This is a genomic window from Brevibacillus sp. FSL K6-6036, from assembly GCF_037964015.1.
GTDB classification, from domain to species: domain Bacteria; phylum Bacillota; class Bacilli; order Brevibacillales; family Brevibacillaceae; genus Brevibacillus; species Brevibacillus borstelensis.
In genome coordinates this window covers 242,501-298,413 of the sequence record NZ_CP150173.1, presented here as the reverse complement: position 1 = coordinate 298,413, position 55,913 = coordinate 242,501, and the positions used below count along the sequence as shown (strand labels likewise).

Below are 55,913 nucleotides of genomic sequence, written 5' to 3'. Positions count from 1 at the left end.
TGATGGGCGTATAGATCGAATCAATCGGAATCACGCCAATCGGCAGATCCTCCGACTTGTTTCCATCTGCTTGTACGTATCCACGTCCACGTCCAGCTGTCATACGAATGTGCAGACGACCGCCGTTTGCCAACGTTGCAATATGAAGATCAGGGTTCAAGATCTCCACATCACTGTCTGCGCGGATATCTCCCGCCTTGACTACGCCTTCGCCCTCAGCGTCAATCTCGATGACTTTTTCTTCATCGGAATGGATCTTAAGTGCCAGGCCTTTGATGTTGAGAATAATCTCTGTTACATCTTCCACGACGCCTTCAATCGTAGAGAACTCGTGAAGGACCCCGTCAATCTGAACGGTGCGTACCGCCGCGCCTGGCAAGGACGAGAGGAGAATCCGTCTCAATGAGTTGCCAAGAGTGGTGCCGTATCCGCGCTCAAGAGGTTCTACAACGAACTTCCCGTACGAGTTGTCGTCGCTTACTTCCACAACCTCGATTTTCGGTTTTTCTATTTCTATCATTAAACAAACCCTCCTTCAAAACGTCGAAATTCTTGGGTGGGCAAGCGTTCCGCCCACTCATGAATTTCCCCGGCGGTTTACCGTTTGCGTGCATGACAAGCTAAAATCAGAATTTACCATTCTAGTATGGACATGTTCTGAACGTTATAAACCCGTTACACGCGGCGACGTTTTGGTGGACGGCAACCGTTGTGCGGAATCGGCGTCACGTCTTTAATCATGTTAACTTCCAGACCTGCTGCTTGCAGGGAACGGATCGCTGCTTCACGACCTGCACCCGGACCTTTTACCAGCACTTCCAGAGAGCGCATGCCGTGTTCCATTGCTACGCGGGCAGCAGATTCTGCAGCCATTTGCGCAGCAAACGGTGTGCTCTTGCGGGAGCCTCTGAAGCCGAGGGCACCGGCACTGGACCAAGAGATCGCGTTGCCGTGCGGATCAGTGATAGTCACGATCGTGTTGTTAAACGTAGAACGGATATGTGCTACGCCGACTTCAACGTTTTTACGGTCACGACGACGGGTACGAGTAGCCGTCGCTTGTTTTCTTTTCGCCATGTCCCATTACCCTCCTTTACTTCTTCTTGTTTGCTACAGTACGGCGAGGACCTTTGCGCGTACGTGCATTTGTTTTCGAACGTTGGCCGCGAACAGGCAGGCCACGACGATGACGGATTCCGCGGAAGCAACCGATTTCCATCAGGCGCTTGATGTTCAGGGAGATCTCACGACGAAGATCGCCTTCCACCTTGATGTTCTTATCGATGAACTCACGCAGTTTTGCCACTTCTTCTTCTGTCAGATCACGAACGCGAGTATCCGCGTTAACACCGGTAGCGGACAGGATTTTTTGGGACGTGGGACGGCCGATACCGAAAATGTAGGTAAGAGCGATTTCCACGCGTTTTTCGCGAGGCAAGTCAACGCCTGCAATACGTGCCATGTGTCAAAAGCACCTCCTTGTTTACTTATCCTTGTTTTTGCTTATGCTTTGGGTTTTCACAAATAACCATTACGTTACCTTTGCGACGGATAACCTTGCATTTTTCGCAAATCGGTTTAACCGACGGTCTCACTTTCATGGTTCTTGCCTCCCTCTTTAGGGTAGTGAAAAACGTCGAGACGTTTTTCATAAAACTATAATCAGACCGCGCTGCGGTTACAAAACGCTGGGAAGCATTTTGTTATTTATAGCGGTACGTAATGCGTCCGCGAGTCAAATCGTAAGGCGACAGTTCAACGGTTACCTTGTCCCCTGGCAGAATGCGGATAAAATGCATGCGGATTTTTCCCGAAACGTGAGCGAGCACTTTGTGCCCATTCTCTAATTCTACCCGAAACATCGCGTTGGGCAAAGGTTCGATTACCGTACCCTCCACTTCAATTACATCGTCTTTCGCCATCGTACACTCTCCTTTCTTCTGCAGCTTCAGTCAGACCATGAGTTTTTGGTATATGAAATACGGAACGAACTTATCGTCGACACGTTGGACGACAATCCTGAAGCGACCGTTGTGCCTCAGCTACGCTCTTGTAAAAATCTCATAGCCATCTTCCGTAATCGCGATGGTGTGTTCAAAGTGAGCACATCTTTTTCGATCCACTGTTACAACCGTCCAATTGTCCTCCAAAGTGCGGACATAACGTTCGCCGGCATTGACCATTGGTTCGATTGCCAACACCATTCCCGGTTTCAACCGAGGACCTCGATCAGGCGGCCCGTAGTTGGGAACCTGAGGATCTTCGTGCAGGTTTTGCCCGATCCCATGCCCCACATACTCGCGAACGAGAGTGAAGCCAGCAGCTTCTGCGTGGATCTGAATCGCGTGGGAAATATCGGACAGCCGCGCACCAGGTAGTGCCTTTTCCAGGCCCTTGTACAACGACTCTTCCGTCACTCGCAGCAAACGTTGATCTTCTTCTGCAATATTGCCGACCGGGTACGTCCAAGCAGAGTCACCATGAAAGCCCTGATACTGAGCTCCAATATCGATGCTGATGATGTCCCCTTCTTGCAGCACCCGTTTTCCTGGGATCCCGTGTACGAGTTCTTCATTGACTGAAGCACAGATACTTCCTGGAAAGCCTCCGTAGCCTTTAAACGATGGAATCGCTCCCTTGCTGCGGATAAAGGTTTCGGCGAGTTCGTCCAGTTGCTTTGTCGTTACGCCAGGCTTGATCGCCTTAGCCAGTTCTTGATGGGTGAGTGCGACGATCCGACCAGCTTCGCGCATAACCTCAAGTTCTGCTTTCGACTTTAGGATGATCATTCACTTACCCTCGCAACAAAGACTTAATCTCCTCAAACACAACCTGGATATCCTGCTCGCCGTCAATGCTACGCAGAAGGCCTTGCTCCGTGTAGTAATCGATCAGCAGCTGTGTTTGGGCAATATTGACATCGAGGCGTTGAGAAACAACTTCCAGCTTGTCGTCATCGCGTTGATAGAGCTTGCCGCCATCCTTGTCGCAAATTCCTGCCTCTTTCGGAGGATTGAACATGGTGTGGTAGCTCGCTCCGCACACTGGACAAATCCAGCGGCCGGTCAGACGATCAATCAGAAGCTCACGGCGAACATTGATGTTGATGACGTGATCAATCTCACGTCCCAGCTCCTTCACTGTCGCCGTCAATGCCTCAGCCTGAGGAACAGTACGCGGGAATCCATCGAGGAGGAAACCCTTCTCGCAATCTTCCATTGCCAGGCGTTCCCGCACAATTCCGATGACGACCTCATCAGGAACAAGCTGCCCCTGGTCCATATAGGACTTGGCTTTCAGTCCGAGCGGCGTTTCGTTTTTGACCGCTGCCCGGAACATGTCACCGGTTGAAATATGCGGGATGTCAAACTCTTTTACGATTCGTTCTGCCTGTGTGCCTTTACCGGCACCAGGCAGTCCCATCAAGATTATATTCACGTTCATTCCTCCGTCCCATCCGAAAAGCTTCTCACGCACCCTGAATCGGAGCCGTATCCCCGACCAGAAAGCTTTTCAACTACCTCGGTTACTTAATGAACCCTTGGTAATGGCGCTTGATCATCTGGCTTTCGATCTGCTTCATCGTGTCGAGAGCGACACCGATCACGATCAGCAGAGAAGTTCCGCCGATGTAGATCTGTTGAGGCAGGTTGGCCAGCTTACTGAAGAAGAATGGCAATATGGAAATTGTCATCAGGAACAAGGCGCCAGCCAATGTAAGACGGTTCAACGTACGGGTAATGTACACCTCGGTGTTTTTACCGGGTCGGATACCAGGAATGTAACCGCCATTTTTCCTCATATTCTCCGCCAGTTGTACAGGGTTGATCTGTACAAAAGTGTAGAAATACGTGAAACCGATAATCAAGATTGCGTATAGCGTCATCCCAAGCGCTGCGCTAGGTTGGAAATGTGTGTAGATCCAGTTGGCGATACCCGTTCCGGAACCATCTACCCAGAACTGCGCGATTGTTGAAGGGAAGATTACGAGCGAGATTGCAAAGATAACGGGAATTACACCAGCAGAGTTGATTTTGAGCGGAATGTGGGTGGATTGACCACCGTACATTTTGCGACCAACTACACGCTTTGCATATTGCACCGGAATCTTGCGCACACCTTGCTGCATAAAGATGACCCCAACAATAATAGCGATGATCACCAAAAGGACAATCAGCAATTTTACGATTGAAAAGAACAGATTCTGAGAAGCGTCGCCAAATTGCGTCGTGTAAATTGTCGTAATCCCACTAGGAATATTGGCAACGATACCAGCAACGATGATAATCGAAATCCCGTTTCCGATACCCTTCTCTGTAATTTGTTCACCCATCCACATCAGAAACGAGGTTCCTGCTGTCAGAGTGAGTGCGATCAATGCGTAACTGCCAATCGACGTATCGTTAAGCAGTCCTGGAGCCATGTTGTTAAACCCGATCGTCATCCCCACAGACTGGATCAAAGCAAGCACAATGGTGAAGTAGCGCGTGACGGTCGCGATTTTGCGGCGTCCCACTTCTCCTTCACGAGCCCATTGCGTAAACTTAGGCACAACATCCATGGACAGAAGCTGCATGATAATCGATGCCGTAATGTACGGCATGATTCCCATTGCAAAAATCGAGTAGTTTTGCAGTGCGCCACCGGAGAAGGTATTCAACAATCCCAGCAAGTGGTTCGTATTCTGCTGAAACAACTCGACATTCACGTTAGGGGCAGGGACGAAACTCCCGATTCGGAAGACGACCAGCATCATCAGCGTAAAGAATATCTTACGACGCAGGTCGCCTATCTTAAAAATGTTAGTTAATGAGCCTAACATTAGATCACCTCGGTTGTTCCACCGACTTGAGCGATCTTCTCAGCAGCTGCATTGGAGAACTTGTGAGCTTTCACAGTCAGCTTCACAGTCAGTTCACCGTTTGCAAGAACTTTTACACCGTCGCGCATAGCGCTGATTACACCAGTTTCTTTCAACAGTTCAGGTGTAACCACAGTGCCTTCTTCAAAACGATTCAGCGCATCCAAGCTAACAACCGCGTATTCCTTACGGTTAATGTTAGTGAAACCGCGCTTAGGCAGTCGACGGAACAGTGGGTTTTGACCACCCTCGAATCCAGGACGAACACCGCCGCCGGAACGAGCGTTTTGACCTTTATGACCTTTACCAGCTGTTTTACCAGTACCGCTACCGATACCGCGACCAAGGCGCTTGCGAGTATGGCGGGACCCTTCTGCAGGTTTCAGTTCATGCAATTTCATTCCTTGCACCTCCTAACCGTGTAAAATCAACGTTTACGCTTCTACTTCTTTCACTTCTACCAGATGCTTCACTTTGAAGATCATGCCGCGGATTGCAGCGTTATCTTCTTTCACCACAGTGTGGTTGATTTTGCGAAGACCCAGAGCTTTTACTGTATCTTTTTGATCGACTGTGCGGCCGATCACGCTGCGCTTGAGGGTAATTTGCAATTTTGCCATGTCCATTCCCTCCTTATTAACCCAACAACTCGTCAACAGTCTTACCGCGCAGTTTCGCGACGTCTTCCGCTGTTTTCAGACGGCCGAGGCCTTCCAGCGTAGCGTTGACCATGTTGATGGGGTTGTTGGAACCGAGAGACTTGCTCAAAACGTCACCTACACCAGCAAGCTCCAGAACCGCGCGGACAGGTCCGCCAGCAATAACACCGGTACCTTCGGAAGCAGGTTTAATCAGCACTTTACCGGAACCGAAGTGGCACAGTACTTCGTGCGGAATGGTCGTTCCTTTCATCGGTACACGGATCAATTTTTTCTTTGCATCGTCAATCGCTTTACGAATCGCGTCCGGCACTTCTTGGGCTTTACCCATACCAGCGCCTACGTGACCGTTGCGGTCGCCGACTACCACAAGAGCGCTGAAGCTCATGCGACGTCCACCTTTAACCGTTTTCGCAACACGGTTAACGGCGACTACTTTTTCTTCCAGCTCCAATTTGCTAGAGTCGATACGCATTCCTTTCCCTCCTTGTTGTTAGAATTGCAGGCCAGCTTCACGAGCTGCTTCTGCGAGTGCTTTAATGCGTCCATGATAAATATATCCACCACGGTCGAAAATTACGTCATTCAGACCTTTTTCTTGTGCACGCTTAGCAATCAGTGTACCCACAGCAGTCGCTGCTTCTACATTCGCACCGTTTTTCAGGCCAAGCTCTTTATCCAGAGAGGATGCTTGTGCCAAAGTAGTGCCTGTAGCATCATCGATCAGTTGAGCATAGATGTGCTTGGAAGAACGGAATACGTTCAGACGCGGACGTACAGCAGAGCCGACCAGACGCTTGCGAATGCGCAGATGGCGTTTTTTCCGAGCTTTGTTTTTATCAGCTTTCGTAAACATTACGCGGCCTCCCTTCTCATAAAACTACGAAGCTTATTTACCTTTTTTACCCTCTTTGCGGCGAACAACTTCGTCGCTGTACTTAATCCCTTTGCCTTTGTATGGCTCAGGCTTACGGAGGGAGCGAATTTCAGACGCGATTTGGCCTACGCGCTCTTTGTCGATACCTTTAACCACCAGAGTGGTTTGGTTTGGTACATCGATTTCAATACCCTCTTCAGGAGTTACCTCAACTGGGTGAGAGAAACCGAGAGAAAGAGTTACGCCTTTTCCTGCTTTCGCAGCGCGGTAACCTACACCTACAAGCTCCAGTGTACGAGTAAAGCCTTCGGATACGCCTTTTACCATGTTGGCAACCAGCGCACGAGTCGTACCATGGAGAGAGCGGTGAAGCTTGTTATCGCTAGGACGCTCAACGACTACTTCGTTATCGTTGATATTGATTTTGATATCCGGATGGAAGTTACGAACGAGTTGACCCTTAGGGCCCTTTACCGTCAGCTCAGTACCGTTCAGAGTGAGGGTAACGCCTGCAGGGACCACGATCGGTTTTCTACCGACACGAGACATGTGGTGCACCTCCTGTGCTTTTCAAATCTGTGATTACCAAACGTAAGCGAGAACTTCTCCACCTACATGAGCTTGGCGAGCTTGCTTGTCGGTCATTACGCCAGCAGACGTAGAGATCAGGGCTACACCCAGACCGCCAAGAACTTTAGGGATCTCTGTGTTTTTCGCATATACGCGCAGACCTGGCTTGGAGATACGCTTCAGTCCGGTGATTACGCGCTCGTTGTTCGCACCGTATTTCAGGAAAACACGGATGATCCCTTGCTTGTTATCTTCAACGAACTCAGCATCGCGAATGAAACCTTCTTCCTTCAGGATGCGAGCAATTTCTTTCTTGATAGTGGACGCCGGGATCTCCACTTTCTCGTGGCGAACCATGTTGGCGTTACGAATGCGCGTAAGCATGTCAGCGATTGGATCAGTCATAACCATGAGAGAGAACCTCCTTCCCGTTTCAAATTACCAGCTTGCTTTTTTCACGCCAGGGATTTGGCCTTTATAAGCAAGTTCACGGAAGCAAATACGGCAGAGTTTAAATTTGCGCAAAACGGAATGAGGACGTCCGCAGCGCTCACAACGGGTGTAAGCACGAACCGCAAACTTCGGTTTCCGTTGTTGCTTGATAACCATCGATTTCTTTGCCACATTCTTCCCTCCTTACTTTGTTTGTGGGGTTTATTTACGGAATGGCATACCCATTTGAGTCAGCAATTCACGAGCTTCTTCGTCTGTTTTCGCGGAAGTGACGATTACGATGTCCATACCGCGAACTTTGTCGATTTTATCGTACTCGATCTCAGGGAAGATCAGCTGTTCCTTCAGACCGAGCGTGTAGTTGCCGCGACCATCGAAAGCTTTCGAAGATACACCACGGAAGTCACGTACACGTGGGAGAGATACGTTCATCAGTTTGTCGAGGAAGTGGTACATACGCTCACCGCGCAGTGTCACTTTCGCACCGATTGCCATACCTTCACGCAGTTTGAAACCAGCGATGGAGTTCTTTGCACGAGTTACAACCGGCTTTTGACCAGCGATAATTTGCAAATCTTCAACCGCGGAATCCAGAGCCTTGGCGTTGCCTACCGCTTCACCAACACCCATGTTGATCACGATTTTTTCTACTTTCGGAACCTGCATGATGGAAGAGTAACCAAACTTGCTCATCAGGCTAGGCACGATTTCGCTAGTATATTTTTCTTTCAATCTTGCTGCCATCTAGGACATCCTCCTTTCCGATCTGACTACTTGTCGAGAACTTCGCCAGATTTTTTCGCGTACCGAACTTTTTTACCGTTATCCAGTACCTTGTAACCGATACGTGTTGCTTTGCCGGACTTCGGATCGATCAAAGATACGTTGGATACATGAATCGGTGCTTCTTGAGTTACAATGCCGCCTTGCGGATTGGATTGGGACGGACGAGAGTGTTTTTTCACCAGGTTGATTCCTTCAACCAGGACGCGATCTTTCTTCGGGTAAGCAGCGAGAACGCGACCTTTTTTACCCTTGTCTTTACCCGTTATTACGATAACAGTGTCGCCTTTCTTAACGTGCATCGCTTGGTGCACCTCCTATCGAGCAAACTACCAGAGTATTTCCGTTCAATTAGATTACCTCAGGAGCCAGGGAGATGATCTTCATGAAGTCTTTTTCACGAAGTTCACGTGCTACCGGTCCAAAAATACGGGTACCACGAGGTGATTTATCCTCTTTAATGATTACTGCTGCGTTTTCATCAAAACGGATGTAAGAACCATCCTGACGGCGAACGCCGCGCACGCTGCGTACTACAACCGCTTTAACTACTTGACCTTTCTTGACAACGCCGCCGGGTGTAGCGGATTTAACGGAGCACACGATAACATCACCGATGTTCGCCGTTTTGCGACCGGAACCGCCCAGAACCTTGATGCACATGAGTTCTTTTGCACCGGAGTTGTCAGCAACAGCCAATCTCGTCTGAGTTTGGATCATTTACTGTTCCTCCTTTCGGATGTAATTACCCGAAAATCTGAGTTATACGATTACTGCCTCTTCGACGATACGAACCAAGCGGAAGCACTTGTCTTTAGACAGCGGGCGAGTTTCCATGATTTCCACGATATCGCCTGTTTTCGCAGAGTTGTTTTCGTCGTGAGCCTTGAACTTCTTGGAATACTTCACACGTTTACCGTACAGCGGATGCTTTTTGTAGGTCTCTACCAGAACAACGATGGTTTTATCCATTTTGTCGGATACAACGCGACCTACCATGGTTCTACGCATTTTGCGTTCTGCGGTCATGTTCGAACCTCCTTCCTGTAATTAGCCGATCCCTAATTCTCTTTGGCGCAGGACGGTTTTCGCACGAGCAATATCCTTACGCACTTGTTTAATGCGAGATGTGATTTCGAGCTGACCGGTAGCCAACTGGAAGCGAAGGTTGAACAGCTCTTCTTTCAAGGAGTTAACGTTTTGTTCGATCTCGGCAGTGGTCAAATTGCGAAAATCATTAGCCTTCATGTGCGTCACCACCCACTTCTTCCCGCTTCACGAACTTGCACTTAATAGGCAGTTTGTGCATTGCCAGGCGCATAGCCTCGCGAGCGACTTCTTCGGATACGCCAGCAAGTTCAAACATGATCTTGCCAGGTTTCACTACAGCTACCCAGTACTCAGGAGAACCTTTACCGGAACCCATCCGTACTTCAAGCGGCTTTTGTGTAATTGGTTTGTCAGGGAAAATCTTGATCCATACTTTACCGCCACGGCGGATGTAACGAGTCATCGCAATACGGGCAGCCTCGATTTGACGGTTGGTAATCCAAGCCGGTTCGAGAGCTTGCAGACCGAATTCACCGAAAGCAACAGTAGTACCGCCTTTTGCGTTACCAGCCATTTTTCCGCGGTGCTGTTTGCGGTGTTTCACGCGTTTTGGCGTCAACATGTTTATTTGCCTCCTTCCTCAGTCGCTACGTTCTTCTTCGTAGGAAGGACTTCTCCACGGTAGATCCACACTTTTACGCCGATGCGGCCATAAGTGGTGTGTGCTTCGGCTGTACCATAGTCGATGTCAGCACGGAGCGTATGAAGCGGAACAGTACCTTCGCTGTAACCTTCGGAACGTGCAATGTCAGCTCCGCCAAGACGACCGCTGACCAGAGTTTTGATTCCTTTTGCACCTGCGCGCAGCGAACGAGTAATCGATTGCTTTTGAGCACGGCGGAAAGAAATACGGTTTTCCAGTTGACGAGCGATATTTTCAGCTACCAAAGTAGCATCCAAATCAGGCTTCTTCACTTCGTTGATGTTGATGTGTACGCGCTTGCCAGTCAGTTCGGTCAAGGATTTGCGCAGAACTTCTACTTCCGAGCCACCTTTACCAATTACCATACCAGGCTTAGCGGTGTGAATCGTAACGTTTACGCGGTTCGCTGCACGTTCGATTTCAATGGTAGAAACAGCAGCATCTTTCAGACGCCCTTTTACAAATTTGCGGATTCTCAGGTCTTCGTGCAACAGAGCTGCGAAGTCCTTGTCAGCGTACCATTTGGACTCCCAGTCGCGGATAATGCCGATACGAAGACCAACCGGGCTTACCTTTTGACCCACACGTAATCCCTCCTTATTTCTCGTTTAGTACCACTGTGATGTGGCTGGTGCGCTTATGGATGCGGCTTGCGCGACCCATAGCACGCGGGCGGAAACGCTTCAGTGTTGGACCTTGGTCCACGAAGATTTTTCCAACAACGAGTCCGTTCGGATCCATTTCATAGTTGTGTTCAGCGTTAGCGATCGCCGATTTCAGAAGTTTCTCCACTACCGGAGAAGCCGCTTTCGGCGTGTGTTTCAGGATCGCCAGCGCCTCACCCACTTGCTTGCCTCGAATCAAGTCAACCACCAGGCGAACTTTGCGAGGGGCAATGCGAATATAGCGAGCAACTGCTTTAGCTTCCATCTTTGTACCTCCTCTCTGTCAAGAGAAAATTAGCGCTTCTTGGATTTCTTGTCGTTATCGACGTGACCCTTGAAGGTACGAGTTGGTGCAAATTCACCCAGTTTGTGACCTACCATATCTTCTGTAACGTATACCGGTACATGTTTGCGGCCGTCATATACAGCAAACGTGTGTCCTACGAAATCAGGGAAGATTGTGGAGCGACGAGACCAGGTTTTCACCACGCGTTTTTCGTTCTTTTCGTTCAGTTCAACTACTTTTTTCATCAGGTGATCATCTACGAAAGGACCCTTTTTCAAACTGCGACCCATGTGTGAACCTCCCTTCGCCAAAGGCGTTCGGTTATTGTCTCACCCTGCCTTACTTCTTGCGACGGCGGATGATATATTGATCGGATTTGTTTTTCTTCTTGCGGGTTTTGAGACCGAGAGTCGGTTTACCCCAAGGAGTAACTGGTGCTTTACGTCCGATCGGAGCGCGACCTTCACCACCACCGTGTGGGTGATCGTTCGGGTTCATTACGCTACCACGTACAGTTGGACGAATACCCAACCAACGGGAACGACCAGCTTTACCAATGTTCAACAGCTCGTGGTCGATGTTGCCTACTTGACCGATGGTAGCGCGGCAAACGTTATGGATGCGGCGAGTTTCACCGGAGGACAGGCGCACGATTACGAAATCTCCATCGCGACCGAGCAATTGAGCGGAAGTACCTGCTGCACGAACCAATTGTCCGCCTTTGCCAGGTTTCAGCTCGATGTTGTGAATGGTAGTACCAACTGGAATGTTAGCCAGTGGCAGTGCATTACCGGTTTTGATGTCAGCATCTGCGCCGGAAATGATTTCATCGCCAACTTTCAGGCCGTGTGGAGCGATAATGTAACGCTTTTCCCCGTCCATGTAGTTGATCAGAGCGATGTTTGCGGAACGGTTTGGATCGTACTCGATAGTAGCTACGCGACCTACGATGCCATCTTTGTTCCGTTTGAAGTCGATGATGCGATATTTGCGTTTATGACCGCCACCTTGATGACGAACGGTGATTTTCCCGTGGTTGTTGCGTCCAGCTTTCTTGCTCAGAGGCGCCAACAGGGATTTTTCGGGAGTCGAAGTTGTGATCTCCTCGAAAGTAGAAACCGTCATTTGGCGACGACCAGGAGAAGTCGGTTTAAACTTTTTGATACCCATTTAAAATTCCCTCCTTTTCGGTAGTCGTCGGGGTTATACGCCTTCGTAGAAAGCCAGCTCTTTGCTGTCTTCTGTCAGCTTAACGATCGCTTTTTTCCACTCAGAGGTGTAACCGGAGTATTTGCCGTAGCGTTTTGGCTTCGCAGGAACACGGGAAGTGTTTACTGCTTCTACTTTTACGCCGAATACTTTTTCAACGGCTTGCTTGATCTCGGTTTTGTTGGCTTTGAGCGGCACTTCAAAAACGTACTTCTTCTCAGCCATCATGTCAGTGGTGCGCTCCGTAATGATAGGGCGCTTGATGATGTCGTGAAGGCTCTTCATTAGGCGAGCACCTCCTCTACTTTCGCAACCGCATCTTTCGTTACGATTACTTTATCGTGCGCAACCAGGTCCAGAACGTTAATGCCAGCTGCATCTACGAATTTAGCGCCTGGGATATTGCGGGAAGAGAGCGCTACGTTTTGATCGAACTCGGAGGTTACGATCAGCACTTTGCGATCTACTTTCAGGTTGTTCAGTACAACAGCCATTTCTTTGGTTTTTGGAGCAGTGAAGTTCAGTGCATCCAATACCAACAGTTCGTTGTTTTGTACTTTTGTCGACAGCGCGGATTTCAGCGCCAGACGACGAACTTTACGGTTCAGTTTGTATCCGTATTTGCGTGGAGTCGGACCGAATACTACGCCGCCACCCTTCCATTGCGGAGCGCGAATGGAACCTTGACGAGCACGACCGGTACCTTTTTGACGCCACGGCTTGCGGCCGCCGCCACGAACCTCAGAACGGTTCTTTACATCATGCGTGCCTTGGCGTTGGGACGCTTGCTGCATAACGATAGCATCGAAAAGAACAGCGTTGTTAGGCTCGATACCGAAAACACTGTCTGCCAGTTCGATTTCGCCTACTTGTGAACCAGCTTGATTGTAAAGAGCTACTTTTGGCATGTCAGTTCCTCCTTTCCTTAACTAGTTCTTCTTGACTGCCGTAGATACTAGAACGTAGCTGTTTTTCGGGCCAGGCACGGAGCCTTTCACCAAAATCAGATTGCGATCAGCATCAACTTTGATTACTTCCAGGTTTTGAATGGTTACGTTGTCGCCACCCATTTGACCTGGCAGGGTTTGGCCTTTGAATACACGGCCTGGATCGATAGCCCCGAGAGAACCAGGACCACGATGGTAACGGGAACCGTGAGCCATCGGACCGCGGCTTTGGTTGTGACGTTTAATCGCACCTTGGAAACCTTTACCTTTGGTTACGCCGGCAACGTCTACAAACTCTCCTGCGGCAAAAATATCAGCTTTCAATTCTTGACCTACCTCGTAATCTGCGAGGTTTACTCCGCGAATTTCGCGAATGAAGCGCTTAGGTGCAGTGTTAGCTTTCGCTGCGTGTCCTTTTTCCGGCTTGTTAGCTCGATGTTCCTTTTTGTCTTCGAAACCGATCTGGATAGCTTCGTATCCATCGTTCTCTTGATCCTTCTTTTGCAGTACTACGTTAGGACCTGCTTCGATGACGGTAACAGCGATTGCCGATCCGTTCGGACCAAAAACTTGGGTCATGCCAAGCTTTCTGCCTAAGATTCCTTTGGTCATTTGTGCCACCTCCTGTGCTTATATCCACTTACCATACTGTTGTATCAAGGTCCCTGCCGATGCGCAGGGGCGCCGTTTACGGGGTTTGAAGACTTGATAGATCGCGCTTATTAAGACAACGCCTACGCGTGTATCGTACTCGAACCTTACAGTTTAATCTCGATGTCCACACCGGACGGCAGATCCAAACGCATCAGCGCGTCAACCGTTTGTGGGGTCGGATTCAAAATGTCGATCAAGCGTTTGTGAGTGCGCATCTCGAATTGTTCACGAGAATCTTTGTACTTGTGAACAGCACGCAAAATCGTGTAAACTACTTTCTCCGTTGGAAGCGGAATTGGACCCGATACATTGGCACCGGAACGCTTGGCAGTCTCCACAATTTTCTCAGCAGACTGATCGAGGATTTTGTGATCGTACGCCTTTAAACGAATACGAATCTTTTGTTTTGCCATTTTAGTCCCTCCTTTTTCGCCCATTTTTTGAAACGGACATTTCTCCGTGGAAATATCCTGCACCCCGGTCATGGCAAAGGGGCCGGGTGTGTCAGCAACCTCCCACATCATCGCAAGTCCATGACCAACATTCAATATTGTACTAAAATGAAATGGGCAACGCAAGTTTTTTCTTGGTTTTCCACACATTTTTCGTACACAGCGGCCTTTTTTGGCTCACTTTGTCCATCTTACTGATTTATCCGGCCAAAGGCAAGCGGGATTCACTTCCAAACTCATTTTTTCTCTCTCAGTCTCGCTTGTTTTTTTGTTATCTGCCCGCGCAAAAACAGAACCTTCTCTTCCCGGCTATATATATAAGAAGAAACACGGTATACTGGTAACGTACTCTCGCAAAGAAGGAGGATACCGGCAGTGTCCGACAAGCTTGTCACACCTTATGAACAAATTGGCGGGGCCGAGACTCTCACCCGTTTGGTAGATACGTTTTACGATCTCGTAGCGAAGCATCCCGATCTCGCTCCGCTCTTTCCGGACGATTTTACCGAAGTGAAGGAGAGACAGTATCAGTTCCTCACTCAATTTCTAGGCGGGCCCACCCTCTACAGCGACAAGCATGGCCATCCCATGCTCCGCGCCCGCCACATGCGGTTTCCGATCGGCACTACGCAAGCAGCCGCATGGCTTTCTTGCATGAGCGAGGCTATGGATCGCATCGGTCTGAAAGGCGAGCTCAGAGATCAGTTCTTTGAGCGCTTGCGCCTGACCGCCTACCATATGGTCAACCAGTGGGAAACAGATAAAGCGTAGGGAGCTCCCCTACGCTTTTGTCATGACATCCGTTTTTGGCTTGATCCCTCTTGCCGAAATCTGCCGCGACCCCAAATAAACGCCAGCGACTATCATCACCAGAGCGAGCAAATGCAAAAGCTGCAATCGCTCCCCGAGAAACAAAGCGGCAAAAAACAGGCTGGCGAGCGGCATTCCATTTAAAAATACAGCCGTCCGGCTTGCCCCCAACTGGCGAATGCCGTAATTCCAGCCCATCGAACCTACAGCCGTCGAGAGTCCGCCTGACACAAAAATGACGAGCCATTGGAACGGTGTTACTTCCAGTGATACATAGTAGGATAATGGCTGTTCAACCAGAGCCGCCCCCCATAAAAAGAGGACCCCGAACATCTGCGAAGCGGCTGTAATCAACAAAACGGGAACGCCCCGGGTCGTCAGCTTCCGAATCAATAGTCCGCCCGTGACATACATCAGCATCGAGGAGAACATAATCAAGTCTCCCCAGCCGTTCATTTCGATTGAACCATGCTGGGACAAAACGACAATCAAAACACCGCTGAATCCAACCCCGATCCCGAGCCCCTTCCGCCAGGACATTCCTTCGCCCAGAAGAAGCATGGCAAGCAGAGCTGTTGCCAACGGATTGAGTCCCAAAATCAGAGATGCGTTTCCTGCAGTCGTAAATCGCACTCCCAAAGCGAGTGTCAACTGGTGCAGCGCTATCGAACTGGCGCCTACTCCCGCGATGAGCAGCCAGTCAGTCCCTTTCAATCTCAACTGGTGCCGATACATCCATAAAATCGGGCTCAAACAAAGGCCTGCTACAGTCATCCTGATCGCTGCCACGTAGAGCGGCGGAAACATGGTAAGGTACTTTACCATTACGACATTCAGGCCCCACAGTGTGACCACACCGGCAAGCATCAGATACAACCATCGTTCATTGTTTTGCATGACTGGCCCTTCTTCCCTTTCTACATTACAAATCGCATTCGTAATTGTAGCACAGGAATGGCCGTCACATAATTTCCTTTTTTTGATCGCCGTCATTTGCAAATTTGATAAGGACCACCGGCGCGCACTAACCTTGAGTCATCAAACGTTTTTGAGTTTATCCGGATTCCGGATGATATACACGGCTGCGATTTTTCCGTCTACCAGCTTGATTGTATTTATACCGTAAACCTCATTTCCCTCATAGGCGATGATGCCAGCCTCGCCATTTACGTTTGCGATTTCCACACGATAATCTGTAGATTGCTTTCGGGTGACTCCCAGCAAGAACGCGACAACTCTCTCGCTCGACAAAATAGGCCTGAGAGCGGCCTTTACCTTTCCGCCGCCATCGGAGTAGAGGACCACATCCGGAGACAGCAGCTCCAGCAATGTGGCCGAATCCTCCGTATGAATCGCCTGTAAAAACGACTCCAGCAGCATCCTCTGCTGCTCGTAATCAATCCTTTTGTCTGGCAGCTCTTTGGAGAGCTTTTGTTTTACCCGACTGAAAATCTTGCGGCAGTTCACCGTCTCCTTGCCCGTTATCTCGGCAATCTCGTCATATTCAAAATCGAGGACCTCCCGCAAAATAAAGATGGCTCTTTCTACAGGCGAGAGACTTTCCATCAAGGCCAGCATCGCAATCGACAGTTGGTCTTGCCGGATCACCTGCTCCATTGGACCAAGCTGTTCATCCCGAAAAACAACGGGTTCGGGCAGCCAAGGTCCTACGTATACTTCCCTCTTTTTCCGAGCAGACCTCAAAAAGTCAATGCAGCGATTTGTCAAAGTCTTGCAAAGCCACGCTTTGATGTTTTCGACATTCTTTTTTTGAAATCTTTCAAGCGACAAAAACGTATCTTGAACAATATCCTCTGCATCCGCTACTGTTCCGAGCATGCGGTAGGCAATCGAAAAAAGCAGCGGCTTGTATGTTACGTAGAGCTGCTGTGTATCCATCATGGCTCATCCTCACTTGCCTTCCATCTTCAAAATGTCTTGCACAGCCTCATACGCGCTAGCCAATGCCGCATCCGCCAACAGCCCCTCGCGTGCAAACCAGTCGCCAACTGCGTAAAGACCGGGAATTTCCTTGATAGCCGGACTTTCTTTGGACAGCATGGCGGCTCGCTCCGGTGTCACCAGACTGTGGGAAACCGTCATCGCTGGCAAATAGCGCTTTTTCAAAACCTCGTTTTGCCAGCCTGGCTGCAGCCTGTCGAGAAAGGCTTCCAACAGCTCGCGATCCTGGTCGGAATCAGGGATTTCCGAAGCACGATGATATTTGAATGTGTGTATCACCTGGTAGTCCGGATGATTCGTAAAGACTGCTGCGGCTGAATGATTCGAAAAATACAGGGGCTGCTCCAGATCCAGGGCAAAGGAAATGTCCGGATTCGGCAGCCTCTTGACGATAACGTCCAGGGCGGCGCCTTTTACCGGTATGAGCGTGTATTTCCACCTGGCCAACACCGTCTTCTCTGCATGTTTCACCATACGATAGGTAGCCGCTGGGCCCGCCGAAGATATGACGTATTTCGCAGATAGAAATCTCGTTTCTGTCAGGCCGACTTTTATCGCTGGCGTTTCTCCTTCGATCGTTGCCACATGCTGCCTCAGCCGAATCGTAACACCCGCCTTCAATGCCTGTTCCCTCAAATCATTAATGAGGCTTTGCCAACCGTAGTGGAGATACGCTACACCACCTACTGCGGATAGTCGAAGCTGCCGAAGAAGTACTCCTGCACTCGCTCGCTCGGGATCATCGCAGTAGCTGGACAAGCGAACCAGCGTATAAAGCAGTTGTCTCACACGTTCATCGGCTATGTTTAGATTAGCCCATTCGTAGAGTGTCATTTGACAAACTGACTCCAAATCCTGCCTCGTCAAGCGAAACAACAGACTGAGAAATTCCTTCTTTTGTTTCCAGGTAAAAACATTGGTTTTCAGCAGTGAGAGCGGTGTCATTGGCAGCTCATATTCATGTTCCCGCTCTGTTAGCGTGCCACCTAAAGCCAACGTGCCCCCTTTTGGAACGATTCCCAGTTGGCCCAGCACCTTCATTCCTATCCCTTTTTGGCATAAGGCATGAGGTCCCCGGTTTACAAAACACCCTTCATAAACATCGGAGGAAGCACGGCCGCCAAGCCGTTCTGATTGTTCCACCAGCATAACCGTTTTACCCGCCCCTGCCAAACAGACAGCCGACGCCAATCCGGATAGTCCGCCGCCGATTACACACACATCAACATGCTCCACTTGGCTTCTCCCCTTTTCGGGTCCTGTTCTACTCACAAGACGATCAGGGACTGGTTGTTGTGACAGGCAGCAGCAATTTGCCGCATGAAAAATAAAAAACCCGACAGCTTTATGAAGTGCACCCCTTAGAATGGACATTGGATTAAACCCCTGGTAAATCCGATGAAATTTAAGGGGTGCATTTTTTATGGTGAAAAAGGGGCAAACGTTTAGAAGTTATTCTCACGAATTAAAGGTGGAAGCCATACGACTGCATATCGAAGAAGGATGGACATACCGTCGAATCATGGAGCATCTGGGGATTCCGGACCGCCACCGGCTTAAAGTATGGATGAAAAAATATAAACAGTTAGGCGAATTTGGGTTGATGGATCAACGAGGTAGACGTGAAGAATATGTTGATCAAGATCGATATGTTAAAAAGCTAAAACGAGAGAACTCGATGCTAAAAAAGTGTTTGAAAATCTGGATGCGGGAGGTGCAGCCCATAAGTATGAGGCGATCAAGCAAGTAGCTGGTGAGTATACGACTAGTGAACTTTGCAAGCTGTTTGGAGTCTCAAGAAGTGGATACTATGCATACTTGAAACGGCAACAAGCGGACCGGGACAAGCCCGTGAAAGACCTCATCAAAGTAGTTTATAAGAAGTATGATGGTAAATATGGGTATCGACAAACCCAGCTGTTTCTCTTACGAGATCACGGGGTATGGGTCAACCATAAGAAGGTACTACGTCTGATGCAAGAAATGAAGCTCCGTTCTCGAATACGCCGCAAATATCGAGGTCACTATGCTTCAACCGAAGGTGGACGAGTCGCTGAGAATGTGATGCAGCGGAATTTCAAAGCGGATGCACCTAATCGAAAATGGGTAACCGATGTCACACAGTATCGTGTCGCGGATACGTGGCTCTACCTGTCTGCTATTAAGGATTTGTTTAATAATGAGATTGTGGCTTACCACATTGGAGTTCGCAACGACAATCAGTTGGTCCTACGGACCTTTGAGAAAGCCTTTAAAAAGACGAAAGACGTGACTGGACTGATCGTTCACAGCGATCAGGGATTCCAGTACACGTCCTACGCTTACCACGACATGTTGCCGAAGGTTGGCGCCCAAATCAGCATGTCTCGGAGAGGCAACTGTTATGATAATGCCTCGATGGAGAGCTTCTTCTCGCATCTCAAAACGGAAGGGCTCTACCCTTATGATATCCGAAGTGTGGATGAGGCACAAAGGCGAATTGAGGAATATATTCAATTCTACAACCAAAGTCGACCACAACGAAAATTAAAAAGGCTGACGCCTGTTGAATTCAGACGTCAGCTGTCGGTCTAACGGTCGGGTTTTTTCTTACTGTCCACTAAATGGGGTCTTGACCATTATGCTGTCGGGTTTGCTTTTTTGGCAATTACTCAGTGATGGAGGAAACTACGCCTGCACCAACTGTACGGCCACCTTCGCGGATAGCGAAGCGAGTACCTTGTTCCATCGCTACTGGAGCGATCAGTTCAACGGTGAACTCAGTGTTGTCGCCAGGCATGATCATTTCAACGCCTTCTGGCAGTTGGATGATACCTGTAACGTCAGTTGTACGGAAGTAGAATTGTGGGCGGTAGTTGGAGAAGAAAGGAGTGTGACGGCCGCCCTCTTCTTTGGACAGAACGTAAACTTCTGCTTTGAACTTGGTGTAAGGTTTAACGGATGCTGGCTTCGCCAGTACTTGACCGCGCTCGATGTCTTTGCGCTCAACACCACGGAGCAGAGCACCGATGTTGTCACCAGCTTCTGCTTGATCCAGCAGTTTGCGGAACATCTCAACACCAGTTACAGTAGTAGTTTTTGTTTCTTCAGCCAGACCAACGATTTCTACTTGGTCACCAACTTTAATTACACCGCGCTCTACACGACCGGTAGCAACAGTACCACGGCCAGTAATGGTGAATACGTCCTCAACTGGCATCAGGAATGGTTTGTCAGTTGCACGCTCAGGAGTTGGGATGTAAGTGTCAACAGCTTCCATGAGCTCGAGAATTTTCTTAGCCCAATCGCCGGATGGGTTGTCAAGAGCTTCTTTTGCAGAACCTTTGATTACTGGGATATCGTCGCCTGGGAACTCATATTGAGACAGCAGGTCGCGGATTTCCATTTCAACCAGTTCCAAGAGCTCTTCATCGTCTACCATGTCGCATTTGTTCATGAATACTACGATGTAAGGTACGCCTACTTGGCGGGACAGCAGGATGTGCTCACGAGTTTGTGGCATTGGGCCATCTGCAGCAGATACTACCAGGATAGCGCCGTCCATTTGAGCAGCACCGGTAATCATGTTTTTCACGTAGTCCGCGTGTCCAGGGCAGTCAACGTGTGCATAGTGACGGTTTGCAGTTTCGTACTCAACGTGAGCAGTGTTGATTGTGATACCGCGCTCTTTTTCTTCTGGAGCAGCGTCGATGCTGTCATAAGCCATTGCTTTCGCTTGACCTGCTTGAGCCAAAACAGTGGTGATAGCAGCAGTCAGAGTAGTTTTACCGTGGTCAACGTGACCGATGGTACCAATGTTTACGTGCGGTTTCGTCCGCTCAAATTTTTCTTTAGCCATGAGAGTGAGCCTCCTCATTAATAAGGGTTTTATTAGAGTAAAGAAAGGTTTACCCTATCAACGGTTACCCTATCATATTGTAAACCTTTCTCGTTTCAAGATAAAGTCAAGCGCGCCAATTATTCGCCTTTGGACTTCTTGACGATTTCATCAGCGATGAACTTCGGTACTTCTTCGTAATGGTCGAGTACCATTGCGTACGTACCGCGTCCTTGAGTACGGGAGCGCAATACGGTGGAGTAACCAAACATCTCGGACAGTGGTACCATTGCACGGATCACTTGTGCGTTTGCACGAGCTTCCATACCTTCGATACGACCGCGGCGGGAGTTCAGGTCACCCATAACGTCGCCCATGTACTCTTCCGGAATTGTGACTTCTACCTTCATGATTGGCTCGAGAAGAGTAGCGCCACATTTCTTCGCAGCTTCTTTCAGTGCGAGGGAACCAGCCACTTTAAATGCCATCTCGGAGGAGTCGACATCGTGGTAGCTACCGTCAACCAGCGCTGCTTTGATATCTACCAGTGGGAAGCCGGCAAGAACACCATTTTTCATAGCTTCTTCGATACCAGCTTGTACCGCAGGGATGTATTCACGCGGTACTACACCACCGACGATTTTGTTTTCGAATTCGAAGCCTTTGCCCGGCTCCAGTGGAGAGAACTCCACCCAAACGTGACCGTATTGACCACGACCACCGGACTGACGAACGAATTTACCTTCCACTTTGGCTGCATTGCGGAATGTCTCGCGGTAAGCAACCTGCGGAGCACCTACGTTCGCTTCAACTTTGAATTCACGCTTCATGCGGTCAACGATGATCTCCAAGTGAAGCTCACCCATACCGGAGATGATGGTTTGACCAGTCTCTTCGTCTGTGTGAGTTCTGAACGTTGGATCCTCTTCGGACAGCTTGGAAAGCGCAACACCCATTTTGTCTTGGTCGGCCTTGGATTTAGGCTCGATCGCAATGTGGATAACCGGCTCTGGGAAGGTCATGGACTCCAGAATTACTGGGGCTTTCTCATCACAGAGGGTATCACCAGTCGTAGTGTCTTTCAAACCTACAGCTGCTGCAATGTCACCGGAGTAAACCTGTTGGATTTCTTCGCGGTGGTTTGCGTGCATTTGCAGGATACGACCGACACGCTCGCGCTTGCCTTTGGTGGAGTTCAGTACGTAAGAACCGGAGCTCAGAACACCAGAGTATACGCGGAAGAATGTCAGACGACCTACGTACGGGTCAGCCATGATTTTGAACGCCAGAGCGGAGAACGGACCGTTGTCGTCAGCCGGACGTTCTACTTCATCCTCGGAGTCAGGGAGCGTACCTTTGATTGCTGGAATATCGATCGGAGATGGCAGGTATGCCACTACGTTGTCCAGCATTGGTTGAACACCCTTGTTACGGTAGGAAGATCCGCACATGACTGGCGTGATTTTGCACTCGATGGTACCTTTACGCAGAGCTGCGCGAATTTCATCGTTGGTCAGCTCTTCGCCTTCCAGGTACTTCATCATCAATTCTTCATCTTGTTCCGCAGCTGCTTCAACCAGTGCAAGACGGAGCTCTTCGCACTTGTCTTTGAGTTCAGCCGGGATTTCAACAGCATCGGAGGTTTTACCGAGGTCATCGGTATAGATGATTGCCTTCATTTCGATCAGGTCAACCATACCTTTGAACTGGTCTTCCGCACCGATTGGATATTGAACAGCTACCGGGTTTGCGCCCAGGCGGGTACGAATTTGCTCCAAGCACATATCGTAGTTTGCGCCGATAATATCCATTTTGTTGATGTAGCACATACGAGGTACGCCATACCGGTCAGCTTGGCGCCAAACGGTTTCGGTCTGAGGCTCAACGCCGCCTTTCGCGTCGAAAACGGTTACGGCACCGTCCAAAACGCGCAGGGAGCGCTCTACTTCAACAGTGAAGTCTACGTGTCCAGGCGTATCGATAATGTTGATTCGATGGCCTTTCCATTGAGCCGTGGTAGCAGCCGAGGTAATGGTAATACCGCGTTCTTGCTCTTGTTCCATCCAGTCCATGGTGGCCGCACCTTCGTGCGTTTCACCAATTTTGTGCACGCGACCGGTGTAGAACAGAATACGCTCAGTGGTGGTTGTCTTACCGGCATCAATGTGTGCCATGATACCGATGTTCCGCGTATTCGCTAAAGAGAACTCGCGAGCCATTGGGTATGCTCCTTCCATACTCGAATGTAAGAATATGCGGGTATCGAAACCGAACACCCGCTCTTATTACTACCAGCGATAGTGTGCAAACGCTTTGTTTGCTTCAGCCATCTTGTGCGTGTCTTCACGCTTTTTCACTGCTGCACCTGTGTTGTTCGCAGCGTCCATGATCTCGTTTGCCAGACGTTGTTCCATGGTTTTCTCACCGCGAGTGCGGGAGTAGTTAACCAACCAACGCAGGCCGAGAGTGGTACGGCGCTCAGGTTTTACCTCGATCGGTACTTGGTAGTTGGCACCACCAACACGACGAGCTTTTACCTCCAGTACAGGCATTACGTTTTTCAGTGCTTCTTCAAACACTTCCATAGGGTTGCGACCAGTACGCTCCTGAATAATGTTGAATGCATTGTACAGGATGTTCTGCGCAACACCGCGTTTGCCATCCAGCATCAAGCGGTTGATCAGACGAGTGACCAACTTGCTGTTGTAAATCGGATCAGGCAGTACGTCACGACGGGTTACAGGACCTTTCCGTGGCATCGTATTCCCTCCTTCTGTATAGATTTAAGATTACGCCATCATAGCTAGGCGATTATTTTTTTGCTGCTGCTTGGCCCGGCTTCGGACGCTTCGTACCATATTTGGAACGACCTTGTTTGCGGTTGTTCACACCAGCAGTGTCAAGCGCACCGCGAACGATGTGATAACGAACCCCTGGCAAGTCTTTTACACGACCGCCGCGAACCAGCACGACGCTGTGCTCTTGCAGGTTGTGGCCGATACCACCGATGTAAGCAGTAACCTCAATACCGTTAGTCAAACGCACACGAGCGTATTTACGCAACGCGGAGTTTGGTTTTTTCGGAGTCATGGTACCCACACGAGTGCAGACACCGCGTTTTTGAGGAGAGCTTTGGTTGGTTTGAGCCTTTTTGAAGCTGTTGTACCCCTTTTGCAGAGCTGGGGACTTCGACTTCACAACCTTGTCCTTGCGACCTTTGCGCACCAATTGGTTCATTGTAGGCATGGATGTTACCTCCCTTCTTATTACCCAATCTCAAGACCACAGATCCAGGTGAGTCATCTTTGGTCAAATAGAAAGTCTTTGCCACACAACCAACGCGAAGTTGGCCGGAAACAAAAACATCGTTAACCACTTTTCTTTATCGCGGCAGTTGCCGCTCCCACTTCTATCCCACACGCTTTGCCTAATCGGCGCATGGAATCGACGCGGATGACTGGTACACCCTTCTCTTTGCAAAGAAGCTCGACTTTTTGGGTCAATCGTCTATCAGCATCAACTGCAATGTAAACCGCTTCAACCTGATTGTGCTCCACGGCTTTCATCGTCTGTTTGACGCCAATGGTGAGCTCCTTGGCCCGCTCTACTTTTTCATAAGACATGTAGAATCATATCCTCCAAAGTACAGATGTCAGGCACACTTGAATATAATATCAGTTGGGCCCGTCAATGTCAACGCCCGATGCTATTATTTTTCTATTATTTATTTAGTAAAGGGAAGTGCCCATCACGAGGACGGGCACTTCCTGCTTGGTTGCGTCTATTGCGCCGACCTGCTTTGGCGCTACTCTACCGACACAGCTTCGCGCTGCTCGTTGTTCTCGCTAGCTTGCGCTTCGTAGTCTGCACGGCTTGCTACCTTGATATTGCGATAGCGGGACATACCGGTACCGGCTGGAACCAGTTTTCCGATGATGACGTTCTCCTTCAGGCCGAGGAGGCGGTCCACCTTGCCTTTGATCGCCGCATCGGTCAGGACACGTGTTGTTTCCTGGAAGGATGCTGCCGACAGGAAGGAGTCTGTTTCCAGAGAAGCCTTGGTGATCCCCAAGAGGACTGGACGACCGACAGCAGGGCTCTTTCCTTCCATAAAGGCTTTGGCGTTTGCCTGCTCAAACTCATGCACTTCGACATAGGAGCCTGGCAAGAGATCGGTTTCGCCGCTGTCGATGACTCTCAGCTTGCGAAGCATCTGACGGATCATGACCTCGACGTGCTTGTCGTTAATTTCTACCCCTTGCATCCGGTACACTTTTTGTACCTCTTGCAGGATGTAGTTGGATACGCCGCGTTGGCCGCGTACCTTGAGCATTTCTTTCGGGTCAACGGAACCCTCTGTCAGCTCGTCACCGGCACTGAGCTTGGTGCCTACGGCTACCTTGATGCGGGAACCGTACGGTACGGCGTACACTTTGTTTTCCGCCTCGCCGCGAACCTCGATCTCACGACGGTCTTTGCCTTCGCGGATATCGATGACTTCACCGTCGATCTCGGAAATAACTGCTTGCCCTTTCGGATTGCGCGCCTCAAACAGCTCTTGAATACGCGGCAAACCTTGGGTAATATCGTCTCCCGCAACCCCCCCGGTATGGAAGGTACGCATCGTCAGCTGGGTTCCCGGCTCACCGATGGATTGAGCGGCGATGATTCCGACTGCTTCGCCGATTTCCACCTCGTCGCCGGTAGCCAGGTTGCGACCGTAGCAGCGCTTGCAGACGCCATGGCTTGTGCGGCAAGCAAGCACGTTGCGGATATAAACCTCGGTAATGCCAGCTTTTTCGATGACCTCGGCAATTTCCTCTGTAATTTCCTCGTTGCGGCCGATGATGACTTCGCCGGTCTCCGGATGGCGCACAGTCTCAAAGCATGTGCGGCCAATCAGGCGATCGGAAAGCTTCTCGATTTCTTCCTTGCCGTCCTTGATCGCTGTGACGCGAATGCCCTTGTCGGTTCCGCAATCGATCTCGCGGACGATCACGTCTTGCGCAACGTCAACCAGACGGCGGGTCAGGTAACCCGAGTCAGCGGTACGCAGAGCGGTATCGGCAAGACCTTTACGCGCACCGTGCGTGGAGATAAAGTACTCCAATACGGTCAGGCCTTCCCGGAAGTTCGATTTGATCGGCAGCTCGATGATTCGACCGGACGGGTTTGCCATCAGACCGCGCATACCAGCCAGCTGTGTGATCTGCGACACGTTACCGCGGGCACCGGAGTTCGCCATCATGAAGATCGCATTGAACTTATCCATGGACTTCATCAGCACTTCGGTTACCTCGTCCTTCGCCTTCGACCAGATGGAGATAACCCTGTCGTATCGCTCATCCTCGGTAATCAGACCGCGGCGGTATTGCGCCATAACGGTTTGTACCTTTTGATCAGCTTCTTCGAGGATTTCCTTTTTCTTTTCAGGCACGACGATGTCGGCAACAGCGATCGTAATACCGGCTTTCGTAGAGTACGTGAAGCCGAGTTCCTTGATTTTGTCCAGAATCTTCGAGGTTTCCATTGTGCCAAAACGGCGGAAGCACTCGGAGATGATGGTTCCCAAGAAACCTTTTTTCACAGCTCCCTGGTCAGGCAGCTTGGCGATAAACTCTTTTACGTTTACGCCTTTATCAAAAATGAAGAAGTCGTTTGGTACGCCCTTTTGCAGGTTCGCTTTCGTCGGAACGTTGATAAACGGCAGCTCCGGCGGGAAGATTTCGTTGAAGATCAGTTTCCCTACCGTCGTCACGAACAGAGCGTTGCGCTGTTCTTCCGTAAAGCTGGTTTTGTTCAATTCCTTCGCCGGCAGAGCAATGCGCGTATGGAGGCTGATAAAGCCGTTTTGGTATGCGGCAATCGCATCGTGAGAGTCACGGTATACCGTACCCTCGCCAATGTCCCCTTCACGCTCCAGCGTCAGATAGTAGGAACCGAGAACCATGTCCTGAGAAGGCGTTACAACCGGTTTTCCATCTTTCGGGTTCAAGATGTTCTGTGCTGCCAGCATGAGGATACGGGCTTCTGCCTGTGCCTCAGCGGACAGGGGAACGTGAACCGCCATCTGGTCACCGTCAAAGTCGGCGTTGTATGCCGTACAAACGAGCGGATGCAAACGAATCGCACGGCCTTCAACCAGTACAGGTTCGAATGCCTGAATACCAAGTCTGTGCAGCGTGGGGGCGCGGTTCAAAAGCACCGGGTGCTCGCGGATGACATCTTCCAGTACATCCCACACCTCAGGCTGAACGCGCTCTACCTTGCGCTTTGCGCTCTTGATATTGTGAGCGAGGCCTTTTGCCACCAGCTCTTTCATTACAAATGGCTTGAACAGCTCCAGCGCCATTTCTTTCGGCAGACCGCACTGATACATCTTCAGGTTTGGTCCAACCACGATAACGGAACGGCCGGAGTAGTCAACACGCTTACCGAGCAGGTTTTGACGGAAGCGTCCTTGTTTCCCTTTCAGCATATGGCTGAGGGATTTCAGCGGACGGTTACCCGGACCTGTCACCGGACGGCCGCGGCGACCGTTGTCGATCAGCGCGTCTACTGCTTCCTGCAGCATGCGTTTCTCGTTTTGCACGATAATGTCCGGTGCGCCGAGTTCCAACAGGCGTTTCAGACGGTTGTTGCGGTTGATTACGCGGCGGTACAGATCGTTCAGGTCGGAGGTGGCAAAGCGTCCCCCATCCAACTGAACCATCGGACGCAGCTCTGGCGGAATGACCGGCAGTACATCCAGAACCATCCAGTCAGGACGGTTGCCGGAATTGCGGAATGCCTCCAGTACTTCCAGACGCTTGATCGCACGGTTGCGGCGTTGGCCTTGTGCCGTTTTCAGATCTTCCTTCAGCGTCTCTACTTCTTTTTCCAGATCGATTTCCTGGAGAAGGCGTTTGATCGCCTCTGCTCCCATCATCGCCTGGAAGGAATGTCCGTATTTTTCACGGTAATTGCGGTATTCCTTTTCGGACAACAGCTGCTTTTTATCGAGCGGCGTATCGCCCGCATCGGTTACCACGTAAGATGCAAAGTAGATGACTTCCTCGAGCGAACGCGGGGACATGTCAAGAACAAGGCCCATGCGGCTCGGGATTCCTTTGAAGTACCAGATGTGAGAGACTGGGGCAGCCAGCTCGATGTGCCCCATCCGCTCACGGCGTACTTTGGCGCGGGTCACTTCCACGCCGCATCGATCGCACACGACACCTTTGTAGCGAACGCGCTTGTATTTTCCGCAATGGCACTCCCAGTCCTTGGTCGGACCGAAAATACGCTCGCAGAACAAACCGTCCTTTTCCGGTTTCAACGTACGATAGTTGATCGTTTCCGGCTTTTTCACTTCCCCGAAAGACCAGGAGCGGATCTTGTCCGGGGAAGCCAGGCCGATCTTCATATATTCGAAGTTGTTCACGTCTATCACAGGGCGTTACCTCCCTTTGTACCGGAATCTTACTCTTCGTCCAAGCTTCCGCCTTCAAGTACGAGATTCAGCTTTTCACCGCTGCCCTCGTCCTCTTCTTCCATTTCACGCATTTCAATTTCCTGCTCGTCTTCGGACAGGATTTTCACGTCCATACCCAAGCTTTGCAGTTCCTTGATGAGAACCTTGAAGGACTCAGGAACACCTGGCTCCGGTACGTTTTCCCCTTTGACGATCGCTTCGTAGGTCTTCACCCGACCAACGACGTCGTCCGACTTGACAGTAAGAATTTCTTGCAGCGTATAGGCGGCACCATAAGCCTCGAGTGCCCAAACCTCCATCTCCCCGAAGCGCTGTCCGCCAAACTGAGCTTTACCGCCCAGAGGCTGCTGCGTAACGAGCGAGTATGGACCAGTGGAACGAGCGTGGATCTTGTCGTCCACCAAGTGAGCCAGCTTCAGCATGTACACGCAACCTACCGTTACACGGCGGTCAAACGGTTCACCTGTGCGGCCATCGTACAAAATCGTTTTTCCGTCGCGGTCGAGGCCGGCTTCTTCCAGCGTCTCGAACACATCTTCCTGACGAGCTCCGTCAAATACCGGTGTCGCTACGTGGATGCCGAGCATTTTCGCCGCCATGCCAAGGTGCGTTTCCAGTACCTGACCGATGTTCATCCGGGACGGAACCCCGAGTGGGTTCAGAACGATTTCCACAGGAGAGCCATCCGGCAAGAACGGCATATCCTCCTCTGGCATGATCCGGGCAATAACCCCTTTGTTACCATGTCGACCGGCCATTTTGTCACCCACGGAAATTTTCCGTTTTTGGGCGATGTAGACGCGGACGAGTTGGTTGACACCCGGCGGCAGCTCGTCGCCGTTCTCGCGGGTAAACACTTTCACGTCGACAACGATACCGGAACCGCCATGCGGTACGCGCAAGGATGTGTCGCGAACCTCGCGTGCCTTTTCACCAAAGATGGCATGGAGCAAACGCTCTTCCGCCGTCAGCTCGGTAACCCCTTTCGGCGTTACTTTACCGACGAGGATGTCGCCGTCCTGAATTTCCGCACCGACGCGAACGATACCGCGCTCGTCAAGATTTTTCAGAGCGTCTTCGCCGACGTTCGGAATATCACGGGTGATTTCTTCCGGACCGAGCTTGGTGTCACGGGCTTCGGACTCGTACTCTTCAATATGGATAGACGTATACACGTCATCTTTTACAAGCTTTTCGCTGAGGAGAATGGCGTCCTCGTAGTTGTACCCTTCCCAGGTCATGAACGCAACGATAACGTTGCGGCCCAGTGCCAATTCGCCCTTTTCTGTGGACGGACCGTCACCGATGATGTCGCCTTTTTCAATCCAGTCGCCTTTTCTGACGATCGGGCGCTGGTTGATGCAGGTACCCTGGTTGGAACGGATAAACTTGTGCAATTTGTATTTGTCGATATCGCCGGCTACTTTCTTGCCGTCGATCTCTTTATAGCGGCGTACCCAAATTTCGCGGGCTGTCACGCGCTCTACCTGACCCGGATGCTTGGCAACGATCGCCACGCCGGAGTCTTGCGCTGCTTTATGCTCCATACCGGTACCGACAAACGGCGCTTGCGGAATGAGCAATGGAACAGCCTGCCGCTGCATGTTGGAACCCATCAGCGCGCGGTTGGCGTCGTCGTTTTCCAGGAACGGAATCAAAGCGGTCGCAACCGAAACGACTTGCTTCGGAGATACGTCCATATAGTCAACCTTGTCGCGAGGGACACTCAAGATGTCGCCCTTGCGTCGGCAAATAACCATGTCGTTGATGAAGCGGCCCATTTCGTCCAAAGGCTGGTTGGCCTGAGCGACGTTGAACACGTCTTCTTCATCCGCCGTCAGATAGGCGATTTCATCCAGAACGTAACCGGTCTCCGGGTCTACCTTGCGACGCGGCGTTTCAATGAATCCATAGTCATTGATCCGGGCAAAGGAAGACAGCGAGTTGATCAAACCGATGTTCGGACCCTCCGGCGTCTCAATCGGACACATACGGCCGTAGTGAGAGTGGTGAACGTCACGCACTTCAAAGCCCGCGCGCTCACGAGTCAAACCACCGGGACCGAGTGCAGACAGACGGCGTTTGTGCGTCAGCTCTGCAAGCGGGTTGGTCTGATCCATAAACTGCGACAACTGGGAGCTTCCGAAGAACTCCTTGATCGCTGCGATGACCGGACGGATGTTGATCAGCGCTTGCGGCGTGATCTGGTTTTGATCCTGAATGGACATCCGCTCGCGAACTACGCGCTCCATACGGGAAAGACCGATGCGGAACTGGTTCTGCAACAGCTCACCAACGGAACGCAGACGACGGTTGCCCAAATGGTCGATGTCATCGGTAGAACCGACTCCATGAAGCAGGTTCATGAAATAGTTGATCGCTGCAACGATATCAGCAGGCGTGATGTGCTTAACGGTCTTATCGACGTTTCCATTGCCGATGACCTTGATCACTTTGCCGTCGTCAAGCGGAGAGAAGATGTTGATGGATTGCAGACGGATCATATCCTCTTCGAGAACACCGCCGTGCGTCCGTACATCTACGAACCCTACGCTCTCTTCCAGCATCGGCAAAATCCGGTCAAGAATCCGGCGGTCAATCATTTGACCTGCTTCTGCGATAATTTCACCTGTGCTCGTATCTACCAACGTCTCAGCCAGACGCTGATTGTAGAGACGGTTTTTCAGGTGAAGCTTCTTGTTCATTTTATAGCGACCAACGGATGCCAGGTCGTAGCGCTTCGGATCGAAGAAACGGGAAATGAGCAAGCTCTTCGCGTTCTCGACTGTCGGCGGCTCACCCGGACGCAGACGCTCATAGATTTCAATCAGCGCCTTTTCCGTAGAGTCGGTATTGTCTTTCTCCAGCGTATTTTTGATATACTCGTCCTCACCCAGCAGGTTGAGAATCTCGATGTCGGAACCAAAGCCGAGAGCGCGCAAAAGCACCGTTACCGGGATCTTCCGGGTACGGTCGATACGGACGTAAATGACATCCTTCGCGTCCGTCTCCAACTCCAACCACGCGCCACGGTTTGGAATAACGGTAGCGGTAAATGTTTGCTTGCCGTTTTTGTCCACTTTGGTGTTGTAATATACACTGGGGGAACGAACAAGCTGGCTGACAATGACACGCTCAGCCCCGTTAATAATGAAGGTTCCCGTTTCGGTCATGAGCGGGAAGTCCCCCATGAAGACTTCTTGTTCCTTCACTTCGCCCGTCTCTTTGTTAAGCAAGCGGACCTTCACGCGCAGAGGCGCTGCATAGGTGACGTCACGTTCTTTCGACTCGTCCACGTCATACTTGGGCTCACCCAGGCTGTAATCGATAAATTCCAGCACAAGGTTACCCGTAAAGTCCTGGATCGGAGAAATGTCCTGAAACATTTCACGCAAGCCTTCATCCAGGAACCACTGGTAAGACTTTTGCTGAATCTCGATCAGATTTGGAAGGCCCAGCACTTCGTTAATACGCGAATACGTACGACGCTGGCGGTGTCGGCCACTTTGAATCACTTTACCTGCCAACTTATTCACCCCTCAGGTTGTGTTTTCACACATAGAAAACTGGGCATCCGGCAAGCTTTTCAGCAGACGAATGCCTTGGTGCGAGCAAAAATAAAAATGGGTTAAAGCAGCGTTACCATTTTTAACCCAAAGGAAATCTATTTTATAAGAATTCCCATCTTTTTACACCGTCATTCCTCCTTTGATAAAAAAGCAGGAAAGCCGTTTTGATAATGAGAACTGCTAAAAAAATAGACATTAATCCCATATTGACATTTTATAATGCTAACATATTGAAATATGCACGTCAAGGGACTATTTTTTATTTCTTGCCTGCCGTGCGCAGATGTGCGTTCTGCTACTTCCTCGCTCTAAAAATGGAATACCCTTTTTTCTTGTCTACCTCTTCGACTTCGCGGTAGACTTCCTGCAGCTTTCGCAAAGCGGAAGGCGCCCCTTGTTTCTTCTGAATCACTACCCACATCTCGCCGCCTTCGGCAAGCAGCTCGTACCCTTCCGTAAAAATGCGATGGACGATCTCCTTGCCGGCCCGAATCGGCGGATTGGTTACAATGACGTCAAACACCCGCCCCTGAACAGCGCTGTACACATCACTGACAAGGATCTCCACATTCGTGATCCCGTTCAATTGAGCATTTCGACGGGCCAGTTCAACTGCACGCTCGTTGACATCGAGCATCGTAACCTGCCCCTTGTTGGCCAGCTTGGCTGCAGTTAGCCCCATCGGCCCGTACCCGCAGCCAACATCCAGCACGCGGGCATGCTCATCGAACTCCATCGTCTCGATTAGCAGCTGACTGCCAAAATCAACCCGATCCCGGGAGAATACACCCGCATCCGTAATAAAACGAAGCTCATGCCCCCGCAGTGTGAACGTAAACTGCTGCTCGTCATGCTTGGCTCCCGGGCGGCTCGTGTAGTAGTGATCTGCCACGTATGGTCCACCTTTCCTCTTCGATAGGCTTGGTTCCTTCTTACAGAAAATCCCCCTGCCGCAGGCAAGGGGATATATTCCACTTTCAGGAAGCTAACTTACTTCACTTCTACAGTTGCGCCAGCTTCTTCGAGTTTTGCTTTGAGGGATTCTGCTTCTTCTTTGGAAACGCCCTCTTTGAGTGTTTTTGGAGCGTTGTCTACCAGGTCTTTTGCTTCTTTCAGACCCAGGCCAGTCAGCTCGCGAACAACTTTGATAACGTTGATTTTGGAAGCGCCGCCGCTTACCAGGTTTACAGTGAATTCAGTTTGCTCAGCAGCAGCTTCAGCTCCGCCACCAGCAACTACAGCTACAGGAGCAGCAGCAGTTACGCCGAATTCTTCTTCAATTGCTTTTACCAGATCGTTCAGTTCGAGAACGGACATACCTTTGATCACTTCCAAGATTTGCTCTTTGCTCATCTTATTGTCCTCCCATTCATGGATAAGTGTATTGGTTCGGTTGCTCACACAACCAGTTGGGTTTGTAACCCGTTCAGGCGATTACGCGCCTTGGCCTTCTTTTTGCTCGGAAACGGCTTTGACTGCCAGTGCGAAGTTGCGCACAGGAGCTTGCAGCACGCTGAGAAGCATGGACAGGAGACCTTCGCGGGAAGGCAGTGCTGCCAGCGCTTTGATTTCATCAGCGCCCACTACTTTTCCTTCGATTACGCCACCCTTGATTTCCAGCTTTTCGTTTTTCTTCGCAAATTCAGCGATGATTTTCGCAGGAGCGATTACATCTTCAGTGGAGAACGCGATTGCGTTTGGACCGGTGAGGTACTGATCCAGTTCAGTCAGGTTCTCTTTCGCTGTAGCGAGTCGAGTCAGTGTGTTTTTCAGAACTACGAATTCGATACCTGCTTCACGCAGTTGTCTACGCAGCTCAGTTACTTGCGCTACAGTCAGACCGCGGTAATCAGCGACTACTGTTGTTTGGCTTGCGCGCAGTTTTGTAGCGATTTCATTTACCGCTTGTACTTTCTCTTCACGAATAACGGTTGGACGAATTTCTGCCAATGGTTACACCTCCCGTGCTCTATCCTGGAAAAAAGAATGCCCTCGTAGCATCTACGAGGGCATAATGTATATCGTCAAAGGAAATCTAGCATTTCCTCTATCCGCTTCATTACACGCCTCGGAGGGATATTAAGCAGGGCTTTTGGGCTCTGCACCTTCTGTCTACGGCATGGCATATTCTTTTCATCAACAGGAACTATCTTATCAACTTCCACCAGGGAAGTCAACTATCATTATTTTACAGCTACACGAACGCCAGGACCCATCGTGGAGCTGATGGATACGTTTTTCATGTAAACGCCTTTTGCTGCCGCTGGTTTCGCACGGTTCAGCGCTTCAGTCAGCGCAGCAAGGTTTTCAGCCAGCTTCTCGGCATCAAAGGAAACCTTACCGATTGGAGCGTGGATGTTACCTGCTTTGTCAACGCGGTACTCAATTTTACCAGCTTTGATTTCGTTAACGGCTTTGGTTACATCAAATGTAACGGTACCGGTTTTCGGGTTTGGCATAAGGCCTTTTGGACCGAGCACGCGACCCAGTTTCCCTACTTCACCCATCATGTCAGGGGTAGCTACGACTACGTCAAAGTCGAACCAACCGCCTTGAATTTTTGCGATCATGTCTGCATCGCCGACATAATCTGCACCAGCTGCTTCTGCTTCTTTCGCTTTTTCGCCTTTCGCGAAAACGAGAACGCGCTGTACTTTACCAGTACCGTGCGGCAGAACAACTGCACCGCGGATTTGTTGGTCAGCACGCTTCGGGTCTACACCCAGACGGAATGCTGCTTCCACGGATTCGTCAAACTTAGCAGAAGCTGCTTTTTTAACCAGCTCGATACCTTCTGCTACTTCGTATACTTTGTTCTTGTCAATCAGCTTCGCAGCCTCTTGGTACTTCTTGCCACGTTTTGCCATGTTTTAAAATCTCCCTTCAATGTGGTCGTAGCGGTTTGATCCTCCCACAAACAAGGGGCACAGCTCGTGTACCCCTCATTGCAACAAAGACAATTAGTCTTCGATCACGATACCCATGGAACGAGCGGTACCTTCCACCATGCGCATAGCCGCTTCCACGGTTGCTGCGTTCAGGTCAGGGCGCTTCAGTTCAGCGATTTCACGAACTTTATCGCGTTTCAGGGTAGCAACTTTCGTCTTGTTCGGCACGCCGGAACCAGACTCGATACCAGCAGCTTTCTTCAGCAGAACAGCAGCCGGCGGAGTTTTCGTAATGAAAGTAAAGGAACGGTCTTCAAAAACAGTAATTTCTACTGGAATGATCATTCCTACTTCGCTCTCAGTACGAGCGTTGAATTCTTTACAGAATCCCATGATGTTTACACCAGCTTGACCGAGAGCCGGACCTACTGGAGGTGCAGGATTCGCTTTACCTGCCGGGATTTGCAATTTAATTACGCGGATAACCTTCTTAGCCACGTAAGACACCTCCTTACTTCACATGTGGTTATTACGGGGGAATGCCCCCTCCCACTGTTTTGCCGAAAGTCCTATGTAGACTTTCCATCTATAGTGAGAGTGCAAGAAACCCCTTATGGTTGGGGAAATAAGAAACAACATGAAATGTACCACATAGCGTGGTCATTTTCAAGATGAATCCTAATCCAATTTTTGAATCTGTGTAAAGTCTAGCTCGACCGGCGTTTCGCGACCGAAGATATCGACCAGTACGCGAACCTTTTGTCTGTCAGGGTGAATCTCGATGATTTCTCCGGTACGGTTGGAGAACGGACCGTCAGTCACGCGCACCATGTCACGAAGATCAAAATCGACTTTGATTTTGGGAATCTCGATCCCCATCTGACGCAGGATCATATCGGCCTCTTCAGGACGAAGCGCTGTCGGTTTGGAACCAGCGCCCGTGGATCCGACAAAGCCGGTAACCCCAGGGGTGTTGCGCACGACATACCAAGAGTCGTCGGTCATCACCATTTCAACAAGGACATATCCTGGAAACACCTTTTTCGTGACGGTGCGCTTTTTGCCGTCCTTCGTCTCCACTTCTTCTTCCGTGGGTACGAGAACGCGGAAGATCTTGTCTTCCATGCCCATCGACTCGACGCGCTTCTCCAGATTTGTCTTTACCTTGTTTTCATAACCCGAGTACGTATGAACCACATACCATGCTTTTTCCATATCCACAAGGACGTTATCCGTCCGTCCCTCCTAGGCGTGCAAAATTACGTTCCTAAAATCAAATCAATAAGGCGCGAGATACCCAGATCAACGACAAAGAAGAAAGCAGCGAGAAGCGTAACCGTAATGAGAACGACGACCGTGTAGGTGGTCAATTCCTTTCGGTTTGGCCAGCGGACCTTCTTCAGTTCTGATTTCACATCGCCGAAAAATTCACCGGTCCGGCGAAAACTAGATCCTATTCTTGCTAGGAAACCCACACTGCCACCCCCTGACTTCGTCGCTTCCGTTCATTACTTCGTTTCGCGATGAAGGGTCTGCTTCTTGTCACGGGAGCAATACTTTTTCAGCTCGACACGCTCAGTAGTAGTGCGCTTGTTTTTCGTGGAGATATAGTTACGCTCGCCACACTCAGTGCACGCCAACGTGATGTTTACTCGCATTTATTGCCACCTCCATCTCATTTCAAACCTACGTATTCAAAAGAACAAGGATAAAATAGTACGGGAAAACCGCTACTTTTTCCTGACCATTTTAACAAAGCAACCATAGGCAAGAGAGAAATGTGGCCATGGTTACCTAAACAAATTTATCATACCAGTCAACCCATGTCAACAAAACGTCTTGACAAAGCGGAAGCATTTTGTTCCAAAAGAAAAGAGAGATTCTGCGATGCTACAGATGAATCTCTCTGCCTTCCAAATACTTTTCCAATTTGCGTTTTACCCGCTGCAGGGCATTGTCTATCGATTTGACATGCCGCTTGAGTTCTACAGCAATTTGCTGATAGGATCGGCCGTCCAAATACAGCATCAATACCTGACGCTCCAGATCGCTCAGAATTTCGCTCATCTTCCCTTCGATGTCGTCGAATTCTTCGCGATTGATGAACAATTCTTCAGGGTCAGTCACCTTCGTCCCGCAAATCACATCGAGCAGGGTGCGGTCAGAATCTTCATCGTATATAGGCTTGTCCAGCGATACATACGAGTTGAGCGGAATATGCTTTTGCCGGGTTGCTGTCTTAATCGCAGTAATAATCTGACGGGTTATGCACAATTCGGCAAACGCCTTGAACGACGTGAGCTTGTCCCCTCGGAAGTCGCGAATAGACTTGTACAATCCAATCATGCCTTCTTGGACGATGTCTTCGCGGTCTGCCCCAATGAGAAAATAGGACCTCGCTTTTGCCCTTACGAAATTCTTGTACTTGTTGATCAAGTACTCTAAGGCTTCGGCATCATTGTCACGAACCAGATCAACTACCTCTTCGTCGGACATTAACTCATATTGGGCATGCTTCAGCTCCTTGAGGTCAACGCTCACAATGATCCCCCCGCCATCCGGTTATTCCACAGATAGGGCTATTATACATGCGCCGTAAAAAAGCGTCAACCGAATCCAGGTTATTCCCTTCGCCATTTTTCGAATATTTTCGCTATTTCCCCATCCAAGGAAATACGCGTGGAGAAGCGTTCTTCACGAGTCTTCTCCACCTGCTCTTTGATCTCCTTGCCGATACTTTCCATGTCATGAAGCAACTCCCTCGCTGACTTGCGCAAGGCTCCCTGGCCAAAAATGACACGCTGGGATGTATAGTCCGAGGTCGCTACATAAATTTGTCGATTTTTCGCGTAATGTTCTGCCACAAGCTGCTCAATTTTTTCATCGGCCGTCTCTTTTTTCTTGGTGAAATAGATGTCTATCTGATAATCGCTCATCTGTCTTCCGATACCCGGCACATTGTAGGCATCAAATACGATCATGACCTTTATGCCCGTAAAGCTCTGGTAATCTGCCAGCTTGGAGATCAACAGATCACGGGCTTCGTCCATGCGCTCCTCCTCTTTGAGAACGCGCAGGTCGGGCCAGGCTCCGATGATGTTATAGCCGTCAACAATCAAAAGTTGCTTGGCTTTCCTTTTTGCCATGTCACTTCACCTGTGCCGACAAAGGACTCCTCGCGCGGTAAACTTCGTACATGAGAAGGGCAGCAGCTACTGAGGCATTCAGCGAGGTGACATTTCCCGCCATGGGCAGGCTGTACAGGAAATCACAGTTGTCCTTTACCAATCTGCTCATGCCCTTGCCTTCGCTGCCGATCACGATCGCCAGCGGCATCGAGTAATCGCCTTGGCGGAAGTCTTGTTTGGCACTGGCGTCCGTCCCGGCGATCCAGACGCCTTTTTCCTTCAGTTCCTCCATCGTACGAACCAGGTTGGTCACCCGCGCTACGGGGACGTAGTTGATTGCGCCGGCGGAGGCCTTTGCTACAGTCGCCGTCAAACTGACCGAACGCCGTTTCGGAATGACAATTCCGTGCGCTCCCACCGCATCTGCCGTCCGCATGATGGACCCCAGGTTGTGGGGGTCCTCGAGCTCATCAAGCAGTATGAGGAACGGCAGTTCATTGCGTTCCTCGGCTCTCTTCAGAATGTCCTCCACTTCGACGTAGTCATAGGCGGCGACTGAGGCAATCACACCCTGGTGATTGTCGGTGCCGCAAAGCTGGTCGAGCTTTTTGCGGTTTGCCGTGGTGACAATCACCCCTTGCTCCTTGGCAAGGGAAAAAATGGGTCCCATCAAATTTTTATTGGTCCCTTCCGCTATCCATATCTTGTTCATGGTACGGCCAGACCGCAACGCCTCGATAATCGGATTCTTTCCGACAATCCACTCTTCACTCATGTCCGTATACTCCTTCCACAATGGCAAATGCCTGCTCCATAATCTCCGCCAGCCGCTCTTCTTTCCCGCACAGATACAAGTAGCCGACGAGCGCCTCAAAAGCGGTAGCGTGCCGGTAATCGATAATATCGGCATTCTTTGCGCTGGAGCCGGATTTGGCGTTGCGCCCGCGCCTCACCACCGCTGCCTCCTCTTCCGTGAACAGAGGCATCAGGGTCAGCAGGATGTTAGCCTGCGCTTTTGCAGAGACGTACTGATTGGCCGTCTTGTGAAGCACATTTGGCTTGACCAGACCTTTTGCGATTAAATGGTAGCGAACGCAATGCGAATACGTAGCGTCGCCCAAAAAAGCGAGCACCAGCGGATTTAACAAATGCGGGTCTTTTGATAGCTCTTCCTTTTGCATGTTTTGTTATGCCCCTTTATTTTCTGCGCCAGCGAACACCTTGAGGGGTATCCTCCAGTACAATTCCCTTTTCGCTGAGGAGATCGCGAATCTCGTCGGCACGAGCAAAGTTGCGTAAGCGGCGCGCTTCCGTACGCTCTCCGATGAGCGCCTCCACCTCGCTGTCCAGCAGCTCCTCCGCCTGTTCAAGCTGCACGCCGAGTACGCTCGTCAGCTCCGTCAGCAGCGAGAGATACTGCTCGACTTGCTCCCGACCGACATTTTGATTGCGCAAGTACAGATTGGCTTCCTTGACGACCTCGTAAACGACCGTAATCGCATTGGCCGTATTCAGATCGTCGTCCATCTCGGCAATGAACTGTTCCCGCAGCTGACTGATCGTGCGGGCCTGTTCTTCGGCCAGCCCGTTCGGCTCCTGCGGCCGGGCAGTCTCCAGGCGATGGCGGAGATTGGCGTAAGCCGTCTTAATGCGCTCCAATCCATTGGCAGCCTGTTCGAGAAGATCATCGCTGAAGTTGATCGGATTGCGGTAGTGACCCTGCAGCATGAAAAATCGGATCAGCTCTCCGCCGTAATGCTGGATCAGGTCGCGTGCAAGGATGAAGTTTCCGAGCGACTTGGACATTTTTTCATTGTTGATGTTGAGCATCCCGTTGTGAAGCCAGTAGCGGGCAAATACTTTTCCCGTGTAGCACTCAGATTGAGCAATTTCATTTTCATGGTGAGGGAAAACAAGATCGGCTCCCCCCGCGTGAATATCGATCTGGTCTCCGAGAAACTTCAATGCCATTGCCGAGCACTCGATATGCCAGCCGGGACGGCCTTCTCCCCACGGACTGCTCCAGCTTACCTCACCCGGCTTGGCTGCCTTCCACAGGGCGAAATCAAGCGGATTTTCCTTCTTTTCATTGATCTCTACGCGTGCCCCCGCCTGCAGCTCATCGAGAGGCTGATGGGACAGCTTGCCGTACTCGGTGAAACGGCCAGTGCGGAAATAAACGTCACCCTCACTATCATAGGCATATCCTTTTTCAATCAGTCCTTCGATAAACTGAATGATCTCCGGAATGGTCTGCATGACCCTGGGCTGGATGTCCGGCGGCAGGATATTGAGGGAACGCAGATCTTCGTTAAAGGCGTCTGTATACCGATCTGCCACCTCTTTTACCGTGATGCCCTCCTCGTTGGCTTTCCGGATCAGCTTATCGTCGACATCTGTAATATTTTGCACAAAAGTAACCTCGTAGCCCCGGTATTTCAGGTAGCGGCGGAGCGTATCAAACACAATGGCCGGACGGGCATTGCCGATGTGGATGTAGTTGTACACAGTCGGTCCACACACGTACATCTTCACTTTGCCGGGTTCCAGTGGAACAAACGCTTCCTTTTGTTTGGTCAGCGTATTAGTGAACTGAATGCTCATTATCCTTCTTATCCTCCCTCAAAGCGCTCACTTCTTTGCGCAACTGCTCGATTTCCTGCTGCATGGTCCGAATCATGTCCGCCACCGGGTCGGGCAAATTGACGTGGTCCAGATCATTCGTGACCTTTTTTCCGTCCTGTATGCGGATGCGGCCCGGAATACCTACGACCGTAGAATTGGGCGGCACCTCCTGCAGCACGACCGAGCCTGCCCCGATCTTGGAATTATCTCCGATTTTAAAGGAACCCAGCACTTTAGCCCCTGAAGCGATAATTACATTATTGCCTACAGTCGGATGCCGCTTCCCTTTTTCCTTGCCTGTCCCGCCCAATGTTACCCCTTGATAAATGGTGACATTGTCACCGATCTCACAGGTCTCCCCGATCACGACACCCATCCCGTGGTCAATAAACAGCCGGTTGCCGATCTTGGCCCCTGGATGAATCTCGATTCCGGTGATGAAGCGGAAAAACTGCGAAATAGCCCGCGCAAGCGTAAACCAACCGGCTTTCCAGCACTTATGGGCAATGCGATGTCCCCATATCGCATGAAGTCCGGAATACGTCAACACCACTTCGAATGTGCTGCGTGCTGCCGGATCACGCTCAAATACTGCCTGAATGTCATCCCTCATCTGTGAAAGCACAGGGTTTCACCTCCTGCTTCGTTTACCTCTCCAAAAATGATTGCTGAAAAAAATGATTGTAGAAAAACAAAAACGCCTCTGCCGCCTTCGAATCAGAAGGAGGCAGAGACGGGTTGAACCGCGGTTCCACTCTGCTTAGATCGCCAATTGTCCGTCAAAATGAACGAACACGGCAAATCTCGCTCTTTCCCGATAACGGCGGGCCACCGATTGCCCTACTGCCGGTCTTGTCAATACAGATAGACGCCGGGTTCGGGGTCACAGCTCACAGGTGCATTTCCTGACAGGTCTCGCCGGACGGCTCTCACCTTTCCATCCTCTCTTTGGACGAGACTTGCTGCAGTACTCTCCTGGTCATAGCTATATTGCATCAGGCGATCAAAAACGTCCGCCCTTGCAGTATTCATTTCCTTACTCGCCGTTTGCCAATACGCGCTTTACACGCTCAAGCACGGTCTGTTGTCCCAGCAGATAGAGCGTTTCCGCCAGATCGCGGCCATGCGCCTGACCGGTGGCCGCAACGCGGACCGGCATGAACAGAGCCTTTCCTTTATGGCCTGTTTCTTTCTGCACGTCTTTCAAAATGGCCTTGATCGTATCTGCATTATATTCAGCAGCCGCCTCAAGGTGTTTGGCAAAGGAAGTCAATACCTCCGGCAATTGCGGTTCCTTGAGTACAGCTCTTGCCTCTTCATCGTACACCACTTCTTCGAGGAAGAAAAGAGCGGCCAGCGGCACAATCTGCGCACAGTACGACATCTGCTCCTGATAGAGGGCGACGATGCTGCGTACCCACGCCTTTTTCTCCTCGCTCAGTTCCTCATCGATAAAGCCGGCTTTTTGCAAATGAGGAATGCACATCTCCGTAATCAGATCAACCGATTGACGTTTGATGTAGAAGTTGTTCATCCAGTTCATTTTCGTGGAGTCGAACACTGCCGGCGATTTGCTCACGCGCTCTTCCGAGAACAGCTTGATCAGCTCGTCCAGCGAGAAGATCTCTTCTTCTCCGCCTGGAGACCAGCCGAGCAGCACCAGGAAGTTGACGATCGCGTCCGGCAGGAAACCGAGCTCGCGATACTGTTCAATAAACTGGATGATGCTCTCGTCGCGCTTGGACATCTTTTTGCCTTCCTGATTGAGGATCAGCGCCAGATGGCCAAACTGAGGCGGCTCCCAGCCAAACGCTTCGTAAATCATCAGCTGGCGAGGCGTATTGGACAGATGCTCCTCCCCACGGAAGACGTGACTGATCTTCATCAGGTAGTCGTCAATGACAACAGCAAAATTGTAAGTCGGGATCCCGTCCGGTCGACAGATGACAAAGTCGCCCATCTCTTTGGAATCAAACGTAACCTGCCCGCGAATCAAATCGTTGACCACGTACTGTTTGTCATCCGGCACCATAAAGTGGATGGATGGGGTGCGGCCCTCCCTTTCGTACTGTTCACGCTGTTCCGGTGTAACATGGCGATGCTTCTCCAGGATGCGCGGCGTTTCTCCACGGGCGATCTGTTCCTCACGCTCCGCATCGAGCTCTTCCTTGGTCGCGTAACAGTAGTACGCTTTCCCTTCAGCCAGAAGCTGATCGATGTACTTGCGGTAAATGTCGAGACGATCCATCTGGCGGTAAGGTCCGTACGGGCCGCCGATGTCCGTCCCCTCTTCCCAGGTGATGCCCAGCCACTTCAGATTTTTCATCTGTTCTTCGTCGGCGTTTTCTACGTTCCGGGTCTGATCCGTATCCTCGATCCGAACGATGAAAGAGCCTCCGTGATGCTTGGCGAACAAATAGTTGAAAAGTGCAGTGCGCGCACCGCCAATATGTAAATGTCCAGTCGGACTTGGAGCATACCGTGTGCGGATTTCTTTAGCCATGATTGCGCCATCCTTTCGTGAAGCAATAATCGCTTCCTTCTGTCACTTCGTATCTACGGGTTAATCTTACACCCAGTCCGCATTACTTGACAAGCAAGCAGGCGGCTTGGGCAGCAATTCCCTCTCCTCGTCCGGTAAAGCCCAATTTTTCCGAGGTGGTGGCCTTTACGTTAACCTGCGACAAATCCTCTGCTTCAAGCACTCTGGCAATCAGCTCGCGCATCTGCGGAATATAAGGGGCCATTTTGGGAGCCTGCGCAATGATCGTAGCGTCGAGGTTGCCCAGACGGTATCCCTTTTGTTTAACCAGCTCCCACACATGCTCCATCAGCTTGACGCTGTCGGCATCTTTAAAGGCAGGGTCCGTATCGGGAAAGTGACGGCCGATATCGCCCTCGCCAATCGCCCCGAGCAATGCGTCGCTGATCGCGTGCAGCAGGACATCAGCGTCCGAGTGGCCGAGCAGCCCTTTTTCATACGGGATCGTTACTCCGCCAATAATGCAAGGACGTCCCTCCACTAATTGATGTACATCAAAGCCTTGTCCGATTCTCATGATCCCTCTCCCTTTCTTCTCCGCAAGATTTCTTCTCCAAACCACAGATCATCCGGCGTGGTGATCTTGATGTTTTCGTAACTTCCCCGGACAACACTGACGGTATGCCCCAGCCATTCGACCAGCATCGCGTCGTCGGTACCTGTCTTGCCTGCCTGCAATGCCGCTTCATGCGCCTCTCGCAACAAGGAAACGAGAAAAGCTTGTGGGGTTTGGACCGCCCACAAGCTCTCGCGTGCCGGGGTCGACTGGACTACTCCGTCAGCCCCTACCACTTTGATGGTATCCTTGACGGGAACGGCCATGATCGAAGCCCGATCACGCCGCACCTGCCGAATCATCTCGCTGATTTGTTCACGAGTTACGAAAGGACGGGCAGCATCGTGTACCAGCACGTACGAGCAGTCTGAGGAAAGAGCAGCCAAGCCGTTTCTGACGCTGTCCTGCCTTTCGGCTCCGCCAAGCACAACGGTCAGCTTCAGCTTCTCCTGGCGCTTCCACTTCAGTACCTCTTCATGATCCTGTGCGCTTACCACCAGTACAATTTCCCCGATTTCGGGATGGCTGGTGAACAGGCGTACCGTACGAGTCAAGATCGGCTCACCGCCAAGCGGCAGCCAAAGCTTGTTACGTTCTGCTCCCATGCGCTTCCCGGAACCAGCCGCAACGATTACGACTCCCGTTTCCACGTTACTTCCTCTCCAGTCTCTCTGCTCTGGATGTTCGAAAAGGGAGGCTGCATCCCTCCCCTTCGCTTCATCCCTTACAACGCTTTTTCCAAAAGCTTCGGCTTGGCGAAGATCATCCTTCCAGCCGATGTTTGCAATACGCTGGTTACGAGCACTTCCAGATCGTGCCCGATGTAGTCGCGGCCGCCCTCAACGACGATCATCGTGCCATCGTCGAGATAAGCCACTCCCTGGCCATGCTCCTTGCCGTCCTTGATGACTTGCACAGTCAGCTCTTCGCCCGGCAGCACCACCGGTTTCACTGCATTGGCCAGATCGTTGATATTCAGGACAGCCACTCCCTGCAGCTCGCACACCTTGTTCAGGTTGAAATCATTGGTGACGACTTTGCCGTTCATCACCTTCGCCAGCTTGATCAGCTTGCTGTCCACTTCCGAAACTTCTTCAAAGTCTCCCTCGTAGATCTGAACCTTTACCTTCATTTCCTTTTGAATCTTGTTTAGAATGTCCAGACCGCGACGTCCGCGGTTTCTTTTCAGTACATCGGAAGAATCAGCGATATGCTGCAGCTCCTCCAGCACAAAACCGGGGATAACGAGTACGCCCTCGAGAAAGCCGGTCCGGCAAATGTCGGCGATTCGTCCGTCAATAATCACGCTTGTATCCAGGATCTTGTACTCCACGTTGGACGGAGACCCGCCACTTTCCTTCTTGGACTTGTCCTTGCGCCCGATGGAAAAGACGGACATGATCTCGTCGCGCTTGCGGAATCCCACCTGAAAGCCGAGATAGCCGAGTAATGCGGAAACCATCAGCGGCAGCAAATCGCTGACTACCGGTATCGGGATGTTGCTGAGCTGGAGAAATAATAAAAAGGCAACGATAAGACCAATAATCAACCCCAAAGCTCCAAACATGACATCCACGATCGGCAATTTTAACAGCGTCTCTTCACCCCAGCGGACGATTCTCAATGTGTAATCGACAAACCAGTTGGCGAAGAAGAAGAACAGCACGGCTCCCAAAACAGCTCCGATGTAGCTTGTGTACTTAAAGTCACCAAAATTTAAAAGCGTGTTCAAGAGGTTAAAAAGATCAGGACCAAACTTGAAGCCCAAACCTCCTCCGACAAGTATAAAACAAATTTTCCCTAATCGGCGAACCATGCTTTCACCTCCTTGATATTAATATAGACAGAAGCTTTGCTGAAAAACCCTGCTTATCAAAAACATAATGCTAACGAATATGCTGCGAGACTTTCCCTCACTATAACAAAAGTTAAATTCTAGTGTCAAATAGCCAAAAATTTTAACATACATGGCAATTTAACGTCAATGGAGAACTTCCGTTTCCCTCGGTTTCAAATTGACAGCAGCCGGATTCCCTTCTTATAATGACAGTAATGCATTGAATAAAAATTCTGAAGATGGTAGCAGCCTAAAGCAGAGGTGAATCATATGGAAAAGCGAAACGTGGACGACTTTCAATCCCAAGTTTCGGAGCTGCTGATCAGACATCGCAGCGTTCTGGACGTTATGTCCAAAGTTCAAGAAAGCGCAGCCCGCATCAACCGTTCACTCACCAAAGCCATCACCGAATGCGGCTGTGTCGAAGTAGTGGCCAGAAAGCAAACCTACGATCCCCAAAAAAGCCTGCAGGATAACCAGACACTGCTGGACACACATTTTTCCGGCCCTTTGTGCGAGCATTGCCGTGACGTAGTTACCGCTGAACTGGGCAAAAATCTCTTTTATCTCACTGCGCTATGCAATATTACTGATATCCGGCTCGAAGATGTCATCCAAAAGGAATCGGAGCGGTTACATACCCTTGGTGTATTTAACCTTTCATAAAGCTCCCATTTGGTATTACGAATGAAACAACAAAAAAGTTGCGTGCTCACAGAAAAAACCCGCTTCCATAGAGCGGGTTTTTTGCGCGCGGTTATTCAAATGGCAGCGATTCGTTTTCTTCCTTCTTTTCTTTTCGCAATTTTTTCAGGAGTAGGTCAACGTTTTTTTTTATCCCGTAAAGTGCGTAAAATGCCAATGGCAAGAAGACAATTTTCGGGAACTGCTGCGGGTATTTGACCGCGAAAACGACTACGATCGCAACGATAATGGGTGTGATCCAATACGCTGCTTTGGGAATCCCCACTTTTTTGAAGTTGGGGTACTTGATGTTGGATACCATCAGAAAAGCGAGCAGCAGCATGCTGACCGCGAGCAACGCTACATTAAACACATGATGGTACAGCGCAAGCGTAGCCAACACCCCGCCTGCAGCCGTAATCGGCAACCCGATAAAATAGCCTGGCACACCTGCTTGTACGTTAAAACGGGCCAGTCGCAGAGCACCGCAGATCGGGAAAACGGCTGTCACGAAAATGCCGATCAAATTGAGATCTTGCAGGGCCACCACGTACATGATAAAAGCCGGGGCCACTCCAAATGTAATCACGTCGGAAAGAGAATCCAATTCTTTGCCAAATTCGCTCTGTGCATTCAGCATGCGAGCCACGCGTCCATCCAGACCATCCATCAACATACCAATAATTACCGTAATCGCAGCATACTCCACATATTGGTTGCCCTGAAAGGCGAGAATGATGGCTACGATACCCAAGAACAAATTGCTCACGGTTAGCATGTTCGGTAACGATTTAACGAACATAGACTACCTCCTGGTTTCCTGCGCAAAGGAGAAACGGGTATGGCAATTCTGCCAGCCCTTGCTTTGTAATCCTTTGGCAATATCAAAACAATAATGTCTCTATCCTATTCTAACTCAAATGTGTCTGTCAATGAACACCTGTTCTTGAATTCTCTTCAGTCCGTCTTTGATCGCCCGTGCGCGAACCTCTCCAATGCCGTCAACCTCGTCCAGTTCTTCGATCGTTGCCATCATGATTCGGGGCAAATTGTGAAAATGCTCAACGAGATTTGAGATGATCGAAATGGGAAGGCGAGGAATTTTGTGCAGGATCCGATACCCGCGGGGCGAGAGAGACTCTTCCAGCATGTTCGGGTTGGCCGAATAACCGAGAATCCGTAAAAAAGCCCCCATTTCGAGCACCTCTTCTGCTGAGAGCTTTTTCATCTCCTTCAAGACTTGCTCTGGCTGCACGGCAGGATTTTTGGCGTAATCGCGGATCAGCATGTGCGCTTCTTCTTCGATATTGCCGACCAATTCCTCCAGCTGCATGGTGACAAGCCGGCCTTCCGTCCCTAATTCGTATATATATTTGGTGATCTCTGCTTTAATGCGCAGCACCATTTCGATTCTCTGCAGCACAGAGGTTACCTCATGGAGCGTCACCAGCTCTTCGAACTCCAGCGCTCCGAGGTTGGTTAGGGTCTGATCGAGTACAGCCTTGTACTTTTCCAGCGTGGAAATCGCTTGGTTGGCCTTGGCCAGAATCACGCTGATCTCGTTCAGGACATAGCGGAATGGACCTTGGTACAAGGTAATGACGTTGCGGCGCTGGGAAATGGCGATGACCAGATAGTTTGTGTGCAGTGCTGTTCTTTGCGCCGTTCGATGGCGGGTCCCTGTTTCACTCGAAGGGATCGCAGCGGGAGGAAACAACTGGGTATTGGCATACAAGATTTTTTTTGCATCCTCACTAACTATGATCGCCCCGTCCATCTTGGCCAATTCATATAAATGTGCCGGAGTGAAGTCGCAATTAATGGAAAACCCCCCGTCGACAATGTTCTTCATATCCGGACCGAATCCGACAACGATCAAACCGCCGGTTTTGGCCCGCAGCACGTTTTCCAATCCCTCTCGGAGCGGGGTTCCGGGAGCAACAAGACGAAGCACATCGCTGTAGACAGGTTCTCTTTTGTTTGTATCAAGCATACAGGTGCCCCTACCCCCTTAGCACTTCGCTTAATGCTTCCGAAATATTGCTTACACCGACTACCTCGATGTCCGATGGAACGTCAAGACCGCGGATATTTTTGGACGGGATGATCACCCGTTTGAATCCTAGCTTGTGCGCTTCGCGAATCCGCTGTTCAATCCGGGACACGCCGCGGACTTCACCCGTTAATCCCACTTCCCCGATCACGACATCATGGGGATTGGTCGCGTGATCGCGAAAGCTGCTGGCAATGCTGACAGCTATCGCCAAATCGACAGCGGGCTCATCCAAACGAACACCGCCAGCCACGTTGACATAGGCATCCTGATTTTGCAGCATGAGACCCATGCGCTTCTCAAGCACTGCCATGATCATGCCGACTCGCTGGTGATCCACGCCGGTAGCCATCCGACGCGGGGTCACAAAGCTGGTCGGTGCAACCAGCGCCTGAAGCTCTACCAGAACCGGCCTGGTTCCCTCCATGCTGGCCACTACAGTCGAGCCAGCGACGCCGACCGGACGTTCTGCCAAAAATATTTCCGAAGGGTTTCCAACTTCCTCCAGCCCCTTTTCTTTCATCTCAAAGATGCCGATTTCATTCGTCGAGCCAAAGCGGTTTTTTACTGCTCGCAAAATGCGGAACGTATTATGCCGTTCCCCTTCAAAGTACAAGACCGCATCCACCATATGCTCCAGCATGCGGGGCCCGGCAATCGCGCCTTCCTTCGTCACGTGACCGACGATAAATGTCGCGATTCCTTTTCCTTTGGCGATTCGCATCAGTTGAGAGGTTGTTTCCCTTACCTGTGCGACACTCCCCGCCGCTGATTGGACAGCGGGATGGAAGACAGTCTGAATCGAGTCGATGATCAGGACCTGGGGATCGACCTGGGCAATGTGCTGCTCAATGAGCTCCAAATCGTTTTCTGCAAGCACATACATCGGCGGCGTGCTCATTCCGAGCCGATCGGCACGCAATTTGATTTGCTTGGCGGACTCCTCGCCGGATACGTACAAGACCTTTATTCCCCCGTGTGCAAGCGCGAACGACGTTTGCAACAGCAAGGTAGACTTCCCGATCCCCGGGTCTCCGCCGACCAGAACCATTGAGCCGGGAACGAGCCCTCCGCCCAGAACCCGGTTTAATTCACCTATCGTTGTATCCATCCGCGGCTCTTCTTCGCCGGCCACCTCTGTCAGCGGAAGGGCTGCTGTTTGCCGCTGTCCGCCACGCAAACTCTCATGACGGGAGGCGGTCTTTACCGCAACCTCTTCCACCATCGTATTCCAATTGTTGCATCCAGGACATTTCCCCATCCATTTGGGCGATTCATAGCCACATTCTTGACACGCGTATTTCGTTTTATACTTGGACATAGTTTGTACCTCGTTTTGGGATTCTCCTCTATACGATTATCATACATGATGAAAACAAAAAAAGAATACCTCCTGTATATTGAGGAGGTACCCTTTCTAAACGTTTGCCTAAACCTCTGGTTATGAGGTTGTTTTCTCCAGACGTTTTACTACAAGCTTTTCATCTTCAGCATCTATCGAAACAGTGTCGCCTTTGCTGATGCTGCCTTTCAAAAGTTCTTCGGACAATCTGTCTTCGATGTTGCGCTGGATAGCGCGGCGCAGCGGCCTTGCCCCGTAAGCGGGATCGAAGCCCTCCTTGGCCAGCACTTTCTTGGCAGCATCGGTAAGTTGGAAATCGATCTCCTGCTCTCTCAGACGCTTGCGAAGATCTTCGGTCATCAAGGAAACAATCTGCTCGATATGCTCCTGCTCCAGCGAGTGGAAGACGATGACTTCGTCAATCCGGTTCAGGAACTCGGGGCGGAAGCTTTTCTTCAGTTCTTCCATGACCTTGTCTTTCATGTCCTGGTATTTCTTCTCTGTTTCATTGCCGGCGGTGAAGCCGAGCGTTGTGTTTTTCTTGATCAGGTTGGCTCCGACGTTGGATGTCATAATCACAACCGTGTTGCGGAAATCAACGGTTCTGCCTTTGGAGTCGGTCAGGCGTCCATCGTCCAGCACCTGCAGGAGAATGTTGAAGACATCCGGATGCGCCTTTTCAATTTCGTCCAAAAGGATGACGGAATACGGTTTGCGGCGGACCTTCTCTGTCAGTTGACCGCCTTCATCGTAACCGACATATCCCGGAGGAGCTCCGACCAGACGCGCCGTGGAATGTTTCTCCATGTACTCCGACATGTCGACCCGAATCATCGCGTCCTCGTCGCCAAACAGCGTCTCGGCAACCGCCCGGGCCAATTCCGTTTTCCCTACCCCTGTAGGGCCAAGGAAGATGAAGGAGCCGATCGGACGTTTCGGGTCTTTCAAGCCGGCACGAGCACGGCGGACGGCGCGAGCAACCGATTTGACTGCCTCATCCTGCCCGATCACTCGATCATGCAGAATTTCTTCCATTTTCAAGAGGCGCTCTGTCTCTTCTTCTTTCAGCTTGACGACCGGAATTCCGGTCCAGTTGGCCACTACGTGGGCGATATCTTCAGGAGTGACCTCCATGTTCAGTTGGCCCTGACGCTCTTTCCAGTCCTTCTTCGTTTTTTCCAGTTCTTCGCGCAGCTTCTGCTCCTTGTCGCGCAGAGACGCTGCTTCTTCGAACTCCTGAGACTGGACAGCCGCGTCCTTTTCCTTGCGCACTTCTTCCAGACGCCCTTCCAGTTCCTTCAGATTAGGCGGAACAGTAAAGGATTGGAGACGTACTTTGGACGCCGCTTCGTCGATCAAGTCAATTGCTTTGTCCGGCAGGAAGCGGTCTGTAATGTAACGGTCAGACAGTTTTACCGCCTGTTCAATCGCTTCATCGGTAATTTTCACACGGTGATGCGCCTCATAGCGATCACGCAAGCCATGCAGGATTTTGATCGCGTCCTCTGTGTTCGGCTGATCGACCTGAATCGGCTGGAAACGGCGCTCGAGGGCTGCGTCCTTTTCAATATACTTGCGGTATTCATCCAGCGTGGTTGCGCCGACACACTGAAGCTCACCGCGTGCCAGAGCTGGCTTCAAAATGTTGGATGCATCAATCGCACCCTCTGCTCCGCCTGCACCGATCAAGGTGTGCAGCTCGTCGATAAAGAGGATGATATTTCCGGCCTGACGAATCTCATCCATGATTTTTTTCAGGCGGTCTTCAAATTCCCCGCGATACTTGGTGCCGGCGACGACTGTCCCCATGTCCAGCGTCATCACGCGCTTGTCGCGAAGCGTTTCAGGGATTTCGTTGTTGATGATCTTTTGCGCAAGTCCTTCGGCAATTGCCGTCTTCCCGACACCAGGCTCCCCGATCAACACGGGGTTGTTCTTGGTGCGGCGGCTCAACACCTGGATCACTCGCTCAATCTCTTTTTGGCGTCCGATCACCGGATCAAGTCCGCCATCACGGGCGATTGCGGTCAAGTCTCTTGCCAGACTGTCCAGGGTCGGCGTATTGGCCGCAGGATTGCTGCCTGACGGCTGGTGGGAATTCATCATTTCCGAGCTTCCCAAAAGCTGAAGGACTTGTTGGCGGGCTTTGTTCAGGCTTACACCCAGATTGTTCATGATTCGTGCGGCAATGCCTTCTCCTTCACGAATCAACCCAAGCAGGATATGCTCGGTGCCCACATACGTGTGCCCCAGCTTTCGGGCTTCGTCCATGGAAAGCTCAATCACTTTTTTGGCACGGGGTGTGTAGTTTGGGGTATAGTTTCCGCCCGCTTGCTCAGTCCCGCGGCCAATCAAGGATTCTACTTCACTTTGAATTTTATCGAGACCAAGTCCGAGCGACTGCAACGCCTTGGCTGCAATCCCCTCTCCTTCACGAATGAGACCGAGCAGCACATGCTCTGTTCCGATATCCTTATGACCCAATCTAACGGCCTCTTCCAAGGCGAGTGCCAACACTTTTTGCGCGCGTTCGGTAAAACGTCCAAACATCATATCTTCTGCACCTCCAGTAACCATCTTTATATTCTATGCGTTGTTTCCTTATATTTTTGCGTATAACAGCGATGATGGACAGCGAAAATTCTTGTTTACTGTCGAGCAGACAGTTTCTCCCGAATCAGCCTTGCTCTGCGTTCGTCCCGCTGGTCGGGCGACAGCTTTTGACCTGCGTGATGCTGCAGGAAGCCCGGCTGAGTCGTCACGAGCAATTCATTTAAGACGAGATGGGAAATGTTTTTCACAATCCCCAGATCAATCCCCAATCTGACATCGGAAAGCCTTTGGGCTGCTTCCTTGGATTCAACCGTCCGGGCGTACTGAAGAATGCCGTACGACCGGAGAATCCGGTCCTCCAAAGTGATTCTGGAGTGTTCAACCAGGTACCGGCGAGCCACTCGCTCCTGCTCGATGATCTGCCTTGCCACACCGTACAGGTTGGAGAGGATATCCGACTCGGACATCCCGAGCGTCACCTGGTTGGAGAGCTGGAACAAGTTGCCCAGCGCTTCGCTGCCCTCTCCGTAGATGCCCCTCACGACCAATCCGACTTGATTGATCGCCTGCAATATCCGGTTGATCTGCTGTGTCATCACGAGCGCCGGCAAGTGAAGCATCACCGATGCCCGTATCCCTGTTCCCACATTGGTCGGGCAGCTCGTCAAAAAGCCTCTGTTTTCATCGAATGCGTAGTTTACATGTTTTTCAAAAATGTCGTCGATTTTTGTTCCCATATCCCACGCCTGCTGGAGTTGGAAGCCTGGCATCAGCACCTGGATGCGAATGTGGTCTTCTTCGTTTACCATGATGCTGATCGATTCGTCATTGCTTAACAGCACGGCTCCCTTTCGAGATTCTTCTGCCAAATGAGGGCTGATCAGGTGTTTCTCGACGAGGACGCGCTTTTCCAGCGGATTTACCTGTTCCATCTGGATGAGCTCGAGTGGTCCGAGCTTTTTCATCGCCTCGGTCTCGCTCACTTCTGTCACCTTGCGAACCACTTCCTCTGCCTGCGAGTCAGTAGCCAAAAGCGGGAAGGGATGCTGGCGAAGGTTCCGTGCGATCCGAAGCCTTGTACTGATGACGATGTCGGAATCAGGGCCCTCGCCCTTCATCCAGTTGCTCCAAGGGTTTTGCATAAACTGTTGTTGGGACATGTTCCTCACCTCCCCTGTTTACGATTGACCCAGCTTTTGTTCAAGTGCCTTGATGCGGTCGCGAATTTCCGCAGCTTTTTCAAACTCTTCGCTGGCGATATGCCGTTGAAGCGCTTGTTTCAGTTGCTCCAGCTCCTTGCGCCGCTTCAGTTGGCCGCCGGTACGTTCCGGAACCTTGCCGATGTGCTGCGTATTCCCGTGAATCCGTCGGAAGAGCGGATCCAGGCGGTCACCCAAAAACGTGTAGCAGTCGCTGCAGCCAAAGCGGCCGCTCTTGCTGAATTGGGCGTATGTCAGTCCGCAGGTCTCGCAGCGTAGCGCTTTGTTTGCCGGAGTGTCCTGTGTTTTTTTCTGTGCCGGATCGAAATGGAGCAGGCCGGAAAGGAGATTATGGATGCTGAAGTTATGAAAACCGGGAAAGACGTCTCCTTTTTCCTGGGCACATTGCTCGCAAATATGGTATTCGGTTTTTTCACCGTTGACGATCTTGGTCAGATGAAGCGTAGCCTGTCGTTTGCCGCATTCTTCACAGTTCATCCTATCGTCCCTCCTGCCAATGCATTGGTTACCGCAATAAAATCGTGGCGATCATCTGCTTTAACATGGTAGCCCGTAAACGGTCTCTCAATTCAGCATCCACTAAAAGCACACTGCGCGAAGTAGCGATCTTCATGAGAGCCGCCTCCCGTTGACTGACCAACTTTTCCTCCAAAAGGCGGTCGATGATCGCATAACCGACACCTTGCGTGATGCTTTCGCCAATCAGCTCTTCAGTGAGCAGCTCCTGCAGTTTGGCTTTGCTGACAATCTGTACCTTTCGAATCCGGATGTAGCCTCCGCCGCCACGCTTGCTTTCGACGACGTATCCCTTTTCTACAGTAAATCGGGTATTGATGACGTAATTGATTTGAGAAGGCACACACTGAAAGATGTCGGCAAGCTCGCTACGCTGGATCTCGATAGAGCCGTCTGGACTTTCCGTTAAAATTCGCTTTAAATGCTGCTCTATGATGTCCGAGATGTTACGCATTAGTCGCCTCCTGTTCACAGTGTTTGCTCTTTAATTATTGACTTTGACTATCTTTGACTTTAATTATAATGCGTTTTTTTGGGGTTTGCAAGAGGGGGAGACACTTTCTAGTGTTGGCAAAATGGACGGAGTTGAAACCAAAACGAAAAGCCATCCCTCATGGAATGGCTGTAACGATTACGCTTTTTTATTGACCGGCAAGACGTCTATTTTTATGTGTGCTGCCGATCAGGTATGTGGGTCAAAAGATCGGTAAATCGTGTAATGATCACATCAGCACCATCGAGCTCGCCTGGCTTGGCGAATCCGAAGTCACACCCGATCGTTTTTAACCCGTTAGCCAGCCCCGCCTCCACATCGGAGTGCCGATCCCCGACCATGACCGCTTGTTTTACCTGATAATCCTGAAGCAGCTTGGCCACGAGGTCCTTTTTGGATCGGGTGCCAAAACGTCCAGCCGAGTAAAGATCAGTAAACAATGGTTTGATCCCGAAGTGCTCGCAAATCTCGTCGATATAGCGCTCCAACCCGTTGCTGGCGACAAAAAGTGCTGTTCCGTTGGCATGCAGCTCCTGCAAGACCTCGCGAACTCCCGGGTACAAGTCCGCAATCCCTTGTCTCAACAAGATCAGTTCATTCTTCAGCATCAGCTTGTCTGCTACTTTCTTGATCTCTTCGCTTGCTCCTGGAAGCAGTTTCTCCCACAGTTGTTCGATCGTCATCCCCAATACATTGGTCAGTTCCTGCTCATCGGGGGTGGCTCCGTTCCAGAGCCCTTTCTCTCGCAGCTCCTCAAATGTCTTCTGGAATGCGGGTGTGGAGAGCCGCTCTGTTTGCAGCAGCGTACCGTCCATGTCAAAAAGAACTGCACAGGGAATGCTCATGATGTCCTCCTATCCTTCTTCTCCCGCCGAGCTTTGCATGTCGTTGCGGATAAACTCAGCGATATTTTGTGCCGCTTTCGGTTTTGCTATTTTTTGAGCCATCCTCTTCATGTATTCCACCTTCGTGGGATCATGGAGCATCTCGTGAATAAAGTAGATCAGCTGCTCGGATACATGGGCGTGAACGGCACATCCATTGTTTAACAAGAAATGGCTGTTTCGCTCCTCCTGTCCTGGGAGCGGGTTGTAAATAATCATGGGAACCTGCTTGCTCATAACCTCAGCCGAGGTCAAGCCGCCTGATTTGGTTACAATCAGGTCGGCAATCTCCAGATACTCATGGAAGTTGTTGACAAAGCGCAGCGGTATCACATTGTGCCGATACGTATTCTCGGTTACCTTGCGATACAGCTTGTCATTCGTCCCTGTCAGGATAAACGCGGTTATTGGCATATCAATATGCTCCAGACCGGCAAGAACTTGTTCCATTGATCCAAGGCCCAATCCCCCGCCTGACAATATGATGCTCAAGTGATCGGAGGGTACCTGGAGTTTTTCCCGAACCTTATCCTTCTCCAGAGGCTGGCTATATTTGCGCATGATGGGTATGCCCATCGGAATGAACTGGGCATGGTTGTGCCGATAAATGTCCACCAGATAGTACAGCTGTTCATGAGCGATAAAGTAATAGTTAATGTGATGATTAATCCATGATGGATGAATCGTATAATCCGTGATAATGGTATAGATCGGTTCTCTCCAATCGTTTCGGCCTTTTAGTACGGAGAGCATGCAACTGGCAAATGGATGCGTCGCAATAAAAGCATCTG

70 protein-coding genes and 1 other annotated feature (2 of these 71 running past the window's edge) are annotated in these 55,913 nt (G+C 50.7%); of the genes, 4 read left to right on the top strand and 66 right to left on the bottom strand.

From position 1 onward, the window contains the following. The 29 genes from NST37_RS01700 to rpsJ all read right to left on the bottom strand — a co-directional run. A protein-coding gene (locus tag NST37_RS01700) for a DNA-directed RNA polymerase subunit alpha (RefSeq protein ID WP_003391931.1) crosses the window boundary here: on the bottom strand, positions 1–520 show its 5' portion. 425 nt of this gene lie to the left of the window's left edge; only the first 520 of its 945 coding nucleotides appear in the window; it begins with the start codon at positions 518–520; the stop codon falls past the left edge of the window. A gap of 155 nt (positions 521–675) precedes the next feature. Continuing rightward, entirely contained in the window at positions 676–1,077 is a 402-nt protein-coding gene (gene rpsK / locus NST37_RS01695) for a 30S ribosomal protein S11 (RefSeq protein WP_003391933.1), read from the bottom strand. Between the two features lie 16 nt (positions 1,078–1,093). Next, complete coding sequence (gene rpsM, locus NST37_RS01690) at positions 1,094–1,462, bottom strand: 30S ribosomal protein S13 (protein WP_003391935.1); 369 nt, start codon at positions 1,460–1,462, stop codon at positions 1,094–1,096. A 25-nt stretch (positions 1,463–1,487) separates the two neighbouring features. Next, entirely contained in the window at positions 1,488–1,601 is a 114-nt protein-coding gene (rpmJ, locus tag NST37_RS01685) for a 50S ribosomal protein L36 (protein WP_003333770.1), read from the bottom strand. Between the two features lie 102 nt (positions 1,602–1,703). Then, the gene (gene infA / locus NST37_RS01680; RefSeq protein ID WP_003333772.1) at positions 1,704–1,922 is read right to left on the bottom strand and encodes a translation initiation factor IF-1; all 219 of its coding nucleotides are present in this window, start codon (positions 1,920–1,922) and stop codon (positions 1,704–1,706) included. A 120-nt stretch (positions 1,923–2,042) separates the two neighbouring features. Continuing rightward, the gene (map, locus tag NST37_RS01675) at positions 2,043–2,789 is read right to left on the bottom strand and encodes a type I methionyl aminopeptidase (protein ID WP_003391937.1); all 747 of its coding nucleotides are present in this window, start codon (positions 2,787–2,789) and stop codon (positions 2,043–2,045) included. 4 nt (positions 2,790–2,793) lie between these two features. After that, positions 2,794–3,438: an adenylate kinase gene (locus NST37_RS01670; RefSeq protein WP_003391939.1), complete on the bottom strand. Its 645-nt coding sequence runs from the start codon at positions 3,436–3,438 to the stop codon at positions 2,794–2,796. Positions 3,439–3,526: 88 nt separating this feature from the next. Beyond that, complete coding sequence (secY, locus tag NST37_RS01665; protein WP_003391941.1) at positions 3,527–4,822, bottom strand: preprotein translocase subunit SecY; 1,296 nt, start codon at positions 4,820–4,822, stop codon at positions 3,527–3,529. Then, a complete protein-coding gene (gene rplO / locus NST37_RS01660; protein WP_003391943.1) occupies positions 4,822–5,262 on the bottom strand; it encodes a 50S ribosomal protein L15 in 441 nt (146 codons plus the stop codon). The genes secY and rplO overlap by 1 nt, the downstream gene beginning before the upstream one ends. A 33-nt stretch (positions 5,263–5,295) precedes the next feature. Further along, positions 5,296–5,481: a 50S ribosomal protein L30 gene (gene rpmD / locus NST37_RS01655; protein ID WP_003391945.1), complete on the bottom strand. Its 186-nt coding sequence runs from the start codon at positions 5,479–5,481 to the stop codon at positions 5,296–5,298. Positions 5,482–5,497: 16 nt separating this feature from the next. Further along, on the bottom strand, positions 5,498–5,995 hold the full coding sequence (gene rpsE / locus NST37_RS01650; protein ID WP_003391947.1) for a 30S ribosomal protein S5: 498 nt from the start codon (positions 5,993–5,995) through the stop codon (positions 5,498–5,500). Between the two features lie 18 nt (positions 5,996–6,013). Next, positions 6,014–6,376: a 50S ribosomal protein L18 gene (gene rplR, locus NST37_RS01645; RefSeq protein ID WP_003391949.1), complete on the bottom strand. Its 363-nt coding sequence runs from the start codon at positions 6,374–6,376 to the stop codon at positions 6,014–6,016. 33 nt (positions 6,377–6,409) lie between these two features. Next, positions 6,410–6,946: a 50S ribosomal protein L6 gene (gene rplF / locus NST37_RS01640; RefSeq protein ID WP_003391950.1), complete on the bottom strand. Its 537-nt coding sequence runs from the start codon at positions 6,944–6,946 to the stop codon at positions 6,410–6,412. Between the two features lie 33 nt (positions 6,947–6,979). Next, positions 6,980–7,378: a 30S ribosomal protein S8 gene (rpsH, locus tag NST37_RS01635; RefSeq protein ID WP_003391953.1), complete on the bottom strand. Its 399-nt coding sequence runs from the start codon at positions 7,376–7,378 to the stop codon at positions 6,980–6,982. Positions 7,379–7,405: 27 nt separating this feature from the next. Further along, a complete protein-coding gene (locus tag NST37_RS01630; RefSeq protein WP_003391955.1) occupies positions 7,406–7,591 on the bottom strand; it encodes a type Z 30S ribosomal protein S14 in 186 nt (61 codons plus the stop codon). A gap of 30 nt (positions 7,592–7,621) precedes the next feature. Next, positions 7,622–8,164: a 50S ribosomal protein L5 gene (rplE, locus tag NST37_RS01625; protein WP_003391957.1), complete on the bottom strand. Its 543-nt coding sequence runs from the start codon at positions 8,162–8,164 to the stop codon at positions 7,622–7,624. Between the two features lie 26 nt (positions 8,165–8,190). After that, entirely contained in the window at positions 8,191–8,505 is a 315-nt protein-coding gene (gene rplX, locus NST37_RS01620; protein WP_003391959.1) for a 50S ribosomal protein L24, read from the bottom strand. A gap of 49 nt (positions 8,506–8,554) precedes the next feature. Beyond that, positions 8,555–8,923 carry a 50S ribosomal protein L14 gene (gene rplN, locus NST37_RS01615; RefSeq protein ID WP_003391962.1) on the bottom strand — a complete coding sequence of 123 codons (369 nt, stop codon included), beginning with the start codon at positions 8,921–8,923 and terminating at the stop codon, positions 8,555–8,557. A 42-nt stretch (positions 8,924–8,965) separates the two neighbouring features. Further along, positions 8,966–9,232 carry a 30S ribosomal protein S17 gene (gene rpsQ, locus NST37_RS01610; RefSeq protein WP_003391964.1) on the bottom strand — a complete coding sequence of 89 codons (267 nt, stop codon included), beginning with the start codon at positions 9,230–9,232 and terminating at the stop codon, positions 8,966–8,968. A gap of 21 nt (positions 9,233–9,253) precedes the next feature. Next, positions 9,254–9,451: a 50S ribosomal protein L29 gene (rpmC, locus tag NST37_RS01605; protein ID WP_003391966.1), complete on the bottom strand. Its 198-nt coding sequence runs from the start codon at positions 9,449–9,451 to the stop codon at positions 9,254–9,256. Next, entirely contained in the window at positions 9,441–9,875 is a 435-nt protein-coding gene (rplP, locus tag NST37_RS01600; protein WP_003391969.1) for a 50S ribosomal protein L16, read from the bottom strand. The genes rpmC and rplP overlap by 11 nt, the downstream gene beginning before the upstream one ends. 2 nt (positions 9,876–9,877) lie before the next feature. Continuing rightward, complete coding sequence (gene rpsC / locus NST37_RS01595) at positions 9,878–10,540, bottom strand: 30S ribosomal protein S3 (RefSeq protein ID WP_003391972.1); 663 nt, start codon at positions 10,538–10,540, stop codon at positions 9,878–9,880. Between the two features lie 13 nt (positions 10,541–10,553). Further along, on the bottom strand, positions 10,554–10,886 hold the full coding sequence (gene rplV / locus NST37_RS01590; RefSeq protein ID WP_003391974.1) for a 50S ribosomal protein L22: 333 nt from the start codon (positions 10,884–10,886) through the stop codon (positions 10,554–10,556). A 29-nt stretch (positions 10,887–10,915) separates the two neighbouring features. After that, a complete protein-coding gene (gene rpsS, locus NST37_RS01585; protein ID WP_003391977.1) occupies positions 10,916–11,197 on the bottom strand; it encodes a 30S ribosomal protein S19 in 282 nt (93 codons plus the stop codon). Between the two features lie 49 nt (positions 11,198–11,246). Beyond that, entirely contained in the window at positions 11,247–12,077 is an 831-nt protein-coding gene (rplB, locus tag NST37_RS01580; protein ID WP_003391979.1) for a 50S ribosomal protein L2, read from the bottom strand. A 33-nt stretch (positions 12,078–12,110) separates the two neighbouring features. Then, positions 12,111–12,401: a 50S ribosomal protein L23 gene (gene rplW, locus NST37_RS01575; protein ID WP_003391980.1), complete on the bottom strand. Its 291-nt coding sequence runs from the start codon at positions 12,399–12,401 to the stop codon at positions 12,111–12,113. Further along, complete coding sequence (gene rplD / locus NST37_RS01570; protein ID WP_339186139.1) at positions 12,401–13,024, bottom strand: 50S ribosomal protein L4; 624 nt, start codon at positions 13,022–13,024, stop codon at positions 12,401–12,403. The genes rplW and rplD overlap by 1 nt, the downstream gene beginning before the upstream one ends. Before the next feature lie 21 nt (positions 13,025–13,045). After that, positions 13,046–13,675 carry a 50S ribosomal protein L3 gene (gene rplC, locus NST37_RS01565; RefSeq protein WP_003391984.1) on the bottom strand — a complete coding sequence of 210 codons (630 nt, stop codon included), beginning with the start codon at positions 13,673–13,675 and terminating at the stop codon, positions 13,046–13,048. 146 nt (positions 13,676–13,821) lie between these two features. Continuing rightward, a complete protein-coding gene (gene rpsJ / locus NST37_RS01560; protein WP_172920513.1) occupies positions 13,822–14,130 on the bottom strand; it encodes a 30S ribosomal protein S10 in 309 nt (102 codons plus the stop codon). A gap of 414 nt (positions 14,131–14,544) precedes the next feature. On the opposite strand from rpsJ, the gene NST37_RS01555 reads away from it, so the two are divergent. Beyond that, the gene (locus NST37_RS01555; RefSeq protein ID WP_003391986.1) at positions 14,545–14,940 is read left to right on the top strand and encodes a hemoglobin-like protein; all 396 of its coding nucleotides are present in this window, start codon (positions 14,545–14,547) and stop codon (positions 14,938–14,940) included. A gap of 9 nt (positions 14,941–14,949) precedes the next feature. Here the strand turns inward: NST37_RS01555 and NST37_RS01550 are convergent, their stop codons facing one another. The 3 genes from NST37_RS01550 to NST37_RS01540 form a co-directional block, all read right to left on the bottom strand. Further along, on the bottom strand, positions 14,950–15,876 hold the full coding sequence (locus NST37_RS01550) for a DMT family transporter (protein WP_172920514.1): 927 nt from the start codon (positions 15,874–15,876) through the stop codon (positions 14,950–14,952). Between the two features lie 141 nt (positions 15,877–16,017). Continuing rightward, the gene (locus NST37_RS01545) at positions 16,018–16,881 is read right to left on the bottom strand and encodes an RNA polymerase sigma-70 factor (protein WP_122958192.1); all 864 of its coding nucleotides are present in this window, start codon (positions 16,879–16,881) and stop codon (positions 16,018–16,020) included. Between the two features lie 9 nt (positions 16,882–16,890). Next, positions 16,891–18,177 (bottom strand): FAD-dependent oxidoreductase, encoded by a 1,287-nt coding sequence (locus NST37_RS01540; protein ID WP_003391990.1) that lies wholly within the window; start codon positions 18,175–18,177, stop codon positions 16,891–16,893. A gap of 187 nt (positions 18,178–18,364) precedes the next feature. Between NST37_RS01540 and NST37_RS01535 the strand changes: the two genes are divergently transcribed. After that, a complete protein-coding gene (locus NST37_RS01535; RefSeq protein WP_024985204.1) occupies positions 18,365–18,691 on the top strand; it encodes a helix-turn-helix domain-containing protein in 327 nt (108 codons plus the stop codon). Next, positions 18,631–19,515: an IS3 family transposase gene (locus NST37_RS01530; RefSeq protein ID WP_155808033.1), complete on the top strand. Its 885-nt coding sequence runs from the start codon at positions 18,631–18,633 to the stop codon at positions 19,513–19,515. The genes NST37_RS01535 and NST37_RS01530 overlap by 61 nt, the downstream gene beginning before the upstream one ends. A gap of 73 nt (positions 19,516–19,588) precedes the next feature. Here the strand turns inward: NST37_RS01530 and tuf are convergent, their stop codons facing one another. The 25 genes from tuf to NST37_RS01405 all read right to left on the bottom strand — a co-directional run bounded on the left by tuf (position 19,589) and on the right by NST37_RS01405 (position 45,356). Continuing rightward, positions 19,589–20,779 (bottom strand): elongation factor Tu, encoded by a 1,191-nt coding sequence (gene tuf, locus NST37_RS01525; protein WP_003391992.1) that lies wholly within the window; start codon positions 20,777–20,779, stop codon positions 19,589–19,591. A gap of 119 nt (positions 20,780–20,898) precedes the next feature. Next, entirely contained in the window at positions 20,899–22,977 is a 2,079-nt protein-coding gene (gene fusA, locus NST37_RS01520; protein ID WP_003391995.1) for an elongation factor G, read from the bottom strand. A gap of 69 nt (positions 22,978–23,046) precedes the next feature. Continuing rightward, entirely contained in the window at positions 23,047–23,517 is a 471-nt protein-coding gene (rpsG, locus tag NST37_RS01515; protein WP_003391996.1) for a 30S ribosomal protein S7, read from the bottom strand. Between the two features lie 52 nt (positions 23,518–23,569). After that, positions 23,570–24,004, bottom strand: a complete 435-nt coding sequence (gene rpsL / locus NST37_RS01510; protein WP_003391998.1) for a 30S ribosomal protein S12 — start codon at positions 24,002–24,004, stop codon at positions 23,570–23,572. 122 nt (positions 24,005–24,126) lie between these two features. Beyond that, complete coding sequence (locus tag NST37_RS01505) at positions 24,127–24,381, bottom strand: 50S ribosomal protein L7ae-like protein (protein ID WP_003391999.1); 255 nt, start codon at positions 24,379–24,381, stop codon at positions 24,127–24,129. Between the two features lie 182 nt (positions 24,382–24,563). Further along, positions 24,564–28,190 (bottom strand): DNA-directed RNA polymerase subunit beta', encoded by a 3,627-nt coding sequence (gene rpoC, locus NST37_RS01500; RefSeq protein WP_003392000.1) that lies wholly within the window; start codon positions 28,188–28,190, stop codon positions 24,564–24,566. Positions 28,191–28,219: 29 nt separating this feature from the next. Then, a complete protein-coding gene (rpoB, locus tag NST37_RS01495) occupies positions 28,220–31,759 on the bottom strand; it encodes a DNA-directed RNA polymerase subunit beta (RefSeq protein ID WP_003392002.1) in 3,540 nt (1,179 codons plus the stop codon). 337 nt (positions 31,760–32,096) lie between these two features. After that, on the bottom strand, positions 32,097–32,693 hold the full coding sequence (locus NST37_RS01490; protein ID WP_003392004.1) for a class I SAM-dependent methyltransferase: 597 nt from the start codon (positions 32,691–32,693) through the stop codon (positions 32,097–32,099). A gap of 98 nt (positions 32,694–32,791) precedes the next feature. Then, positions 32,792–33,154: a 50S ribosomal protein L7/L12 gene (gene rplL / locus NST37_RS01485; RefSeq protein WP_339186135.1), complete on the bottom strand. Its 363-nt coding sequence runs from the start codon at positions 33,152–33,154 to the stop codon at positions 32,792–32,794. Between the two features lie 81 nt (positions 33,155–33,235). Then, entirely contained in the window at positions 33,236–33,751 is a 516-nt protein-coding gene (rplJ, locus tag NST37_RS01480; protein WP_339186133.1) for a 50S ribosomal protein L10, read from the bottom strand. Between the two features lie 22 nt (positions 33,752–33,773). Continuing rightward, positions 33,774–33,937 (bottom strand) — a sequence feature (ribosomal protein L10 leader region). Positions 33,938–33,984: 47 nt separating this feature from the next. Next, positions 33,985–34,668: a 50S ribosomal protein L1 gene (gene rplA / locus NST37_RS01475; protein WP_003392009.1), complete on the bottom strand. Its 684-nt coding sequence runs from the start codon at positions 34,666–34,668 to the stop codon at positions 33,985–33,987. A 93-nt stretch (positions 34,669–34,761) separates the two neighbouring features. Continuing rightward, positions 34,762–35,187, bottom strand: a complete 426-nt coding sequence (gene rplK / locus NST37_RS01470; protein WP_003392012.1) for a 50S ribosomal protein L11 — start codon at positions 35,185–35,187, stop codon at positions 34,762–34,764. Positions 35,188–35,367: 180 nt separating this feature from the next. Then, positions 35,368–35,904: a transcription termination/antitermination protein NusG gene (nusG, locus tag NST37_RS01465; RefSeq protein ID WP_003392014.1), complete on the bottom strand. Its 537-nt coding sequence runs from the start codon at positions 35,902–35,904 to the stop codon at positions 35,368–35,370. 44 nt (positions 35,905–35,948) lie between these two features. After that, a complete protein-coding gene (secE, locus tag NST37_RS01460; RefSeq protein WP_003392016.1) occupies positions 35,949–36,164 on the bottom strand; it encodes a preprotein translocase subunit SecE in 216 nt (71 codons plus the stop codon). A 33-nt stretch (positions 36,165–36,197) separates the two neighbouring features. Further along, positions 36,198–36,347, bottom strand: coding sequence for a 50S ribosomal protein L33 (rpmG, locus tag NST37_RS01455; protein ID WP_003392018.1), 150 nt, complete (start codon positions 36,345–36,347; stop codon positions 36,198–36,200). 232 nt (positions 36,348–36,579) lie between these two features. Continuing rightward, on the bottom strand, positions 36,580–37,230 hold the full coding sequence (gene sigH, locus NST37_RS01450; protein ID WP_003392020.1) for an RNA polymerase sporulation sigma factor SigH: 651 nt from the start codon (positions 37,228–37,230) through the stop codon (positions 36,580–36,582). An 80-nt stretch (positions 37,231–37,310) separates the two neighbouring features. Further along, positions 37,311–37,835, bottom strand: a complete 525-nt coding sequence (locus NST37_RS01445; RefSeq protein WP_122958194.1) for an NYN domain-containing protein — start codon at positions 37,833–37,835, stop codon at positions 37,311–37,313. Position 37,836: 1 nt separating this feature from the next. Next, positions 37,837–38,592 carry a 23S rRNA (guanosine(2251)-2'-O)-methyltransferase RlmB gene (gene rlmB / locus NST37_RS01440; protein WP_003392024.1) on the bottom strand — a complete coding sequence of 252 codons (756 nt, stop codon included), beginning with the start codon at positions 38,590–38,592 and terminating at the stop codon, positions 37,837–37,839. Then, positions 38,585–38,998 (bottom strand): Mini-ribonuclease 3, encoded by a 414-nt coding sequence (locus NST37_RS01435; protein ID WP_003392027.1) that lies wholly within the window; start codon positions 38,996–38,998, stop codon positions 38,585–38,587. The genes rlmB and NST37_RS01435 overlap by 8 nt, the downstream gene beginning before the upstream one ends. Before the next feature lie 16 nt (positions 38,999–39,014). Then, on the bottom strand, positions 39,015–40,421 hold the full coding sequence (gene cysS / locus NST37_RS01430) for a cysteine--tRNA ligase (protein WP_024984060.1): 1,407 nt from the start codon (positions 40,419–40,421) through the stop codon (positions 39,015–39,017). Then, positions 40,402–41,067: a serine O-acetyltransferase gene (cysE, locus tag NST37_RS01425; protein ID WP_003392031.1), complete on the bottom strand. Its 666-nt coding sequence runs from the start codon at positions 41,065–41,067 to the stop codon at positions 40,402–40,404. The genes cysS and cysE overlap by 20 nt, the downstream gene beginning before the upstream one ends. Before the next feature lie 411 nt (positions 41,068–41,478). Beyond that, positions 41,479–42,945, bottom strand: a complete 1,467-nt coding sequence (gene gltX / locus NST37_RS01420; RefSeq protein WP_003392032.1) for a glutamate--tRNA ligase — start codon at positions 42,943–42,945, stop codon at positions 41,479–41,481. An 82-nt stretch (positions 42,946–43,027) separates the two neighbouring features. After that, entirely contained in the window at positions 43,028–43,501 is a 474-nt protein-coding gene (ispF, locus tag NST37_RS01415) for a 2-C-methyl-D-erythritol 2,4-cyclodiphosphate synthase (protein WP_003392034.1), read from the bottom strand. Continuing rightward, positions 43,498–44,190, bottom strand: coding sequence for a 2-C-methyl-D-erythritol 4-phosphate cytidylyltransferase (gene ispD, locus NST37_RS01410; RefSeq protein WP_003392036.1), 693 nt, complete (start codon positions 44,188–44,190; stop codon positions 43,498–43,500). The genes ispF and ispD overlap by 4 nt, the downstream gene beginning before the upstream one ends. Before the next feature lie 74 nt (positions 44,191–44,264). Continuing rightward, positions 44,265–45,356 carry a PIN/TRAM domain-containing protein gene (locus NST37_RS01405; RefSeq protein WP_003392038.1) on the bottom strand — a complete coding sequence of 364 codons (1,092 nt, stop codon included), beginning with the start codon at positions 45,354–45,356 and terminating at the stop codon, positions 44,265–44,267. A 291-nt stretch (positions 45,357–45,647) separates the two neighbouring features. Between NST37_RS01405 and NST37_RS01400 the strand changes: the two genes are divergently transcribed. Next, positions 45,648–46,043: a hypothetical protein gene (locus tag NST37_RS01400; RefSeq protein WP_003392040.1), complete on the top strand. Its 396-nt coding sequence runs from the start codon at positions 45,648–45,650 to the stop codon at positions 46,041–46,043. Between the two features lie 91 nt (positions 46,044–46,134). Here NST37_RS01400 and pssA read toward each other — a convergent pair whose 3' ends face one another. The 9 genes from pssA to NST37_RS01355 form a co-directional block, all read right to left on the bottom strand. Further along, positions 46,135–46,863, bottom strand: a complete 729-nt coding sequence (pssA, locus tag NST37_RS01395) for a CDP-diacylglycerol--serine O-phosphatidyltransferase (protein WP_003392042.1) — start codon at positions 46,861–46,863, stop codon at positions 46,135–46,137. A gap of 114 nt (positions 46,864–46,977) precedes the next feature. Further along, complete coding sequence (gene disA, locus NST37_RS01390) at positions 46,978–48,054, bottom strand: DNA integrity scanning diadenylate cyclase DisA (RefSeq protein WP_003392045.1); 1,077 nt, start codon at positions 48,052–48,054, stop codon at positions 46,978–46,980. 10 nt (positions 48,055–48,064) lie between these two features. Further along, positions 48,065–49,435 (bottom strand): DNA repair protein RadA, encoded by a 1,371-nt coding sequence (gene radA, locus NST37_RS01385; protein ID WP_003392047.1) that lies wholly within the window; start codon positions 49,433–49,435, stop codon positions 48,065–48,067. A 120-nt stretch (positions 49,436–49,555) separates the two neighbouring features. Then, the gene (locus NST37_RS01380; RefSeq protein ID WP_003392048.1) at positions 49,556–52,009 is read right to left on the bottom strand and encodes an ATP-dependent Clp protease ATP-binding subunit; all 2,454 of its coding nucleotides are present in this window, start codon (positions 52,007–52,009) and stop codon (positions 49,556–49,558) included. Between the two features lie 95 nt (positions 52,010–52,104). Then, the gene (locus NST37_RS01375; protein WP_003392050.1) at positions 52,105–53,169 is read right to left on the bottom strand and encodes a protein arginine kinase; all 1,065 of its coding nucleotides are present in this window, start codon (positions 53,167–53,169) and stop codon (positions 52,105–52,107) included. A gap of 18 nt (positions 53,170–53,187) precedes the next feature. Further along, complete coding sequence (locus NST37_RS01370; RefSeq protein ID WP_003392052.1) at positions 53,188–53,706, bottom strand: UvrB/UvrC motif-containing protein; 519 nt, start codon at positions 53,704–53,706, stop codon at positions 53,188–53,190. A 28-nt stretch (positions 53,707–53,734) separates the two neighbouring features. Then, entirely contained in the window at positions 53,735–54,199 is a 465-nt protein-coding gene (locus tag NST37_RS01365; RefSeq protein WP_003392054.1) for a CtsR family transcriptional regulator, read from the bottom strand. Between the two features lie 212 nt (positions 54,200–54,411). Further along, positions 54,412–55,083: an HAD-IA family hydrolase gene (locus tag NST37_RS01360; RefSeq protein ID WP_339186129.1), complete on the bottom strand. Its 672-nt coding sequence runs from the start codon at positions 55,081–55,083 to the stop codon at positions 54,412–54,414. Positions 55,084–55,092: 9 nt separating this feature from the next. Beyond that, on the bottom strand, positions 55,093–55,913 hold the 3' portion of the coding sequence (locus NST37_RS01355) for a glycosyltransferase (protein WP_003392058.1). Its footprint extends 301 nt past the window's final position; the window shows 821 of its 1,122 coding nt (coding positions 302–1,122); its start codon lies beyond the right edge, outside the window — the gene reads right to left on this strand; it ends in the stop codon at positions 55,093–55,095.

Coding starts and splice junctions, on each gene's coding strand:
- rpsK (WP_003391933.1), bottom strand. CDS start 1,077: ATGGCGAAAAGAAAACAAGCGACGGCTACTCGTACCCGTCGTCGTGAC.
- rpsM (WP_003391935.1), bottom strand. CDS start 1,462: ATGGCACGTATTGCAGGCGTTGACTTGCCTCGCGAAAAACGCGTGGAA.
- rpmJ (WP_003333770.1), bottom strand. CDS start 1,601: ATGAAAGTGAGACCGTCGGTTAAACCGATTTGCGAAAAATGCAAGGTT.
- infA (WP_003333772.1), bottom strand. CDS start 1,922: ATGGCGAAAGACGATGTAATTGAAGTGGAGGGTACGGTAATCGAACCT.
- map (WP_003391937.1), bottom strand. CDS start 2,789: ATGATCATCCTAAAGTCGAAAGCAGAACTTGAGGTTATGCGCGAAGCT.
- secY (WP_003391941.1), bottom strand. CDS start 4,822: ATGTTAGGCTCATTAACTAACATTTTTAAGATAGGCGACCTGCGTCGT.
- rplO (WP_003391943.1), bottom strand. CDS start 5,262: ATGAAATTGCATGAACTGAAACCTGCAGAAGGGTCCCGCCATACTCGC.
- rpmD (WP_003391945.1), bottom strand. CDS start 5,481: ATGGCAAAATTGCAAATTACCCTCAAGCGCAGCGTGATCGGCCGCACA.
- rpsE (WP_003391947.1), bottom strand. CDS start 5,995: ATGCGTATCGACTCTAGCAAATTGGAGCTGGAAGAAAAAGTAGTCGCC.
- rplR (WP_003391949.1), bottom strand. CDS start 6,376: ATGTTTACGAAAGCTGATAAAAACAAAGCTCGGAAAAAACGCCATCTG.
- rplF (WP_003391950.1), bottom strand. CDS start 6,946: ATGTCTCGTGTCGGTAGAAAACCGATCGTGGTCCCTGCAGGCGTTACC.
- rpsH (WP_003391953.1), bottom strand. CDS start 7,378: ATGGTTATGACTGATCCAATCGCTGACATGCTTACGCGCATTCGTAAC.
- rplE (WP_003391957.1), bottom strand. CDS start 8,164: ATGGCAGCAAGATTGAAAGAAAAATATACTAGCGAAATCGTGCCTAGC.
- rplX (WP_003391959.1), bottom strand. CDS start 8,505: ATGCACGTTAAGAAAGGCGACACTGTTATCGTAATAACGGGTAAAGAC.
- rplN (WP_003391962.1), bottom strand. CDS start 8,923: ATGATCCAAACTCAGACGAGATTGGCTGTTGCTGACAACTCCGGTGCA.
- rpsQ (WP_003391964.1), bottom strand. CDS start 9,232: ATGACCGCAGAACGCAAAATGCGTAGAACCATGGTAGGTCGCGTTGTA.
- rpmC (WP_003391966.1), bottom strand. CDS start 9,451: ATGAAGGCTAATGATTTTCGCAATTTGACCACTGCCGAGATCGAACAA.
- rplP (WP_003391969.1), bottom strand. CDS start 9,875: ATGTTGACGCCAAAACGCGTGAAACACCGCAAACAGCACCGCGGAAAA.
- rplV (WP_003391974.1), bottom strand. CDS start 10,886: ATGGAAGCTAAAGCAGTTGCTCGCTATATTCGCATTGCCCCTCGCAAA.
- rpsS (WP_003391977.1), bottom strand. CDS start 11,197: ATGGGTCGCAGTTTGAAAAAGGGTCCTTTCGTAGATGATCACCTGATG.
- rplB (WP_003391979.1), bottom strand. CDS start 12,077: ATGGGTATCAAAAAGTTTAAACCGACTTCTCCTGGTCGTCGCCAAATG.
- rplW (WP_003391980.1), bottom strand. CDS start 12,401: ATGAAGAGCCTTCACGACATCATCAAGCGCCCTATCATTACGGAGCGC.
- rplD (WP_339186139.1), bottom strand. CDS start 13,024: ATGCCAAAAGTAGCTCTTTACAATCAAGCTGGTTCACAAGTAGGCGAA.
- rplC (WP_003391984.1), bottom strand. CDS start 13,675: ATGACCAAAGGAATCTTAGGCAGAAAGCTTGGCATGACCCAAGTTTTT.
- rpsJ (WP_172920513.1), bottom strand. CDS start 14,130: ATGGCAAAACAAAAGATTCGTATTCGTTTAAAGGCGTACGATCACAAA.
- NST37_RS01550 (WP_172920514.1), bottom strand. CDS start 15,876: ATGCAAAACAATGAACGATGGTTGTATCTGATGCTTGCCGGTGTGGTC.
- NST37_RS01545 (WP_122958192.1), bottom strand. CDS start 16,881: ATGATGGATACACAGCAGCTCTACGTAACATACAAGCCGCTGCTTTTT.
- NST37_RS01535 (WP_024985204.1), top strand. CDS start 18,365: ATGGTGAAAAAGGGGCAAACGTTTAGAAGTTATTCTCACGAATTAAAG.
- tuf (WP_003391992.1), bottom strand. CDS start 20,779: ATGGCTAAAGAAAAATTTGAGCGGACGAAACCGCACGTAAACATTGGT.
- fusA (WP_003391995.1), bottom strand. CDS start 22,977: ATGGCTCGCGAGTTCTCTTTAGCGAATACGCGGAACATCGGTATCATG.
- rpsG (WP_003391996.1), bottom strand. CDS start 23,517: ATGCCACGGAAAGGTCCTGTAACCCGTCGTGACGTACTGCCTGATCCG.
- rpsL (WP_003391998.1), bottom strand. CDS start 24,004: ATGCCTACAATGAACCAATTGGTGCGCAAAGGTCGCAAGGACAAGGTT.
- NST37_RS01505 (WP_003391999.1), bottom strand. CDS start 24,381: ATGTCTTATGAAAAAGTAGAGCGGGCCAAGGAGCTCACCATTGGCGTC.
- rplL (WP_339186135.1), bottom strand. CDS start 33,154: ATGAGCAAAGAGCAAATCTTGGAAGTGATCAAAGGTATGTCCGTTCTC.
- rplA (WP_003392009.1), bottom strand. CDS start 34,668: ATGGCAAAACGTGGCAAGAAGTACCAAGAGGCTGCGAAGCTGATTGAC.
- nusG (WP_003392014.1), bottom strand. CDS start 35,904: ATGGAAAAAGCATGGTATGTGGTTCATACGTACTCGGGTTATGAAAAC.
- rpmG (WP_003392018.1), bottom strand. CDS start 36,347: ATGCGAGTAAACATCACGTTGGCGTGCACTGAGTGTGGCGAGCGTAAC.
- NST37_RS01445 (WP_122958194.1), bottom strand. CDS start 37,835: ATGGCAAAAAGGAAAGCCAAGCAACTTTTGATTGTTGACGGCTATAAC.
- rlmB (WP_003392024.1), bottom strand. CDS start 38,592: ATGAGTGAAGAGTGGATTGTCGGAAAGAATCCGATTATCGAGGCGTTG.
- NST37_RS01435 (WP_003392027.1), bottom strand. CDS start 38,998: ATGCAAAAGGAAGAGCTATCAAAAGACCCGCATTTGTTAAATCCGCTG.
- cysS (WP_024984060.1), bottom strand. CDS start 40,421: ATGAGCATTCAGTTCACTAATACGCTGACCAAACAAAAGGAAGCGTTT.
- gltX (WP_003392032.1), bottom strand. CDS start 42,945: ATGGCTAAAGAAATCCGCACACGGTATGCTCCAAGTCCGACTGGACAT.
- ispF (WP_003392034.1), bottom strand. CDS start 43,501: ATGAGAATCGGACAAGGCTTTGATGTACATCAATTAGTGGAGGGACGT.
- NST37_RS01405 (WP_003392038.1), bottom strand. CDS start 45,356: ATGGTTCGCCGATTAGGGAAAATTTGTTTTATACTTGTCGGAGGAGGT.
- NST37_RS01400 (WP_003392040.1), top strand. CDS start 45,648: ATGGAAAAGCGAAACGTGGACGACTTTCAATCCCAAGTTTCGGAGCTG.
- pssA (WP_003392042.1), bottom strand. CDS start 46,863: ATGTTCGTTAAATCGTTACCGAACATGCTAACCGTGAGCAATTTGTTC.
- disA (WP_003392045.1), bottom strand. CDS start 48,054: ATGCTTGATACAAACAAAAGAGAACCTGTCTACAGCGATGTGCTTCGT.
- radA (WP_003392047.1), bottom strand. CDS start 49,435: ATGTCCAAGTATAAAACGAAATACGCGTGTCAAGAATGTGGCTATGAA.
- NST37_RS01380 (WP_003392048.1), bottom strand. CDS start 52,009: ATGATGTTTGGACGTTTTACCGAACGCGCGCAAAAAGTGTTGGCACTC.
- NST37_RS01375 (WP_003392050.1), bottom strand. CDS start 53,169: ATGTCCCAACAACAGTTTATGCAAAACCCTTGGAGCAACTGGATGAAG.
- NST37_RS01370 (WP_003392052.1), bottom strand. CDS start 53,706: ATGAACTGTGAAGAATGCGGCAAACGACAGGCTACGCTTCATCTGACC.
- NST37_RS01365 (WP_003392054.1), bottom strand. CDS start 54,199: ATGCGTAACATCTCGGACATCATAGAGCAGCATTTAAAGCGAATTTTA.
- NST37_RS01360 (WP_339186129.1), bottom strand. CDS start 55,083: ATGAGCATTCCCTGTGCAGTTCTTTTTGACATGGACGGTACGCTGCTG.